Raw genomic sequence first — 57083 nt, 5'->3', positions numbered from 1 at the left:
CGTAGCGGCCGGGGTGCTCACGGGCGTAGTCGCGGTAGGCGTTGGCGAAGGCGGCCAGGGCGTCCTTGCCGGCGCGTCCGGCCAGGGCGGCGGCGACCCGGTCGGCGAGTTCCTCCAGTGCCAGCAGGGCGATCCTGGTCTTGAGGTCCCGGGAGTTCCTGACGTGCGAGTACAGGCTGGCGTCCTTGACCCCGAAGTGCCGCGCGAGCGCGGAAACCGTGACCTGGTCGAAGTCGCATGTGCACCGACCTCGCCTGCTCGCTCTACGTACGCGGCAAGCGGGAGGCCGGCACCCGGCTCCACGAGTCGCTGACCCTGGAGGAGAAGATCCGGCGCACCGTGGACAACCTCGCCGCCTTCGTCGCCAAGGTCACCGCCTGACCGGGCACCGGGCCTGCGCCGGGGCAGTCAGCCGGCCAGCGGCGGGTCGAGTCGGGCGAAGGCGGCCTGGCGGCGGTACGGGAAGTACGGGTAGGGCGCGGTGCGGGCGCTGGCCGCGTCCAGGCGGGCGATCTGGTCCGGCGTCAGCGACCAGCCGACGGCGCCGAGGTTCTGCCGGAGCTGCTCCTCGTTCCGGGCGCCGATGATGACCGACGAGACGGTCGGGCGGCGCAGCAGCCAGTTGATCGCCACCTGGGGGACGGTGCGGCCGGTCTCGGCGGCGACCTCGTCCAGGGCGTCGACCACCCGGTACAGCAGTTCGTCCTCGACCGGCGGACCGTAGTCGGCGGTGTCGTGCAGCCGACTGCCGGCCGGAAGCGCCTGGCCGCGCCGGATCCGACCGGTGAGGCGGCCCCAGCCGAGCGGGCTCCACACCAGGGCGCCCACCCCCTCCTGCCGGGCGAGCGGCATCAGCTCCCACTCGTAGTCGCGGCCGACCAGGGAGTAGTAGACCTGGTGGGCGGCGTAGCGGGGGCGGCCGTGGCGGTCGGCGAGATCCAGGGACTTCATCAGCTGCCAGCCGGAGAAGTTGGAGACGCCGGTGTAGCGGATCTTGCCAGCGCGGACCAGGTCCTCCAGGGTGGCCAGCACCTCCTCGATCGGAGTGGCGGCGTCGTAGGCGTGCAGCTGGAACAGGTCGAGGTAGTCGGTGCCGAGGCGGCGCAGCGCGTCGTCCACGGAGCGGATGAGCCTACTGCGGGACGTACCGGCGTCCTGCGGGCCCTCACCGAGCGGCAGTCCGGCCTTGGTGGAGATCAGCACCTGGTGGCGGCGGCCGCGGACGGCCTGGCCGAGCACCTCCTCGGCGGCGCCGTCGGAGTAGACGTCGGCGGTGTCGAAGAGGGTGACCCCGGCGTCGATGGCGATGTCGAGCAGGCGGCGGGCCCCCTGGACGTCGGTGGTGCCCCAGGCGCCGAACAGCGGGCCGCGGCCCCCGAAGGTGCCGGTGCCGAGGCTGAGCGCGGGAACTTTGAGTCCGGATGCGCCGAGCCGGCGGTACTCCATGTGGTCGGGTTCCGTGGTGGTTGCCATGCCAGTACTCCCCTCGGAGCCCCTAATGGGACTCCCGTTCCGTTAGGATGTCTCGAAGTTAGCAGACGTCCCCCCACTAATGGAACAGGAATCCCGTTAATGGCCGTCGAGCCCGAGATCCCAGGAACACCCGGGAGCGTCCGCCCCGGTGGCCGCACCGCCCGGGTCCGGGCCGCCGTCCTGCGGGCCGCCGAGGACGCCCTGGTCGAGCACGGCTTCGGCGGCCTCGACCTCGGCGACCTCGCCCAGCGGGCCGAGGTCGGCCGCACCACCGTCTACCGCCGCTGGGGCAGCACCACCGCCCTGGTCGCCGACCTGCTCACCGACATGGCCGAGCAGTCGCTGCCGCGCTCCCGCAGCGGCTCTCTCGCCGAGGACCTGCGGGCCAACGCCCGACTGGTCCAGCGCACCCTGGCCGACCCCCGGCAGGGCGCACTGTTCCGCGCCGTCATCGTGGCCGCCAACGACGACCCGGGGACGGCCGAGGCCCTGCGGCACTTCTACCGGCGCCGGGTGGAGGAGTGGGCGCCGTGCGTCACCGAGGCCGTCGAGCGCGGCGAACTCCCCACCGGCACCGATCCGTTCGAGGTGATCCGGGCCGTCTCGGCGCCGCTCTACTACCGGATGCTCACCACCGCCGAGCCGCTCGACGAGCCCGCCGCCGACCGCGCCGCGGCAGCCGCCGAGGCCGCCGCCCGGGCGGGGGCGTACCGGCGGGAGGGGGCCTGAACAGCCCAGGGCCCCCTGAGCACTCCCGAGCAGTCCTGATCGCTCCCGATCAGCCCCGAGCACTGGGCCGGGCACGCGGCCCGGGCACGCGAACGGCCGCACCCGCGGGTGCGCGGTGCGGCCGTTCGGGGCGGACAGAGCCGGCGAGGGTCAGACCTCGTCGAACTCCTCGTAGTTCTACCGCAGTTGCTCCAGCGGTCCGGCCCAGAGGTCCGACTTGTCCGACCCCTGCCCCGACTGCCCCACCAGCGCCTCGAACTCCTCCAACGCGGCCTTCGGGTCCCCGCCCACGATCCGCTCCTCGAAGCCGGCCGGCAGCGCCGGCGCGCCGATCACCTCGGGCAGCGAGTCGGCGGCCCAGCCGCCGCGGCCCCGGCCGGTGGTCCAGCCGCCCGAGTCGTAGGTCGTCATCGGCTGAGCGGAGCGGCCGGAACCGCGACGCGGCGGTTCCGGCCGGTCGGACGGCTGATCGCCGCCCCTCAGAAGAACGAGTCGTCGTCGTCCTCGTAGTAGTTGTTGACGACCACCTGGGGCTCGTCGTCGCTCAGCGCCTCGTTGAGCAGCATGCCGCCGACCAGGCCCGCCGCGCCGGCACCGAGCATGGCGCCGGTGCCGAAGCGGCGGCCGCCATGGTCCTGCTGCTGGGCCGGCACCTGCGGCTGGACCTGCTGCTGGGGGTAACCGGCCTGCTGCGGGTAGCCGGCCTGCGGCGGTGTGTAGAACGGCGGGACGGTGGTCTGCACCCGCTGGGCGCAGGCGGCGCAGGTCTCGACCTGGCGCGGCACGCCCCACTGCGGCTGCCACAGCACCACGGCCGAGCCGATGCCGTGGCTGGGGTCGAAGAAACACGTCACGGGCGAACTCCCTGTTGCTGGCTGGGTCTTCGGAACAGCGGGAACGACGGCGGCGGGCGCTGCCGCCGGCATCGGGGGCACGGGCGCCGGGGCCGAGGGGGCGGCCGGCGCCGGCTGGAGGACGTCGACGCCGAAGTCGGTGGCGATGCCCGCGAGCCCCGAGGCGTAGCCCTGTCCGATGGCGCGGAACTTCCAGTCCGCGCCGTGCCGGTACAGCTCGCCGAACACCATCGCCGTCTCGCTGCCCGTCTCCGGTGTGACGTCGTAACGGGCCACCTCGGCGCCGCCGTCCGCGTCGGTGAGGCGGACGTACGCGCCGCGCACCTGGCCGAAGGTCTGCCGGCGCTGCGCCGCGTCGTAGATCGCCACCGCGAAGACGACCTTCTGCACGTCGGCCGAGACGTCCGCGAGCCGGACCTCGATCCGCTCCCGGTCCTCTCCCCCGAGGCCCCCGCCGCCCCCGCCGCCCTCACCGTCGGCGCCGAGGTGGCGCACCGCGCCGTCCGGGCTCCGCAGGTTGTTGAAGAAGACGAAGTGCTGGTCGGTGAGGACCTTCCCGGAAGCCCCGCAGAGCAGGGCGCTGGCGTCCAGGTCGTAGTCGGCACCGGCCGTCCAGCCGAGGCAGACCCGGACCGAACGCACGCCGGGCGCCTGCCGGTTCAGGGAGACGTTGCCGCCCTTCGTCAGGGCCACACTCATGGGGTTTCCTCCACCACCGTCCGAATCACGCTGTTCGACCACGACAACGCTGTAGATGCCACGCCGGTTCCCGGTCGTTCGAGCGGAACGGCTCAGGGCGTGTCCGGCACTTCGCGCCCGGCGGGAATCATCAAACACGCACGCCCTAGAACCGGACGGGGAGTTCCAGCAGGCCCCGGGCCCGCAGGGTGGGCCGGTGGCGCAGCCGCTCGACCGGGACGTCCAGGGCCAGCGCCGGGAAGCGGCGCAGCAGGGCGGTGAGCGCGAGCGCCGTCTCCATCCGGGCCAGCGGGGCACCCAGGCAGTAGTGGATGCCGTGGCCGAGCGCGAGGTGGCCGTTCTCCCGGCGGCGCAGGTCGAGCCGGTCGGGGTCGCCGAACCGCTCGGGGTCGCGGTTGGCCGCGGCGAGCGAGAGCAGCACCGTCTCCCCCGCCGGGACGGTGACGCCGCCGATGGTGACGTCCTCGCGCGGGAAGCGGCGGATGGCCAGCGGGGCCGGGCCGTCGAAGCGGGCGAACTCCTCGACGGCGCCCCCGACCAGCTCCGGCTCGGCACGCAGGGCGGCGAGCTGCCCGGGGTGGGTGAGCAGGGCGAGGACGGCGTTGGCGATCAGGTGGACGGTGTTCTCGTATCCGGCGAAGAGGATGACGAAGGCCAGTGAGGTCAGTTCGTCCTCGCTCAGCCGGTCCTGCTCGTCCCGGACGGCGATCAGGTCGGAGAGCAGGTCGTCGGCCGGCTGGGCGCGCTTGCGCTCGATCAGGCCGGTGAAGAAGGCGAGCATCGCCTTGACGGCGTCGCGGGCCTGCTCGGGACGCGCCGGGTCCGGGGTGATCAGGGTGTCGGTCCAGGCCCGGAAGTCGTGCCGGTCGTCCTCGGGGACGCCGAGCAGGTCGCAGATCACGGTGATCGGCAGCGGCGCGGCGTAGCTCGCGAGCAGGTCGACGCGGCGGGTGGGCCCGGCGGTGTCCTCGACGGCGTCGAGGAGTTGCTCGGCGACGCGCTCGATCGGCGCACGCAGGGCGGACACCCGGCGCGGGGTGAAGGCCTGCACGACCAGGCGGCGGATCCGGGTGTGGTCCGGCGGGTCCATGTTCAGCAGGTTGGCGTCCAGCGCGGGCGGCAGCGCGAGGCCCCGGTAGTTGCCGGGCGCGGCGTGCGCCTTGTCGAGGGCGAGGCGCGGGTCGGCGAGGGCCTGGCGGACGTCCTGGTAGCGGGTCACCAGCCAGACGGGCAGCCCGTCCGGGCCGACGATCCGCCGGACGGGCGCCTCGGCGCGCAGCTCGGCGTAGGCGCCGTAGGGGTCGGTGAGCAGGGACTTCACGGTCGGGTCGAGGGGTGTCACCCGGTCAGCCTACGGGCAGGGCGCAGGCACTCTGGCGGGGCGTCAGTGCCGTACCTGTTGTCCTAGTCCCTCCGACCAGGTCCGCGCCGTCCTGCGCAGCGCGCGGATCTGACCGGCAGGACCGGGGGCAGGCGGCCGGCGGCCGCCCGGGCTGTGACTCCCCGACAGCGGGCCGCCGGGGGAGTCAGGCCGGATGGGCGAAGCGCGCGCCCGCCGGATGGGTGAAGCGGGTGCCCGCCGCGCGGGCGCGGGACTCGGCGATCTCGGTGAGGGCGGCCTCGCGGTCCGCCCAGTGCGAGCCCGTGACGGACTTGCCGCGTTCGAGGTCCTTGTACACCTGGAAGAAGTGGGTGACCTCCAGCAGGTCGAACTCGCGCAGGTCGCCGATGTCCCACAGGTCGGCGTAGCGCGGATCGCGGGCCGGGACGCAGAGGATCTTCTGGTCCGGGCCGCGCTCGTCGCGCATCACCCACATGCCGACCGCCCGGCAGGTGAGCACGCAGCCGGGCACGGCGGGCTCGCCGCCGAGGACGAGGGCGTCCAGCGGCTCGCCGTCGCCGCCGAGGGTGCCCTCGACGTAGCCGTAGTCCGCGGGGTAGCGGGTGGCGGTGAAGAGCGTGCGGTCGAGGCGGATCCGGCCCGCGTCGAAGTCCATCACGTACTTGTTCCGCGACCCCTGCGGGATCTCGATCATCACGTCGAACTCGGCGGGTTCCACCGGTGGCCTCCTCCTCGGCTCTGGGGGGATCGTCCGCCGTCCGGGTTCCCCGGGCACCGGCGGAACGGCCCCCGCGGTTCACGGTCAACCGCCGGCATCCGGGCCGTGGCGAGTTGGCGGGTCACGGTCATGCACCACCATCGCACGCCCGGCGGTGCGACGCCGGTCGAACGCCACCCGCCACGGACGGGCGGCTGGGCCGTCCGCACCCGGCCTGGTCCGGCCCGGACCACCCGCTCACCGGACGGTCGCCTCCCAGGGGCCCTGCTCCGGGCGCGCCTCGGTGTCCGTCCCCGGCCACGGCGGCATGGTGACGGCCGTGATGCGCAGCGGGCCGCTGGCGTCCGGGGCGGCCCGGAACTGGAAGGCGGTGCCCAGCGGGATCGAGGCCGCCGTCCCGGCCGCGAGGCGGAGGGTCTCCTCCCGGCCGTCCTGGCGCCGCCACAGCTCGCCGCTGCCCGCGGTGACCTGCCACAGCTCCTGCACGGTGGCGTGCGAGACCGCGTGGGTGACCTGCCCGGGGGCGAGTTCGAAGACCGCGAGGCTGCCCCGGCCGTCCAGCACCAGCAGCGGACGGACCACGGCGCCGTCCGGCGCGGTCACCACAGGGGCGTCACCGGTCTCGGCGCTCTCGAAGGGTTGGTGGACAGGCTGTCCAGGTCGATCGCTCATCCGACGCCCCGGCCTCTCGTGTGACGGAGTTCCTCCCTACCCCGGAACGCCCCCGAACTCACGCACCGCCTCGGTGACGATGGACTCCAGCCGGGCGTGGTGGGCGCCGCGCCAGTAGGCCTGACCGCAGTCGGCGCACTGGGCGAAGGCGTCGTAGGAGCGCTCGGTGCCGTCGTGGAGCTGCTCGCGCACGGTGGTCTTGCTCACCGTGCGCAGCGCGCCGTTGCAGGTGGTGCAGCGGCTCCAGGGCGCGAGCGGCGGGGCGAAGCGGGAGAGCACGTCGCGAAGTTGCTCGGCGGGGCGGTGGCTGTAGACGTAGGCCCCGGCCCACAGTTCGCGGCGGCGCAGCAGGCCGCGGTCGCGGGAGAGCATCACCCGCTGCTCCGCGGCGGAGCGTGCGGCCAGGGCGGCGTCGCCGATGTCCGGGTTCTCGTACGCGGCGTCCACGCCGAGCAGGCGCAGCCGGCGGGCGAGGGTGCCGAGGTGGACGTCCAGCAGGAAGCGCGGCGGGGCGGGCGAGGGCTGCGGGCGGGCCACCGCTTCGACGCTGACGTGCTCGGTGTCGGCCGGGACGTGCGAGTCGGGCACGGGCCGGCCGTCCACCAGAAGGGCGCCGACCTCGGTGAGCGGGACGCCCAGGGACTCGACCACGTGGCCGAGGGTGGAGGTGCCGTCGGTGCGCAGCGCGGTACGGCCGGCCCGCCGGGGCGCGGAGACGAAGAGGTGCAGCTCAGGGGCGAAGTCGAGCCAGATCTGGGGTCGGTCCACGCGGCCAGCATGCCAGCGGGTGCCTGGCCGGGGCCACCGTTTTCCGGGGCCTCCGGATCCGGGCTGCCCGTCACGCCTCCCGGCCCGCCGCTCGCCAGGGGCTGTCCGGCGGACCTTGTCGCGCGCCCCTCAGGATCCGCCGGACAGCCCCTGCCTAGGCGGCCGGCACGACCGGGGCGGGCGCCGGCCGGCGGTCACGCGCCGCCCAGCGGGCGACCGGGCCCATCGCGTACCCGGCGGCCAGGAACACCCCGCCGAGCACCAGCCAGCCCGCGAGTCCGCCCTCCAGCAGCAGCGCGGTGAGCAGCAGCGGTCCGAGGGTGCGGGCGACGGCGACGCCGGTGCCGAAGAAGCCCTGGTACTGGCCGATCCGCTCGGGCGGCGCGAGGTCGAAACCGAGCTGCCAGGAGCCGGCCGACTGCCGCATCTCGCCGGCCACCTGCAGCACGGCCGCGGCCACCAGCAGCGCGCCGAAAGCCCACACCGGGACGGACAGCGCGGACAGTCCGCAGACCAGGCAGGAGGCGAGCAGCAGCACCCCGGAGGCGCGCACCGCCCGGACGGCGGTGTCCAGTCCGGTGACGTCGCGCGCCGCCCGGACCTGGAAGACGAGGACGGCCAGGGTGTTGAGCACGAACAGCACCGAACCGAGCCAGCCCAGGCCGGAGGTGCGCTGGGCGATCCACAGCGGCAGGATCAGGCTGAGCAGCGGCATCCGCAGCAGCAGTACGGTGTTGACCAGGGTGACGGCGGCGTAGCGGCGGTCGCGCAGCACGGCGAGGCGCTGGCCGGCGCCCGACTCCCCCGGCGCGGGCGGGACTTCGGGCAGCCGCCGGAGGACCAGCGCGCCGGCCAGGAAGCCGAGCGCGGTCACGGCGAAGGCGCCGAGGTAGGCGGTCCGGGTGCCGACGGTCAGCGCGATGCCGCCGATGGCGGCGCCAACGGCCAGCCCCCCGTTGAGGGTTGACTGCAGGTGGGCGAGCAGTCCGGTGCGTTCGGCGGGTGGCACCAGGCCCGCGACCAGGGCCTGCCGGGCGGCGGTGAGGCCGGACTGCGTGGTGGCGTAGAGGCAGACGGCGAGCAGGAACGGCCCGTAGGAGCGCACCGCCAGGAGGGCGGCGACCACGGCGGCCGTGCCCAGCGCGAGGGCCACGGCGGTGCGGCGCGGGCCGCGCCGGTCGGCGAGGTGTCCGAGCGGGACGCCCGCCAGCGAGCCGAGCGCCCAGGCGATCGCGAGGCCGAGGCCGAGGGCGGTCGGGGACATGCCGACGACGCGGGTGAAGTAGAGCGCGGAGCAGGTGTAGTAGGCGCCGTCACCCACCGCACTCGCCAACTGCGCCGCGGCGAGGGTGCGCTGGGATCCGGCGGGCGGCAGCAGGGCGAAGCCGGCGGCGCTCTGGTTCGGCACTTGTCTCCTGTCGGACGGGCGGCGCGCGGGCCGGAGGTTCACAACCGTCCGGGGCGGCTCGCTGCGGGGCACCGCCCAGCCTAGGGAGTGAGTGGACCGGCCGACAGGTCCATTGATCTTGAATTCTCCTGGGCCACTTGCAGAGCGCCGGAGGGCCTCCGCCGCACCGCCGGGCGACCCCTGAACTGCCGTACGAGGGTAACTGGTCGGCCTGGGAGCAGGGCCCCGGCCCGGTCCTCCCCGCCCGGCCGAAGCGCCGTCCGTACCCGCTCGGACGCCGCCGCCCCAAACGGACGGAACCCCTCCACCACCCGGCCGGAGGGCCAAGATTGGTCATGTTGACCCGTCAGTAGTGCCCTCCTATGCTCAACGGCGTTCGCGATCCGGCACCGGGGCCGGGGCCGTCCGTGCCCGCCCGATCCGGCGCCGCCTCCGGCTCGAAGGGCTTCCTCCCATCAGCACCTCCATCGCCCCCTCGGACTCCGCCGACCAACCGGGCGACACGGGACGGACGGCGGGCACCGCCGTCCCGGACGGCCCCGCGACCCCCGCCGGGCCCACCGGCCGCCGCCGCTTCCTCACCTACCTGCTGGCCGCCCCGACCCTCACCGTCGCCGCCCGGCTCGGCCTCGACGCCGCCGCGCCCGCCTCCGCCCAGGCCGCCGTCCGCACCGCCGCGGCCGCCCAGGACGCCTCCGCGCCCCCGCAGTCGCTCGGCCTGCCGGGCATCCCGGACGTCCTCGACCTCGGCGACGCGATGATCCTGGCCGGGCTGCCCACCGCTCACCTGCTGGTACTGGAAATCACCTCCACCGGGCGTGCCGCGCTGCACCTGCCCCGGCTGGAGGTCGGCCAGGGCCTGACCACCGCGATCGCCATGCTGGTCGCGGACGAGCTGGACGCCAGGCTCACCGACGTGGACGTTCCGCTCTCCGACGGCCGCCCCGAACTGCTCTTCAACCAGCTCACCGGCGGCTCCAACTCCGTGCGCTCGCTGTACGACCCGGTGCGCGCCGCGGCCGCCGCCGCCCGCGCCCGGCTGGTCACCGCCGCCGCCCACCGCTGGAACGTTCCGGCGAGCGGACTGCGCACCGCCGACTCCGCCGTCCTCGCCCCGGACGGCCGTCGGCTCGGCTTCGGTGAACTCGCCGCCGACGCCGCCTCCGTGGTGGTCCCGGCCGTGCCCGCCACCCCCAAGCCTGCCGACCAGCGCCGCCTGGTGGGCAGGCCGACCGGACGCATCGACGCCCGCGACATCGTCACCGGTCGTGCCGAGTACGCCGGGGACCTGCGCATCCCGGGCGCCGCACCCACCGTGGTCGCCCGCCCGAACACCGTCAACGGCACCCTCAAGTCCCTGGACGCCTCCGACGCCCGCACCATGCCCGGCGTGCTCGCCGTGGTGCGGATCCCCAGCGGCGTCGCCGTCCTCGCCGAGACCTTCGACCAGGCGCTCAGGGCCCGCGACGCGCTGCGCACCACCTGGAACCCCGGCCCGGTCGCCGATCTGTCCACCGCCGACGTCCGGGCCGAACTGCGCGCCGCCCACGCGCCGTTCCCGCTGCCGCCTCTGCTCACCCCCTACCTGGACGGCGAGTTCGACTTCGCCTTCGTCAACCACGCCCCGATGGAGGTGCTGACCGCCGTCGCCGACGTGCGGCCGGGCCGCGCCGAGCTGTGGTTCGCCGCGCAGAGCCCGGTCATCGCCCAGCAGACCATCGCCGCCGAACTCGGCCTGCCGCAGGACGCCGTGACCGTCCACGTCGTGCGCGGCGGCGGCTCGTTCGGGCGCCGGCTGTTCTTCGACGCCGCCCTGGAGGCCGCCCAGATCTCCAAGGCCGCCGGCCGTCCGGTCAAGCTCATGTGGCCCCGCAACGACGACATGCGCCACGGCCGGATGCGCCCCGCCAGCCACCACCGCATCCGCGCCACCTACGGCCTCGGTCAGGTGCTCACCTGGGAGCACCGCGCCGCCACCGTCCGGACCGACCTCTCGCACGGGCTCGGCGAGGCGCTCACCGGAGCCGGGTTCGACCTGTCGGTCGCCGGGATCAGCCTCGCCCAGGCCTTCTTCCTGCTCACCGAGAAGAACCCGTACGACGTCGGCATCCCCACCCAGCTGCTCGCCGAACTGCCGCTGCAGGTGCACACCGGCAGCTGGCGCTCGGTCTACTCGGGCACGGTCCGGGTCGCCGACGAGATCATGATGGACGAACTCGCCCGCCGGATGGGCCAGGACGAGGTCGCCTTCCGCCGCGCCCGGCTGCGCGACGCGGCCGGGCGGGCGCTGCTGGACACCGTCGCCAAGGCCGGGAACTGGGGCCGCCCGATGCCGGCCGGGCAGGCCCAGGGCGTCGGCTACCACGACGAGAACGGCGGCCGGGTCGCCTACCTGGTCGAACTCGACGCCACCGACCGGGCCAACCCCCGGGTCACCAAGGCCGTCATCGCCGCCGACGTCGGCCAGGTCATCAACCCCCGCGGCCTGGAGGCCCAGTTGACCGGCGCCCTGAGCGACGGCATCTCGGTGATCCTGCTGGCCGGCAACCATCTCGACGACGGCGCTTTCCGGGAAGGCAGTTACGCCGACTTCCACTACGCCCGGCAGCGCAACACCCCGCCGACGGTCGAGATCCACCTGATGCCTCCCAGCGGGGCCCCGGGCGGTGCGGGGGAGTTGGGCGTCCCGGCGGCCTCCGCAGCCGTCGCCAACGCCTACGCGCGGGCCACCGGCACCAGCCCGCGCTCCTTTCCGATCAACTTCTGAGGACAGCCGACTCCCCATGCCCACCCACACCTTCGTCCTCAACGGGCGGTCCGTCACCGTCGACGCCCCGGACGACATGCCGCTGCTCTGGGTCCTGCGCGACAAGCTCGGCGTCACCGGCCCCAAGTACGGCTGCGGGGTGGGCGTCTGCCGGGCCTGCACCAGCCACCTCGACGGCCGGGAGTTCCAGCCCTGCACCCACTCCGTCAAGGACTGCGAGGGCCGCACCGTCACCACCATCGAGGGCCTCGCCGACGGCGACACCCTCCACCCCGTGCAGGAGGCCTGGATCGACTGCGACGTCGCCCAGTGCGGCTTCTGCCAGCCGGGCCAGATCATGACGGCCGTCGCGCTGCTGCACCGCACCCCGGATCCGACGGACGCGGACATCGACCAGATCCAGAACATCTGCCGCTGCGGCAGCTACCCGCGCATCCGCGAGGCGATCAAGCGGGCGGCGGCGGGCGGGCGGGCGCACTGACGCGGCGGTGCCCCGCCCGACGGACGGGCGGGGCACACACCGGGTCAGTGACCGGTCAGCACTGGCGCAGGCCGTTGTGGAAGTACCAGTTGTTGTCGGTGTACGCCCCGTAGGTGTAGGCCGTGCCGATGAAGGTGCCGTCCGTGCCGCCGATCCGGTACCAGACGTCGCCCTGGTTGTTGATGTCCTCGCCCGTGACCCAGCACTCGATGTAGATGTCGTCCGACGACCACGAGTACGAGTACACGTCCGCGGCGACCTTGGACGACCAGGAGTACGGCTGCGAGTAGACGCCCACACCGTGGCCGCTCGCGTGGTACTTCAGGTAGTACCAGCCGTCGGCCGACGCGCTGCCCGCCGAGAGGCCCACCCCGCCCGCCGCCAGCGCCACCACGGCCGCCGCGGTCGCCCCGCGCCGCCCGATCCTCTTGAGGACGTTCTTGACCATGCCGAATCTCCTGTCCGGTCGAACCGCTCCGACGCCGCCCCGTCGTCCGGACGGCGGAGCAAGCTGACCGGACCACCGCAGGTGTTCGGTACTGCCTGACAGGAACTGACAACAGCTGACACCGTCCGCCGAACACCACCGCGCACCCCCTCGCGCGAGCGGAGTCGACGGATCACTGATCACCGTCGTCGCCCGCCGCTATGATCCGTACGCGACAAGCAAGCAGCGGAACCGAGGGAACCTGACAGCTGACAACAGGGGGCGCCATGGCGGAGCACCAGCAGGAGCCACCAGCCGCGCGGAGGCCGCCGACCGCCGCCGAGAGCTTCGCCGGCGAACTGCGCACCCTCCGGCTGGACGCCGGCCAGCCCTCCTTCCGCACCATGGCCAGAACGGTCGGCTCGATCTCCCACACCACGCTCTACGAGGCCGCCTCCGGCTCGCGGCTGCCCTCCTGGCCCACCACCAGGGCCTTCGTCCGCGCCTGCGGCGGCGACGAGCAGGAGTGGCAGCGCCGCTGGCGCGCCGCCGTCAACGGGGAGGCGCCCGCCCCGCCCGTCATCCCGGCTCCACCAGCCGCGGCTCCCGTTCCCCAGCCCGCACCGCCCCGGCCGGCACCGCTTCCGCCCGCCTCTCCCCCGCCCGCACCCCCTGTTGCGCCGACGCGCCCGCGCCGCACGGACCGCCGGCTGCTCTGGACCCACGCGCTCAGCCTGCTGCTCGGACTGGTGCTCGGCGTCCTCGGAACCCTCGGCCTGCTCGCCGTCCGCGCGCCCGCCACCGCCGGGCCCGACGCCCGGGGCTGCCCGACGGTCGCGCCCGAGACCCCCGACGCCGCCGCGCCCGGCGAGCGCCCGACGCCGGATCCCGCCGGGCCCGGAGCGTCCCCGCCGTCCTGGGTCGCCCGCTCGGCGTCCGGCCAACGGGAGGCCTCCAGCACGGAGTTCACCCTGCCGGTGCTGGCCCCGGTCACCCGCGGGGACGCCCTGGTCGTCTCGATGCTGCTCACCGACACCTGCTCCGGCCCGGTCAAGGTCACCGACAGCCGCGGCGACCGCTTCCAGCTGCTCGGCGACGTGACCGACTCGCGGCGCCACCGCGTGGTGCTGCTCGCCGCCTTCGGCGCCTCCGCCCTCACCACCGCCGACTCGATCCGGGCGGGCTACCCGCGCGCCGGCGAGTACCAGGTCGCGGTGGACGAGTTCCGGGGCGTCAGTGCCCTGCGGGCCTTCTCCCCCGCCTCCGGCGAGGCCGGCGGCACCGCCTTCACCACCGTCAACACCACGACCACCTGCGCGCCCGGCGACCTCCTGGTGGGCACGGTCGGCAGCACCGGCGGCACCGCTCCCGAGTTCGGCACCGGCTGGACCCCCCTGCCGGTCCTCCAGCTGTCCTCCTACCGCCTCACCACCGCCCACCGGCTCGCCACCGACTCCGACACCGCCCACTGCACCGCCACCGGACGGACCACCGCGCAGTGGGGCGCCGTCCTGGCCGTCCTGCACTGAGCGAGCGACGCGGCCCGGCACGGAAAAGTTGGTGCGGTGCGCTCACGGCCGCCCCGCGGCCTCCCACTCCTGGTGCGCGGTGCGGATCCGCCGCCACAGCTCCGCCCGCGCGGGGGCGTCGACGTCGCCCAGGTCCAGCCGGAACACCCCGGCCAGGACGTCGTACCAGTCGTCGGCCGAGTCGACGGTCCGCTCCTCCGTGCCCTCGGCCTCGATCCGGCGCAGCACGCAGCCGCGCAGCACGTCCACTCCCTCGCGGTCACGCCGGTGGGCGGTGAGGGTGCGGACGAAGCCGGACTCGGGGGAGGTGGACAGCCGGACGTGCTCCGCCGTGAAGGAGGACAGCTCCACCGGCTCCGGCGCGAAGTCCATGCCCGTGAACGAGCCGCGCGGGTCGTGGGTGAACCGCCAACCGCCGGGCACCGCCGTGGACGGGGCCAGCGCGCAGGTGAACGGCCCCTGGGTGTGGCTGCCCTCGCGCAGCGGCAGCGGCTCGTAGAGTCCGCCGGCCAGCCCGGTGTCGACCAGCCACCGTTCACCGTCGAGCCGCACGGTGAGCGCGAGGTGGTTGCCGGACGCGCCCGCCGGGTCCCCGGAGGTGCTCTGCACCCCGGCCCGGTGCCGGGTGACGTCGTAGCCGAGGGCGGTGAGCAGCGCGGCGAACGCCCCGTTGAGGTGGAAACAGTAGCCGCCCCGCCCGCGCAGGATCCGGGCCACCGACTCCGCGGCGCCGATGCCGGTCGGCCGTCCGAGGTGGATGTCGAGGTTCTCGTAGCTGACCCGCTCGGTCTGGGCCCGGTGCAGTGCCCGCAGTGCCTCTGCGGTCGGGGCGGCCGGCCGGGCCACCCCCAGCACGGCGAGGTACCCGTCGACGTCGATCATGCTGCCCCCTCGGATGATCGGATCGAAAACCGCGCTTCAGCGCCCGAGCAGTCGGCCCGCGATCTCCTCCACCACCGCGGCCGCCACGTGCCCCGGCCGGGCGTACTCGGCCGGAGTGGCGGGGCCGGTGCCCGGGATGAAGAGGTGGTTGAGCTCCGGGTGGATCCGGATCGCCACCTCGGGCCGGTCGGCGAGTGCCTGCTGCCAGCGCGCCAGATCGTGCTCGACGGTCACCTGGTAGTCCCGCCCGCCTTGCAGGATCAGCATCGGGAGGGACAGCCCGGCCGCCGTCGCCAGCTGGTCGTAGTCGCGCAGGTCGAGCCAGTAGGAGGCGGAGAGCCCGAACGGCAGTGATTCCGCCGGGGTGTCCGGGGTCAGTCCGGGGCCCGCCACCACCGCGGCCTGGCGGGCCAGCGCCGCCACCATCTCCGTCGCCTGCGGCCCGGGCACCAGCGTCGCGAGGTGGCGGGCGACCCGGACGGCGGCCTCGTGCATCGGCTGGGCGTCCGCGGCCAGCAGCACCAGTCCCGCGACGGGCGGTTCGGCGGCGGCGGCGATCCGGGGCGCCACCTTGCCGCCCATGCTGTGGCCGACCAGGTGCACGCGGTTCGGGTCGACTTCGGGCCGGGCCCGGAGCAGTTCGACGGCGGCCAGCGCGGGCGGCAGGTACTCGTCGGCCATGGTGAAGTCGGCGGGCAGGCGGTCCGGGTGGGCGAAGGTCGGCTTGTCGAAGCGCAGCACGGCCACCTGCCGGCTGGCGAGCCCCCAGGCGAGGTCCTTGAGCGGCTTGTTGGGGCCGCTGCTCTCGTCCCGGTCGAAGGCGCCGCCGCCGCTGAGCAGCACCACGGCGGGCCGGGGCCCCGGGCCGACCGGGAGGCTGAGCGTTCCGGGCACGGCGAGCGGCCCGCTTCCGAGCCGGACCTCGGTCTCGGTGAACCGCGCCGGATCCGCGTACGGCGGCGGCTGCCAGGCGGCGCCCTCGCCCGGGTCGAGCCGCAGCCCGTGCAGCAGCCCGTCCGCGCCGACCGAGGTGACCACGGTGAACCCGCCGTCCCCGCAGCTCACCGGGATGTGCACCCGCACCGGTTCGTCCCCGGGCCGGGCGACCGGTTCCCCGATCGCGGCCGCCCCGCCCCGCCCGTCGGTCTCGGTCGTCCAGGCGAGCCGCAGTGCCTCGGCCGGGACGGCGGCCCGCACCGGTGGCGCGAACATCTCGACGGCCCCGGTGAAGTCCCCGGCCCGCAGCAGCGCGGCGAACGCCCGCGCCACCTCCAACACCCTGTTCTCGTTCTCCCCCATGATCAAGGAGATTATCAGGGGCAGGAGTTCGAGGAGTCAGACTTCGACGGCCACCCAGGGGTCGCGGCCGAAGAAGGCGGCCAGCCGGTCGTACACCGGGGCGCCCGCCGGGGCGGGGACCTCGGGGCCGAAGGCGTGGTGCTCCGCCTCCTCACCGCGGTACTCGGGTCTGAGGGCGCCGCGGGACCAGTCGAGCGCGGCGCGCGCGACCTCGTGGTCCAGGCCCTCGGTGGACTGGCCGGTGGCGCGCGCCAAGTCCCAGGCGTGGACGGCGAATTCGGCGATCTGCTGGTCGACCGGGAAACGTGCCGGCAGGATGGCACCGCCGGGAGCCGGCACCGTGCCGGTGAGGTCCCCGGCGGCTCTCCAGGCCGCGACCAGCCGCTCCGCGCCGGCCTCGAAGGCGTGCAGCCAGTCCTCCTCCACCCGCTCGAAGGACTGCGACCGCTCCGGCTGGCCACCCTCGGCCCGCAGGGTGAACTGCCTCAGGTCGAACAGGAGGTGGCTGACCAGGTCGCCGACGTCCCAGGAACGGCAGGGCGTCCGGTGGCCGGCCAGCTCGACGCCGGTGCCGTCGATCAGGCCGGCCGTCTGGGCGAGGGCCCGGGCGAGCAGCTCGATCGGGTCGTCCACCGCGGTCATGGCACACCTCTCGGTCGGGGGCGCAGGGATCGTGCCGGGCGATCGTATGCGCGGGCGCCGACAACCGCCGGGCACGACACCCGAGCGTCCGGCGGGACGCCTCCGCCCCGGTCCGGCGGGAGGTCAGGCGGCGAATCCGCCGTCCACCGACAGCTCCGCGCCGGTGACGTACCGCCCGTCCTCACCGACCAGGTAGGAGACCGCGCCCGCGACCTCCGTCACCGTGCCGTACCGACCGAGGGCGACGAAGCCGCGCTGGAAGTCGGCGGACGGGCCGTCGGCCGGGTTCATGTCGGTGTCGATCGGGCCGGGGTGGACCAGGTTGACGGTGATTCCGCGCGGGCCGAGCTCCCGGGCCAGCGCCTTGGTCAGGCCGATCAGTGCGGCCTTGCTGGTCGCGTAGAGCGCGGCGCCGGGGAAGACGACGCGCTGGGCGACGCAGCTGCCGATGCCGACGATCCGGCCGCCCTCGGCCAGGTGCTCGACGGCTGCCCGGGCGAACAGGTACGGCGCGCGCACGTTCACCTCCAGCACCCGGTCGATCTCCTCGATCGCGGCCTCCTCGATCGGCCCGCCGGCGCCGACGCCCGCGTTGTTCACCAGGACGTCCAGCCGCCCGAACCGCTCGGCGACCGCGGCGACCGCGGCGCGCACGGCCTCCGGGTCGGCGCTGTCGGCGCGCACGGCCCAGCCGGTGCGTCCCATCGCGGTGATCTTCGCGACCACCTCCTCGGCCCGCTCGGCCGAGCCCTGGTAGGTCAGCGCCACATCGGCCCCGTCCTCGGCCAGCCGCAGCGCGACCGCCGCCCCGATCCCCCGGCTGCCGCCGGTCACCAGGGCCACCTTGCCGTCGAGCGCCGCCGCACCGTTCATCGTCATTTCCTCAGGTCTCCTCGTTCACGTGTTCCGAGCGCGGCCCCGGCGGGTTCTCCGGCCGGTGTTCCGCTCTCGCGTGCAGGTCGATCCTGATCCGGATTCCTTGACGTCTCCGGCGGTATTCGGACGTTGCGTTCAACGTTCAACTATGACTCCGTGCGCCCCTGGGGCGCACAGCGGTAGTACGACCCGACCGACGGATCGGCGCTCTCGTAGCCGAACGGCGGCTCGACCGGCCGCCCGCCGTCCAGGAGCAGCAGGTGCCGGCGCGCCCGGCACTCGGAACCGGCCGTCCGGGGCGAGCCGGGAGGCGGCGCGGGTGATCACGACGGGCAGGTCACCGAGGTGGTGCAGGCCGTGCACATTCGCCGAACGCGGGAGCGGCCACCCCGCGCGCAGGGGTGGCCGCTCGTCCGCGCCGGAGCGCGGCGGGGCGTCAGAGGATCGGTAGCGGAAGGCGGTGTCAGACGGTCAGCGTCTGGCCCGGGAAGATCAGGTCCGGGTCGGCGCCGATGGTGCGGGCGTTCTTTCCGTACAGGCTGTCGGTGTCGACGCCGAACTTGGCAGCGATGTCGCTCAGCGTGTCACCGCTCCTGACGGTGTAGGTGCCGCCGGAGGTGTTCTTCCCCCCCGCGGGCGCCGACTGCACCGGCTTGGCCGACGGACGGCCCTGCGCGACCTCCTGCGACTTCGCCTTCGGGGCGGCCTGCCGGGCTGCCTTCGGGGCCGCCTTCGCGGCGCGCTTGGCGGGCTTGGCGGCCGTCCGGCCCGAGTCCGAGGAGCCCGTCGAGGTGTCGACGGCGGCCGGGTCGCCGCCCTTGCTCAGGCCCGCCTTCTGGGAGCAGACGGGCCAGGCGCCCGGCCCCTGCGAGGCGAGCACCTTCTCGGCGACGGCGATCTGCTGCGCCCTGGTCGCCTGGTTGGCCTGGGGGGCGTACGCGGTCCCGCCGTACGCGGCCCAGGTGGAGGGGGTGAACTGCAGTCCGCCGTGGAAGCCGTTGCCGGTGCTGATGCTCCAGTTCCCGCCGCTCTCGCACTGGGCGACGGAGTCCCAGGTGGAGGAGGGTGCGGCGGAGGCCGAGGTGGCCGTGACGAGGCCGGCCACCGGCAGGGCCGCGACGGCGGCACCTGCGACGACCGCCATCCGCAGGCGGTTGCGCTTGCCGGTGGCGGTGGTGTCGGTGGCAGCGGCGGTCTCGTGACGGGAAGTCATGAATGTCCTCTCGACAAGCCCCGGGCGGGCAGGCGGAACCAGGCCCGGGACATGGGCCGGTGATTTTCGCTCAACCTCACTCGTCGGGCGGCCGGACACGTGTCGGACGTGCCGTGCCGCCCCGGTCACCTCCGCTCGCCGACGGCCTGTTCGAGCCGGTCTCGTCGGCGGGCACCGCCCTCGCGCCGGGGGTCAGTCGGCGGGCCGTGCGTCGGGGTGAACCCGGGTGGCGCTCGTTGCGCCGCCAAGAAAGCTAGGGGCATGGTCCGGGGCGCAGCAAGCAATTCTTGGTCTTCGCAGGTCAATTGACTGTTACCGGCGGTATCGATCAAGAAACGACGCCCAGCTTGACCGGGTTTGACAGCATTTTCAAGATCTAACGATCAATTTCCGTGCCCGCGCTCACATCTGTCCATCCGTGAAGTCCCGCACGCCGTCAACCGTCCGCAGCCGTAAGCTGACGCACCGTCACAACGAAAGCGGAGTTCCCCATTCGAGGCGGCAGTTGAGTGGCATCCGCCACTGCGAGAGCGTTCCGTGATGATTCGAGCGCGCTCAGTGACGGCCGTCGAGGTCCGCGTCCCGCGCCAGCAGCGCCGCCTGGACCCGGTTCTCGCAGCCCAGCTTCGCCAGGATCCGGCTGACGTAGGTCTTCACCGTCGCCTCGCTCATGTGGATCCGGGCCCCCGCGTCCGCGTTGGACAGGCCCTCGCCGAGCAGCCCCAGCACCTCCAGCTCGCGCCCGGTGAGCACCTCCAGCCGGCGCCGAGCCTCCGCCCCGCGGGCGGCCGCCGAGGCGCTGCGCCCGGAGGCCAGCGAGTCGACGATGTGCCGGGTCGCGGCCGGGGAGAGGAAGGCGTTCCCGCCGGCCGCCGCCCGGACGGCCTGGATCAGCTCGTTCGGCGCGGTGTCCTTGAGCAGGAACCCGGCGCCGCCCTCGGTCACGGCGCGCAGGACGTTCTCGCGTTCCCCGAAGGTGGTGAGGATGATCGCCCGCGCGCCGGGTGCGACCCTTCCGAGCTCCCGGAGCGCCGTCAGTCCGTCCATCACCGGCATCTGGATGTCCAGCAGGACGACGTCCACCCGGTGCGCCCGGGCCAGGTCCAGCGCCTCCCGGCCGTCGGCGGCCTCCGCGACCACCTCGATGTCGTCGGCCGACCCGAGGATCATTCTGATCCCGGCCCGGATGAGCGGCTCGTCGTCGGCGACGAGGACTCGGATCACGCTGGTCATTCCCCTCGAACGGTGGTGCGACTGGGCACCATCCTCACATCCCGGCCACCCCGCCTCCCGCCCGGGCCGGGCGGGCCCCACGGGCACGGGGTCAGTCCTTGGTGACGTACTCCACCTTCTCCACCAGCGCCCCGTCCTGGAAGCAGAACCGCGCCACGTGGTTGTCCGACCAGGAGTCGCCGGACCCACCCTTCGCCAGCGAGTACCAGCGGCAGTGCGAGCCCTCCGGCCGGGGCGGCCCGGCGTCCTGGTAGTCGGCGGTGAAGAAGTCGTTGCCGGGCGGCAGCCGGCGCAACACCTCGGCCCGCGACTGGCCCGGCTGGATCTCGTCGTAGACCGACTGCCGCACCGTCGAGTCGCCGGCGCCCCGGACGAAGGCCGTCACGCCCCAGGCCACCAGACCGGCCACGACCAGCGTGACCGCGCCCACCCCGGCCGCGCAGCCGAGCGCCGGACGCCGCCGGCGGCCCTCCGTGCCGTCGTCCGCCGGCAGGCCACCGAAGTCCCAGTCCTCCTCCCCCGCCGGGGCGGCGGCGCCGTCGGCCTCCGCCCCCTCGTACGGGAGGACGGCCGCCAGCCGGAAGCCCTGCTCGGGCGTGGGCCCGGCGTGCACCATGCCGCCGACCAACCGGGCGCGCTCCCGCAGCCCGGTCAGCCCCTGTCCGCCGCTCACCACCGGGCCAGCGCCGGCGTACGCGCCCACGAGCGCCGGCGCGCGGGGGTTGGTGACCTCCACCACCAGCGCGTCCGGCTCGTAGCGGAGCGCGACCGCGATCGGCGCGCCGGGGGCGTGCTTGTGCGCGTTGGTGAGCGCCTCCTGCACGATCCGGTACGCCGCGTGGTCGACCGCGGCCGCCAGCGGGCACGGCTCGCCCTCGGTGGTGAACGCCACCTCGGCCCCGGCCGTCCGGGAGGACCCCACCAGCTCCGCGACCCCGTCCACCCCGCCGCGGGCCGGCGCCGCACCCGGCGCCCCGACCGTCGGCGGCAGCGCCGTCGACTCGTCGTGCAGCACCCCCACCACCTCGCGCAGTTCGCGCATCGCGGTGACGGCCGCCTGCCGCAGCACCCCGACCGCGTCGCGCTGCCGGTCGGTGAGGGTGCGGTCCACCTCCAGCGCGCCCGAGTGCACGGAGATCAGGGCGAGCTGGTGGCCCAGACTGTCGTGCATGTCCTGGGCGATCCGGTGCCGCTCGCGCAGCCGCGCCTGGTGGACCACCATCGCCCGCTCGCGCACCAGCTGGTCGTTGCGCTCCTGCAGCGCGTCCAGCAGGGCGCGCCGCTGCGCGCGGTAGCGGCTGTACAACGCGGGAAGGACCGCGAACACCAGGAAGATGCCGAGCGACAGTCCGATGATCAGCTTGGAAGAAGCCGCCGCCCCGTCCGTGAGCATCCCGAACGTGGAGAACATCAGGTAGCTCAGCACGAAGGCGCCGACCAGCCGCCACACCCGGCTGATCCGCGCCCCGGCCGCCCAGCCCGCGCCCGCCAGCAGCAGTATCGGTCCGATCGACCAGCCCGCGATCGCCCCGGTCAGCACCAGCACGGTGGCCGGAAAACCCTTCCGCAGCACCCACAGCACGGCGACCGCGAGCCCGAACGGCACCGCCAGATCGGTGCGGGCCACCAGCTCCAGCAGTCCGGCGACCACGCCCGTCAGGACGGCCAGCACGGCCTCGCCCACCACCCGCCGGGGCCGCCAGGGCCCCGGCAGCGCCGTCCGTACCGCCTTCGACCAGGCCCGTGCCATCGCTTCCACCCGTCGAGGCTAACCGGCCGGCCACCGCGCCCGCGGTCACCCTTCGTCGCCGTCCGCGCCGACGAAAGTCGCCGGTCCGCGGGCCCGGCCGGCGCCGCCCTCGAAGGCCGTGATCAACAGTGCCACGTCGTCCACCCGTCCGGTCGAGCCGACCTCGCGCAGCAGCCGCTCGGCCAGCTCCTCCAGTTCCTCCGCCGCCCGGCCGTACGCCAGCGCGGCCCGCAGCCGGTCCACGCCCTGGTCGATCGCCAGCGCCGGATCCTCCACCAGCCCGTCGGTGTAGAGGACGAGCAGCGAGCCGGGCCGCAGCCGCAGTTCGCTGACCGGGTAGGCGGCCCGGTCGTCCACGCCGAGCAACGGCCCGCCCGGGACGTACAGCGCCTCGGCCCGCCCGTCCGGGTGGCGCAGCACCGGCGGCAGGTGCCCGGCCCGGCCGAGACGCACCGTGCCGTCCGCCGGGGTGAGGCGGACCAGGCAGCAACTGGCGAGCAGCCCCGGGTCGAGGTCCAGCAGCAGCCGGTTGGTACGGGCGAGCACCCGGTCGGGCGGCTCGCCGCCGCTGGCGAAGGCGCGGACGGCGCTGCGCAGCTGGCCCATCGCCGCCGCCGCGGCCACGCTGTGGCCCTCGACGTCGCCGATCACCAGCGTCAGGTCGGCGCCGGTGACGATCGCGTCGTACCAGTCGCCGCCGATCTCCATCCCCTGGGTGCCGGGCAGGTAGCGGGCGGCGATCCGCAGGCCGGGCACCTGCGGCAGCCGGTGCGGCAGCAGGGCCTGCTGGAGGCCACGGGCCAGCGCGAACTCCGCGTCGTACAGCCGGGCGCGCTCCAGCGCCTGGGCGATGAAGCCGCCGAGACCGGTGAGCAGGCCGCGCTCCTCCAGGGTGAAGGGGTGCGCCCGGTCGAAGCCGATGATGCAGCTGCCGACCGCGCGGCCGGAGGCGATCAGCGGCAGGAACGCCCAGGCCCGCATCTCGTCCAGGGCGAGGCCGGGGTAGGCGGCGGCGAGTTCGCGCACCGACTCGAAGAAGATCGGGGTGCCGGTGCTGAGCGTCTCGGCGCCGGGGACGCGGGCGTCGATCGGGGTGCCCTCGAAGCCGTCCAGGAAGCCGTCCGGGTAGCCGGACTGCGAGATCAGGTGCAGCCGCTGCTCGTGCACCCCGTAGATGGCGAGCTCCTGACCTCCGAACGCCGGGAGGATCTCCTCGGCCACCGCCCGGCACACGTCGCGCACGGTGACGGCCTCGGTGAGCGCGCTGGCCAGTTGGAGCAGGTGGTGGGTGCTGCCCACGCCGCCCGTGTCGGGACCGTGCCCGACCGCGGGCGCCGGGGCGGTCGGTGGCGCGGTCGCGCCCGGCGGGGAGTCGGCGGCGACCACCCGGCCGGTGACGCCGTGTGCGTCGGGGAAGAGCGAGAAGGCGAGCCAGCCGTCCGGCGGGCGGGCGGCCAGGAAGGTGGTGGGCTGCTGGGAGAGCAGGGCGGCGCGGTAGCGGTTCTCGTAGAAGGGATCGGCGAGCCAGGGCAGCACCTCCCACGGGTGGTGGCCGACCAACTCCTCCCGGGTCGCCCGCAGCAGCGGTTCGGCGGCCCGGTTGACGTAGCCGACCAGGCCGTCCGGGTCGAGCGAGAAGACGCCCTCGCGCAGCCGCTCCACGGCGGCCGCGGCGGCGGTCAGCGTGCTCACGTCCAGGACGGCACCGACCAGGTGGGTCCCGCCGTCGGAGACCGCACCGGGCACCCACGCCCACAGCTCCACCGGGTACGGCCGCCCGGCCGGGCCGAGCACCCGCACCCGGGCGGCCAGCACCTCGCCGCGCTCCAGGGCGGTCCGGGCGGCGGCCCGGAACTCCGGTACGTCCCCGGGGGCGATCCGCCCGGTCAGACAGCCCACCGTGCCGTCGAACTCGCCGGGCGCGAAGCCGAAGATCGCCCGGAACTGCCCGTCCGCGGCCAGCGACCCGGTAGCCACGTTCCAGTCGAACAGTCCGACCCGGGTGGTCGGCACGGACGGCGGCGGCAGCTCCACCACCGCGGCGTCCTGGCCCGGCTCCGCCGACTGCCCGGCCGACGCCAGCTCGGCCAGCCCGGCGCCCAGCCGGGAGGCGATCGGCGCCAGCTGCCCGCCCTCATGGGCCGGAACCCCGTCGTCCGAGGCCGGCCACATCACGCTCAGCACCCCGAACCGCTCCCCGCCGTGCTCCACCGGCACACAGGCCGAGACGAAGTCGTACGGCAGTCCGACCGCGAGCTGCGGGAAGCGCCGCATGGTGTCCTCGGGGTCGGCCAGCGTGACGCTCCGGCCGGTCCGGAAGCACACCGCGACCGGCAGCGGCCCGGCGGCCGCGACCCGGCGGAACGGGCTCATGATCGACGGCGGCACCCCCGCGATGGTGCACAGCACCAGCGACCGCCGGTCCCGCGACCGCAGGTACACCATCGCCCCGTACGCCCCGGTCGACCCCAGCACCCGCCGCACGGCCTTCGCCAGCAACGCGTCCCGCTCGTGCACCGCCTCCGGGAGCGCCTCCGGCACCGGTTCCGGAGCTGTCTCCAGGACCGGTTCCGGAACCGTCTCCGGATCCGCCCCACGGACCGGCTCGGCGGCCCCGCCGGCCGCCTGCGGATGGCGCATGTTCCCTTGCTACGTCCGCCCCAGAACGGTGTCAAGGCGAGCCCCGGCCGCCCCGGGCCGCCCGCCCCACGCACGCCCTACAGCTCGGTGGGGTCGACCACCACCGGGTACGGCACCACGGCCTTCGCCGCCCGGGAGGTCCAGGGCGTTCGCCAGGAGTCGTGCGAGCCGGTTGGGGGAATCGAGTCGCTCGGACCGACCACCACCGTCCCGTCGACGATCTCCGCCCCCGCGCACTGTTCCGCGGCCCAGCCGTCGTACTGCTCGGCCGTCACACCGTTCATCCACGGGCTCCTGCGCGGCCCGTCCTCCTTCGCTGCGCCGCAGCGCAGTACTCCGCCGCCAGGACTCCGGATGGTTCGGGGACCGTTCGATATCCTCCGGGCGAGCGGCGGCGCCGAGGCCGCCCGGGGGTGGGAGCGAGGGCTGCATGAAGTCGTCCGAGGGGGCCGCGCAGGAGGCTTCGTGGCAGTGGGACGGGGAGGCCGGCGACCCCGGCGAGGTGCCCGGGGACGTGATCGGCGGGGGTGACGGCGGTCCCCGGCTGAGCAGGCGCGGGTTGCTGACCGGGGCCGGGGTGCTGGCCCTGGGCGGCGCGGCGTGGGCGGTCACCGCCTCACAGGGCGAGGGGCCGGCACCGGAGCCGCCGCCGACCGCCGTCTCGGGACCGACGCCGCTGTGGACGTACCGGGGGCCGGAGGCGACGACCCCGGAACGGCTGATCGTGCCGCCGGACAGGCCGGTGTCCCTGTCGAAGGCCGGCCTCCAGGTCCTCGACCCGGCCGACGGGGGCCCGAAGCGGCTGCTGAGCTTCGACCCGCCACCGCCCAGGGACTGGCCGAGCGACCTCCAACGCCCCGTCGGAAACGTCGCGGTCCAGCGCGACTACCTCTACACCGCCGCCTCCAAGGGCCACCTGGACGCCCACCACCTCACCGACCCCACCGCCGACTGGAGCCTGCCGCTGCCCGACGACCTCCAGGGCCAGCTCCAGCTCAACGCCGTGGGCGCCGGCGTCCTCTACGGCTGCGTCCTGGGCTGGCCCCGCGCGGACAGCGCCGTGCCGAGCAGCCGGCTCTTCGCCGTGCGGCTGGAGGAGCGGACCCTTCTGTGGTCGGTCGCGGTCGACCAACAGGAGCGGCCGGTCGCCCCCGCCCCCGGGTACGGCGGGAACCAGCTGGCCTGCGTGCGGTCCCTCGGCACCGGCCCCGAGCTGGTGGTCCGGGACGCCGCCACCGGCCGGGAGGTGTGGTCCACCCCGGCCGGCGGGGACCTGAGCTGGTGCACGGCCGCCGGACGGAACTTCCTCGTCCCGTACGGCGACGGCGGCGTGTGCCTGCTGGACGCCGACGGAAAGCCGCTCTGGACCCACTCCCCCGCCCGGGGCGAGTCCTGGCGCGCGCTGCCGCCCGTCCCGGACGCCGCCCGGGTGTTCGTCCCCCGCGACGACGGCGTCGTCACCTGCCTCGACACGGGCAACGGCCGGGTGCTCTGGTCCTGCCAGCTGCCGTTCCTGCTGGACCGCCGCAGCCGTCCACTGCTCCAGGAGGGCACGCTGTACGTCCCGGGCCCGGCGGCGGGCGGAGTCAGCGCGATCTACGCCGCGACCGGCGTCCTGGGGTGGACCTTCCGCGACTCCGGCCCCGGCCGGGACGTCTGGAGCCTCGCCTCCGGCGGGGGCCGGCTCTACGCCGGCCACGACGAGGTCCTGCACGCCCTCACGCTGACGTGAACCGACCCGACTCCCCCCGGCGGCCCGACGAACGGCAGGATGGCCTGGTGCAGGTACGCCCGATCTCCCCCGACAAGCTGGCCGAGCTGCTCGCCGACCGGATCACCGCACTGCCCGGCGCCGGCGAACGGTGGCTGCGGATCGCCGTGGACGGCGCCGCGGCCGCCCGGCCCGACCTGCTCGCCGACGCCCTGGTGGAGCCGCTGCGGCTGCGCGGCCGCCCCGCGCTGCGGGTGTCGGCGGCGGACTTCCTGCGCCCGGCCTCGATCCGTCTGGAGTACGGGCACCACGACACGGACGCCTTCCACGACCTCTGGCTGGACGACGGCGCCCTGCTACGCGAGGTGCTCGACCCGCTGGAGCCGGGTGGCAGCGGCCGGGTGCTGCCCTCGCTGCGCGACCCGGCCACCGACCGATCGACCCGCGCCCCGTACGTCCGACTCCCGCCGGGGGGAGTGCTGTTGCTGGACGGCGCACTGCTGCTCGGCCGCTGGTTGCCGCTGGAGCTGACCGTCCATCTGGCGCTCACCCCGGCCGCGCTGGCCCGCCGCACCCCGGCCGACCAGCAGTGGACGCTGCCCGCCTTCGCCCGCTACGAGGCGGAGACCGGGCCGGGCGAGGCCGCCGACGTCATCGTCCGGGTGGACGACCCACGGCACCCCGCCCTGGTCGAGCGACCGTAGGGCCCGGCCGGGATCCGTCGGACCGGGCAAGGGGATCCGCCGGTCAGGCACTACCCGCCGGGGCCGGGCCGCGCTGGCAGTACGGGCACCAGAACACCGCCCGGTCGCGCGGGGCGTCGCCCTGGCGCCCGGTCAGGACGGGCGTGACGCAGCGCGGGCAGGGCCGTCCGGCCCGGCCGTAGACCCAGTGCCGGTAGCCGGGCCGGGTGTCGCCGGTGGTGATGTGGCCGGGGCGCAGCTTGTTGGCCTCCAGCATCTGCCGGGCGCGCTCCACCAGCCGGTCGGGGTGCGGGACTTCGCCGACCTCGGTCCACGGCGTCACCCCGGCCACGAAGCACAGCTCGTTGGCGTAGACGTTGCCGATGCCGGCCAGGTTGCGCTGGTCGAGCAGGGCCTCGACGAGGGGCCGGGCAGGGCGGGCGAGGAGGCGGCGGACGGCCTCGACCGGGTCCCAGTCGGGACCGAGCAGGTCGGGGCCGAGGTGCCCGACGGCCCGCTGTTCGTCGGCGGTGCGCAGCAGCTCGACGACCGGGAGCCGGTAGCCGACGGCGGTGGCATGCTCGGTGCCGAGGAGGGCGCGGATCTGCCAGGCGGGGCCGCCGCTCCAGCGCTCGCCGGGCCGGTAGACCTCCCAGCGGCCGTCCATCCGCAGGTGGGTGTGCAGGGTGAGGCTGCCTTCGAGGCGGGTGAGCAGGTGTTTGCCGCGCGGGCGGACCTCCAGCACCCGGCACCCGGCGAGCGCCGCGGTCGCATGCGCGGGCACCCGCAGTTCGGCGCTGGTCAGCAGCTGTCCGGCGAGGGCGTCGTGCAGCCGGGCCGCCGCGCGGTAGATGGAGTCACCTTCTGGCATGACTCCATTCTGGTCCGCGCGGCGGCCCGGCGCGGCGCCGCCCCCGGTGGCGCTACAGGGAGTGGGCGCCGCCCTCGACGTACTCCTCGCGCACCACGACGACCGGGCAGGGCGCGTGCTCGGTGACGTGGCGGCTGACCGAGCCCAGCAGCAGACCGGAGAAGCCGCCGCGGCCGCGGCTGCCGACGACCAGCAGCGCGGCGCCCTTGGCGGCCTGCAGCAGGGCGCCCGCCGCGTTGCCGGGCAGCACGCCCTCCCTGATCGTCACGCCGGCGTCCTCGCCGACGACCTTGGCGACGCTCTCGGTGAGGGTCTTTCCGGCGAGTTCCTCCGGGTTGTAGACGTCGGCCGGCACGGCCGTCCCGCCCCAGCCGTAGAAGGCCGGGTACTCCCAGGCGGCGATCGCGTCGATGGTCCCGCCGACGGCCTTGGCGTAGTCGACCGCCCAGCGCAGCGCCTGCTCAGAGGCGGGTGAGCCGTCCACACCGACGACGATCCGGGGGTTGTCGCTCATGCCGTGTCTCCTTCGGTTGCTCCTGCTCGGTCCCAACCTGCCAAACATAGATCAAATCGGACAAACGGCCGGCAATTGCCGCGCCGTCTACGGCGCTCCGCCCTCCCGGACTGGCGACCGACCTGCGGAGGAGGTGGGCCGCGGCTCTTCCTCAACGCCTGCGGTCGACTCGACTGCGGTAGGCGGCCCAGGAGTTGGACATCCGCTCGATCTGGCCCGGGGTGAACCGGGTCATGCAGGCGTCGTAGCTGTAGTCCATGAAGTTGTGGATCGGGTCGAGCCTGCCGCCCGGGCAGCTGTGGCGGCCCTCGGGGCAGCCGTAGGCGGGGGTGCGCTCGGGCGGGGTGTCGTCCACGTAGTCGCCCGGGGGCAGGCAGCTGCCCTGGAAGGTGTGGAAGAGGCCGAGCCAGTGGCCGATCTCGTGGGTGGCGGTGTTCCCCTTGTCGTAGTGGGTGGCCGGGCCGCCGGGCAGCGAGTCGTCCAGGATGACCACGCCGTCGTCGGTCGGGTGGGAGCGGTAGGCGTCGGGGAAGGTCGACCAGCCGAGCAGTGCCTGTCCGAGGTGGGCGGTGTAGAGGTTGAGGGTGCCCTGGTCGCCCTTGCGCAGGGCGCTCTTCATCGCCCGCTCGGCGGCGGAGCCGGGCGTCATGCCGGTGTACCAGGCGGCGTTGTCGGTCCAGTCGGCGCCGGCCAGCTCGAAGTGGAAGGGGGTGGGCGTGTTGCCCTCGCCCTGGCCCCCGTAGGTGGCGTTCAGGTGGTCGATCTGGGCGGCGACGACGCCCTTGTCCAGCCGTCCGGCGTTCCCGGAGTGGATCACGTGGACGTACACCGGGATGCCGGTCGGGGCGGCGGCCAGCGGGATGTGGGCGGAGCCGAGCCCGGCGAGCCGGTCGGCCAGGTCCGCCTGCATCGCACGGGCCTCGTCGGCGCTCACGGCGTTCGGGTCCCCGCCCGCCCGGCTGCCGGCCGCTTTGCGGGCCGCGGCGTCGGCGCCCTCGCAGACGGCCGTCGCCACCGCCCGGTGCGGGGCCGGCGCCGCGAACTGGCTCAGACCGGCCGCGGCGACCAGCGCGGCGGCGCAGGGGAACAGACGGGGGGCGCGCGAGCGCACCCGGACAGTACGGCGCATCAGCGCTCCTGACGGGGGAGTCGACGGGGATCCGCCCGCTCATCGGGCCCGCCCGCCGCCCACGGGCGACCGGCGCCCGGCGCGGACCCGCACGAGGCTACGACGCCGAGAAGTCGATCTCCCGCAGGGCACGCGCGGCACACCGGTCGAGTACCACGGCCGACGCAAAGCCGGCGGGCGGCCGCCCCGCCCCGAGCAGCAGCCGTCGCAGCCGGGCGGCCGCGCCCCGATGCCGGGCGAAGGCGTAGCGCGAGACCCGCCGCCCGCGCCGCAGCTGGCCGGCCCGGGCCTCGGCCGGGTCGGCGTCGAGCAGCAGCAGGTGCACCCCGCGGCCCTGCCGTTCGGCGGCGCGGGTGACCCAGGCCCGGACGAAGGGCAGCGTGCCGCAGTCGTGCACCGCGAGCGGACCGCCGTCCAGGACGGCCCGGCGCAGCCGCCGGTAGTGGGCGAGCCGGGCGAGCGGGCGGTAGAGCGCGTACGGGAGGCGGCCGGGCAGCCGGGCCGCGTACTCCTCGCGGACCAGCTGGGAGTCGACCAGCGGGGCGCGGACGCAGCGGCGCATCAGGGTGCTCTTGCCGCTGCCGGGAAGTCCGGTGACGACCAGGAGGTCACCGGCGGGGTAGTGCAGGACGGCGGGGCCGGCGCCGCGCAGCTCGTGCACCCCGGCCCGGACCGCCCGACCGTCCGTACCGCGGGGCGGCGGCACCCGTGGCACCGCCGCCCGCGATGTTCGTACGCCCGTCACCGGCCCTCCCCCGTTGTTCCCGTCCCTGGAGCATGGCGCATTCCCAAGGGTGAGTAAAGACCCGTGGTCAGGGCGGTGCGGAGGGCTTCGGGACCTAGCCCAGCTGCGGGGCGACGCGGGAGGCCACCAGCTCCAGGTGGTCGAGGTCGCCCAGGTCCAGCACCTGGAGGTAGAGCCGCCGGCTGCCGACCGCCGCGTACCGGCCGATCTTCTCCACGACCTCGTCCGGGGTGCCGGCCAGGCCGTTCTCCTTCAGCTCAGCCACCTCGCGGCCGATCGCGGCGGCGCGGCGGGCCACCTCCGCGTCGTCCCGGCCGACGCAGAGCACCAGGGCGTTGGAGTACACCAGCTCGTCGGCCGAGCGGCCGGCCTGCTCGACGGCGGCCCGGACCCGGCCGAACTGGGCGGCGGTGTCGTCCACCGAGGCGAACGGCAGGTTGAACTCGTCGGCGAAGCGGGCGGCCAGCGCCGGGGTGCGCTTCGGGCCGAGGCCGCCGACCAGCACCGGGATGCGCTCCTGGACGGGCTTGGGCAGCGCGGGCGAGTCGGTGAGCGTGTAGTACTTCCCGGCGAAGTCGAAGGTGTCGCCGAGCTTGGTCCGCCACAGCCCGGTGATGATCTCCAGCTGCTCCTCCAGCCGCCCGAACTTCTCCTTGGGGAAGGGGATGCCGTAGGCGGTGTGTTCGGCCTCGTACCAGCCGGCGCCGAGGCCGAACTCGACCCGGCCGCCGCTCATCGCGTCGACCTGGGCGACCTGGATCGCGGTGACGCCGGGCAGCCGGAAGGTGCCGGCGGTCATCAGGGTGCCGAGGCGGATGGTGCTGGTGTCGCGGGCGAGGCCGGCCAAAGTGATCCAGGCGTCGGTGGGGCCGGGCAGGCCGTCGACGTCACCCATCTTCAGGTAGTGGTCGGAACGGAAGAAGGCGCTGAAGACCTCGAGCTGCTCGGCGGTGCGGGCCACCCTCAGGAGGGTGTCGTAGCTCGCGCCCTGCTGGGGCTCGGTGAAGATGCGAAGATCCATGCGGACCATTCTGGTACGGACCACCCGATCGGGAACGCAGGGAACCGGCCATGCCACGGAACGTCCCGAAGGTGGCCAAGGTCTCAGCACGGAACCGTCACGGCCCGGCCTGCCCGCTCGGCGGCTCGCCTACCGTGGACGGATGTTCGCGACCCCCGACGAGTCCTACCGGCGCTCCCCCGACGAGCCGGCCGGCTGCCCGCTGCCCGGCATCGTGGCCGCCTTCACGCCCCGGCTGGCCGAGTTCGCCTTCGAGCCCGGTTTCGTCGCGGCGGTCGACCAGCACGCGGCGATGCTGCGCGAACTGCTGTACGCGCAGGGGCCGGAGCTCGCGCCCCGGCCCCTGGACCGTGAGGAACTGTCGGACTACGCGCTGGGCTTCCTGGACGCGCTCGCCGAGATCGGCTGGCGGGAGCCGGTCGGCTACGACTACGCCGTCATCCGGCTGACCGCGATCTGTTGGCTGGTGCGCGAGCAGGGCCTGCTGGAGGCCTGAGGGCCCGGGCCGTCAGCGGTCCGGGCCGGGGTCGGTGCCCGGGGCCGGCGGGTAGCCCGGTCCGGTCTGGGTGGTCGGTCCGGTCTGGGTGGTCGGGCGGGCCGGCTGGTTGGCCAGCGCGTCGGAGCGGCCGGCCTGGTAGGAGCTGCCGCGCAGCCTGGCGGTCTCCTGCTCGGCGTTGTCCAGCCACCGGTCCCAGCGCCGGCGCATCGGCATGATCAGGCCGCCGCCGACGCCGACCACCAGCACACCCGCGATGGTGGCGAGCGCGGCGATCAGCACCGGACCCGTGATCGCGGTCGCGATCCCGCCCTGACCGAGCGCCGCGATCACGCCGAGCGCCACGATGAACCCCCAGGTCACCGTCGCGACGGTGCGGCCGTACGAGGTGCCGGAGAGCGCGCTGCCGACGATGTCGCGCACGGCGTTGGCGATGGCCATCGCCACCACCACGATCGCGACCGCCACGATGGCCCTGGGCAGCCAGGCGACGATGCCGTGGATCATCACGCTGATCGGGTTGGGGCCGAAGACGCCGAACGCCAACTGCAGGGCCATCAGCAGGATCGCGTAGTAGACGATCTTGCAGACGATGCCGGTCATGTCGTACTTCGAACCGCTGAGGTAACGGGCCATCCCGGCCCGCACGGCGACCCGCTCGGACCCGAGCCGACGCAGCACCCGGTCCAGGACCCCGGCGATCGCCTTGGCCACGATCCAGCCGATGGCCAGGATCACCAGGAAGGCGATGAACTGCGGAACGACCCTGGCGATCTTGGACCAGGCCTGGGTGAAACCCGACCCGAAGTCGACGGAGAGTGCGAGCTGCTGAGCCACGGAGTCCTCCACTCGGTGACACGGCGCCAGAACGGCGCGGTCTACCCCCCACCCTTCGTGAATAGCAGCACTCCGCGCCTCCCGCGCGCGCCCGGTCGGCCGGGATGGTTCCCTCGGGTGAACACCCCGGCCGTACGCCCGCGTACAGTGGCGGTCCGGGCCGAGCGCGGTGGCGGCCCGGGTCCCATGGGGCGCGCGTCATGGGTCGCGGGTCATGGGTCGCGGATCGCGGGTGACGGAGCTGGACGGTGCAGAGGTGATCGGAAGCAGTACGGGCCCGACCGCGCACGCCGCGCTGCACTGGCGGGTGCGCCCCTCGGCGGCCCGGGCCGCCGTCCTCGTCCTCCACGGCGGCGAGGAGCACAACCTCGCCCGGCCCCGCCCGCTCAACCTCCCACTGCTGCGCATGCACGGCTTCCTTCGCGCGCTGACCAGGGCGACGGCGGGCACCGGTACCGCCCTCGGCACCGTCCGCTACCGCCACCGCGGCTGGAACGGCGCCCGCGCCGACGCCGCCCGGGACGCCCTCGCCGCACTCGACGAACTCGCCGCGACCCTCGGCCCGGTGCCGACCGTCCTGGTCGGCCACTCCATGGGCGGCCGCGCCGCCCTGCGGGCCGGCGGCCACCCTGCCGTCACCGGCCTGGTCGCCCTCGCCCCCTGGTGCCCCGCCGAGGACCCCTGCGACCACCTCGCCGGCCGCGACCTCCTGCTCCTGCACGGCGACCGCGACACCGTCACACCACCCGCCGACACCGTCGCCTTCGCCGCCCGCAGCCGCGCCGCCGGCGCCCGCGTCTGCGGCTACACCGTCACCGGCAGCGGCCACGCCATGCTCCAGCGCATCCCCGACTGGCACCGTGCCACCACCCGCCTCACCACCGCCCTCCTCGGCCTCCACCCCTTCCCCGCCGAAACCGCCTCCGCCCTCGCCCTCCCATCCGCCTCCCCCGAAGCCCTCACCCTTCCCCTCCCCCGCCAACCCCGCCCCGCTCCCACCCGGGGAACCCCCGTCTGAGGCGCTGGACGGGGCCCGCACCGGAGAGGGCGCCCGAGCTCGAGACGGGCGCCGCGCGCGCGGCGATCAGGAGGCGGGGTCCGTCCCCGCGGATTCCGTCGGATTCAGGCCGCGGAGGCGGGCGCCCGGGGCGGCCCGGAACGGGACGTACTCGGGCCGTTCGGGCGGTTCGGGCGGTTCGCGCCCGCGTCCGCGCGCGCGTCCGGGCGGATGCCCCCCGCGGGAGCTCCGACGCTCAGGAGCTACCCGGGGAGGGCCCCCACGGTGCGGGGGTGTGGTTCGACGGGTGGGGTGGGGAGGTGGCCGGCGAGGAGGGCTTGGCCGAGGGGGGTGGGGCGGTGGGTGACGGTGCGGCCGGTGCGGTCCTTGGTGGTGAGGCCGGAGTCGGCGAGGACGGTGGCGTGTTCGCTGGCCGAGGCGGTGGAGATGTCGAGGAGGGAGGCCAGCTCCTTGGTGGAGCAGGGGCCGTGGGTGGCGATGGCCTCCAGGGCGGCGGCGCGGGTCTGGCCGAGCAGGGCGGTGAGGGTGCGGCTGGGGGTGGGTTCGGGCTCGGGCTGCAAGGGACCGCTGATCCTCGCCGGGTAGAGGAGGACGGGCTGCTGGCGCGGGTCCTCGAAGCGGGCGATGACGGGGCGGCGGGGGCCGAACACACAGGGCTGGAGCAGGAGTCCGCGGCCGTCCAGCCGGACGTCGTGCCGGCAGCCGTTGGCGAGCGGGAAGCTGAGCACCGGGCGGTGCCAGGACACGGCCGGGTGCAGCGAGCCGAGGACCTGCTCCGGTTCGGTGATCCGCCGGCGGCGGCCGTGCTCGGTGGTGACGATCGTCTCGATCTGCCGCCGGTAGGGGTCGATCGCGCGGGTCTGGTAGTCGGCGGTGACGTTGCCGAGCAGCTTCCTGGCCCGCCGGTCCCCCGCCGCCACGCCGCGGGCGAAGGCGCTCAACTGCCGTTCCCCGCCCACGGATCGCAGGTGGTCGCGGAGCGGCTCCTCGGGGGCTCCGGCGGTGGCGCTCTCGGTGGCGCCCGGGTCCCGGCGGACGGTCAGGAACTCGGGGATCGCCGAGGGCGTGTAGAGGTCGAAGAGCAGCGCGGTGCGCGGGTTCCAGCACGCCCGCAGCCGGTTGCGCCAGATCTCGAAGCGCGGATCGCAGCGGCCGCTGACCAGGGCGTGGACGCTGAGGGACAGCTCCATCGACATGTCGGGGCGCTCCGCGACCCGGATGCGGTCCAGGTCGTCCGTACCGAAGAAGATTCGCAGCACGGACGCGATCGTCACCCCGCGGACGCCCGGTCCGCAAGACCGTTCGGCGAGAACCGAATCCATGGCGGAGCGGGCTGGGCACGACGAGACTCGTCGGACCGGCGGCGGGCCCGGGTGACGGACCGGACCCGCCCCGGGAGCGGGCCCGGTGGCGCTCCGGCGTACGGTCGGGATCAGCCGAGACCGGCTGCCGACTCCACCACCACCCCGTAGAGGTCCCCGATGGTGGCGAGGGCGCCGCGATGGACCTGGGCGGCGGTCAGCTCCGCGGCGCCGGACCGCAGCGGGCGGGTCGCGCAGGCGTCGGAGACGACGGTGGGGCGGTTGCCCCGAAGGAAGGCGCCGGCGGTGGTGAAGGCGACGCACATGTGGGTCATGAACCCGGCGATCACGACGTCCCGGTGACCGGCCGCGTCCACCAGCTCGCCGAGGCCGGTGCCGACGAAGGCGTCCGGGGCCTGCTTGACGACCACCGGCTCCCCCTCGACGGGAGCGACGTTCGGATGGATCTGCCCGATCTCGGCGCGGACGTCGTACGGGGTGCCAGGGCCGCCGTCGTTGATGACGTGGATCACGGTGGCGCCGGCCGCCCGGGCCCGGGCGAGCAGCGCGGCGGCCGCGTCGAGTGCCTCGCGCCAGCCGGTCAGCTCCATGACGCCGCGGGTGTAGGTGTTCTGGTAGTCGATCAGGACCAGGGTCGCGGCGCCGAGCACGGCCGGCTCGTCGTCGAGGCCGTTGAGGGCCCGCAGGGTGGTCGTGGGCATGGCTGTACCGCCTTCGTCGTGCGGAGGGATGGAGGCTGTTCGCAGGTCACGCCCGGCGCGGCCTGCCTCTGCGAAGAACGCTACGAGCGGGCTCGGCATGGCGGCAATGCCGTCTAACATGCAGATTCCGACATGGAGGGGCAGTACATGGGGAAGCGGCTGATCGTCATCGTCCTGTTCGAGGGCGTCGACCTGCTGGACGTCACCGGGCCGCCGGAGGTGTTCTCGCTGGTCCAGCGGGAGAGCGCCGGCGCGACCGGCTACCGGGTGGTGCTGGCCGCCGCGACCACCGAGCCGGTCACCACCGCCGCCGGGGTGCGGATCCTGCCCGACCTCACCTTCGACCAGGCGGCGGCCGCGGGCGGCATCGACACCCTGCTGGTACCCGGGGCCGTGGAGGTCGACGGCGGACGGGTCCAGGCGCTGACCGACCCGGACGTGGTCGACCACGTCCGCACCCTGGCCGCCCGCGCCCGCCGGATCGCCTCCGTCTGCGTCGGTGCCCACCTGCTGGCGGCCGCCGGACTGCTGGACGGCAAGCGGGCCACCACCCACTGGTCGACCGCGGCCCAACTCGCCGCCGAACACCCGCAGATCGAGGTGGACGCCGACCCCATCTTCATCCGCGACGGCGAGGTGTGGACGGGCGCGGGCATCAGCGCCTGCCTGGACCTCTCGCTCGCGCTGGTGGCCGAGGACTTCGGCGAGGAACTCGCCCTGCGGGTGGCCCGGCAGCTGGTGATGTACCTCAAACGCCCCAGCGGCCAGAGCCAGTTCAGTGTCCCGCTGGCGCCAGTCTCCACCACCCGGCGGATCGAGGAGTTGCGCCACCACATCCTGCGCAACCTCTCCGGACGGCTCACCGTGCCGGACCTCGCGGCCCACGCGCACGTCAGCGAACGTCAGTTGGTGCGGATCTTCAAGACCGAGCTGGGCACCACCCCGAGCGCCTACGTCGAGTCGGCCCGGGTCGAACTCGCCCGCCACCGGCTGGAGTCCGGCGACGACACCCTCGAACGCATCGCCACCGCCTGCGGGTTCGGCACCACGGACACCCTGGTGCGCGCCTTCCGCCGCCGCCTGGACACCACGCCGACCGACTACCGCCGTCGCTTCCGCACGGTCACGGCCCCGCCGACCGGACGGTGAACGACGTACGGCCTCACGCCCCCGCCAGCCGGACGGTGAACGACGTACGGCCGGGCCGGCTGGCAGCCTCCACCGTGCCGCCGTGCGCCTGCACCACGGCCCGTACGATGGCCAGCCCCAGCCCGGTCGAGCCCGTGGCCCGGGAGCGGGCGCGGTCCCCCCGGACGAACCGCTCGAAGACCCGCTCCAGCAGCTCCGCCGGAATCCCGGGCCCCTCGTCGGTGACGCTCAACTCCACCCGTCCGGAGGCGAGTGCGAGGCGCAGCTCGACCGCCGTACCGGCCGGGGTGTGGGTGCGGGCGTTGGCCAGCAGGTTGGCCACCACCTGGCTCAGCCGGTGCTCGTCCCCGCGCACCAGCACCGGTTCCTCCGGCAGTACCAGGCGCCAGCGGTGGTCCGGGCCGGCCGCCCGGGCGTCGGCCACGGCGCCCAGCACGATCCGGGTGAGGTCCACCTCGTCCTCGGCCAGCGGGCGCCCGGCGTCCAGCCGGGCGAGCAGCAGCAGGTCCTCGACGATCGCGCCCATCCGCAGCGCCTCGGCGTCGATCCGCTCCAGCGAGTGCCGCACCTCGCCGGGCACCGGCCCGGGGTGGCGCAGCGCCAGCTCGGCGTGGCCGCGGACGGCCGCCACGGGGGTGCGCAGTTCGTGGCTGGCGTCGGCGGCGAAACCGCGCAGCCGCTCCTCCACCGCGTGGCGGCGGGCCAGCGCGTCGCCGACGTGGCCGAGCATCCGGTTGAGCGCCGCGCCGACCCGGCCGACCTCGGTGCGCGGATCGTCGTCCGGCACCCGTTCGGCGAGCATCACCTCACCGCTGGCCAGCGGCAGGGCGCTCACCCGCTCGGCCATGACCACCACCCGCCGCAGCGGGCGCAGCGAGAAGCCGACCCAGGCCGCCCCGGCGGCGCCGGCCACGGTGACGGCGATCGCGAAGACGGTCAGCTCCAGGGTCTCCAGCCGCTCCACCGTCTCCTCGGCGGGCCGCACCGGCAGCCCGCTGACCAGCACGTCGCCGTCCCGCCCGGCCACCGCCCGGACCCGGTAGTGGCCCAGCGCGCCGCCGAGGTCGACGGTGCGGGCCGGGCCTCCGACCGGCAGGGCCGCCAGGGCGCGCTGCCGGTCGGGCGGGAAGGAGACCCGGTCGTCCTCGTCGTCGGGGCTGTTCGCGTCGTCGGCGTCCCCGTCGACCACCCCGGCGGCGGTCACCCGGCCGCCCAGCAGCCGTACGCCCAGGGTGCCGGGGGTCTGGGCCCGGGTGTCCGGGCCGGCGCCCGCACCGGTGTGCTCCAGGCTGGCGGCGTAGCGGCCGCCGGTCTCGGCGAGCTGCTGGTCGAGCCGGTCGACCAGGAAGTGGCGCAGGGCGGCGGCGGTCGCGAAGCCGACGGCGGCGCAGGTGACCACCAGCAGCACCAGCAGGCCGGCGATCAGGCGGGCGCGCAGGGTGCGGGGAGACAGCCTCTTCAGCAGGTTCACGGCACGGCTCACCCCCCGGCTGGCGGCGCCGCTCCCCGTACGGCTCACGGCGCGGCCTTGATCAGGTAGCCCGCGCCGCGCACGGTGTGGATCATCGGGCTGCGGCCGGCGTCCAGCTTCTTGCGCAGGTAGCTGATGTACAGCTCCACGATGTGCGCCTGCCCGCCGAAGTCGTACGACCAGACCGCCTCCAGGATCTGCGCCTTGCTGAGCACCTGCCGGGGGTGGCGCATCAGGTGGGCGAGCAGCGCGTACTCGGTCGGGCTGAGCTCGATGGTCTCGCCGTCGCGGGTCACCTCGCGGGCCCGGTCGTCGAGGACGAGGTCACCGAGCACCAGGGCGTGTGCGGGCGGCCGGTCCGGCTCGGCCGGCGGGGCGGCCCGGCGCAGCAGCCCGCGCAGCCGGACCACCACCTCCGCCAGGCTGAACGGCTTGGTCACGTAGTCGTCGCCGCCCGCCGCGATGCCCGCGATCCGCTCCTCGACGGCGTCCCGGGCGGTCAGGAAGAGCACCCGTACCTCGGGCTGCTCGGCGTGCACCCGGCGCAGCACCTCCAGGCCGTCGAGATCGGGCAGCATCACGTCCAGCACCACGGCGTGCGGGCGCCAGTGCGCCGCCTCCCGGACGGCCTCCAGTCCGGTGGTCGCGCCGCGCGCCTGCCAGCCCTCGTAGCGGACCGCGCCGCAGACCACCTCCACCAGGTCGGGTTCGTCGTCGACGACCAGGACGCGCCAGTCCGCGCGGTCGTCCGGACGGCCTGCGGTGTCGTCCATGGTGCTCCCTCGGTTCGGCGGTGGCCGACGCTCATTCTGGCCTGCCCCGATGAGAAAGCCGTGAGATCGCCGGAGCTGGTTCGTAGACCCGTACATTAACGCTGACCTGCGGTGATGATGCTCCAGAAGGGTACCTGGCCGGCCTTCCTCAGAGGTGACTCAGAGCTTGCGGTGCGATCGTGGACCGCCCCGGCGGGGCCGCGCCGCCGCCGGGAGTTGAGGAGGTTCCCCGATGACCACTGCCACCGCACCGAAGTCCCGGCAGACGTCCGCCGCCCCGCGCCACCGGGCGGCGGCGCGCCCGCCGCTCGCCCTGCCCCCGAACGCGGCGCTCGGCCTGATCGCGGCCGGCGCGCTCGGCGTGCTCGGGCTGTGGTGGCTGAACACCGCCTCCGTGGTGGGCGCGGCCGGGTGGCTGACCGGCGCCGGGCGGATCACCGGGCTGCTCGCCGGGTACGCCGCGCCGGTGCTGCTCCTGCTGATGGCCCGGCTCCCGGCGGTGGAGCGCGGGGTCGGCGCCGACCGGCTGGCCCGCTGGCACGCGTACGGCGGACGCTGGCTGGTCGCCCTGGTCTCGGTGCACGTGCTGACCGTCATCTGGGGCTACGCGCTCACCGACGGGCGCGGGCTGGTCGGCGAGGGCGTGGAGATCGTCTTCCACTACCCCGAGATGCTCAAGGCCTCCCTGGGCACCCTGCTGATGCTCGGCACCGGCCTGGTCTCCGCCCGGGCGGCACGCCGCCGGCTCTCCTACGAGACCTGGTACTACCTGCACCTGGCCACCTACCTCGCGGTGGCGCTCGCCTTCGCCCACCAGCTGGCCACCGGCGCCGACCTCGGCGGCGGTCCCGGCCAGGCCGCCTGGTACGCGCTGTACTTCGGCACGGCGGCGCTGCTCGGCTGGTTCCGGCTGCTGCGGCCGTGGCTGCTCGACCGACGGCACGGCCTTCGGGTGGCCGAGGTGCGGCCGGAGGGCCCCGGCGTGGTGTCGCTGTTCCTGTCCGGCCGCCGGCTGGACGAGCTCCGCGCCGAGCCGGGCCAGTTCTTCCGGCTCCAGTTCCAGGCGCCCGGGCTGCGCTGGGCCGCCAACCCGTACTCGCTGTCCGCGCCGCCGCACCCGGACTTCCTCCGCTTCACCGTCAAGGACCTCGGCGGGCACAGCGCCGCCGTCGCCGCGCTGCGGCCGGGCACCCGGGTGCGGGCCGAGGGGCCGTACGGGGCGTTCACCGGGCGGCAGCAGCGGCAGCGCCGGGTGCTGCTGCTCGGGGTGGGTGTGGGGATCACGCCGCTGCGGGCGCTGTTCGAGACGCTGCCGGGCGAGGTCACGCTGGTGCAGCGGGCCCGGCGCGCGGAGGACGTGCTGTTCCGGACCGAGCTGGCCGAGGTCGCCCGGCAGCGCGGCGCGGTGGTGCACGAGCTGCTCGGCTCGCGGGAGCAGGTCGGGGACCTGGGCGCGGCGCTCGCGCGGCTGGTGCCGGGCCTGGCCGAGCACGAGGTGTACCTGTGCGGGCCCGAGGCCGTCTCCGAGGAGGCCGTGCGCGCGCTGCGGGCGGCCGGGGTGCGGGCGGGGCGCATCCACCGTGAGTCCTTCGTCTTCTGAACCTGTCCCACCCGTGCACGTACGCGTAGTACCCGTTCCGGAGGAGTTGTCCTGCCATGCGCCGAGCCGTCGTCACCAGTGCCGCCACCGCTGCCGGGGTGGTGCTGCTGCTCTCGCTCAAACCGCACGAGGCGACCGGCTCCGCGCCGGTGATCAGCTCGGGTGCGGGGTCGGGAGCGGGAGCCGGGTCCAGCTCCGGGTCCGGGTCCGGGAGCGGCTCCGGGACCACCGGCGCCGCTGACACCTCCGCCTCTCCCACCCCCGCGCCCGCCTCCGGTGGCGGCGCCACCCGGAAGGTCAGCGGAGACACCGTGAACACCCGGTATGGCCCGGTGCAGGTGCAGGTCACCCTCGCCGGCAGCCGGATCACCACCGTCGACGTGGTCAAGTACCCGACCCAGGACCGCCGGGACCGCGAGATCAACGCCGACGCCCTGCCCGTGCTCAACCAGGAGGCGATCTCCGCGCAGAACGCCCAGATCGACGCGGTCAGCGGCGCCACCTACACCAGCGACGGCTACATCCGCTCGCTGCAGAGCGCCCTCGACCGGGCCAAGGGCTGAGGCCCCGGTGCTGCGGCACGCCGAGCCAGTGATGGGCACCGTCTTCTCGATCGCCGTCCGCGACCCCGGTCCGGGCACCGCCGAGGCAGTGCGCCGGATCGTCCAACGGCTGCACCGCATCGACGCGGTGTTCTCCACCTACCGGCCGGACAGCGACATCAGCCGGCTCGGCCGCGGCGAACTCGCCCTGGAGGACTGCGACCCCGAGGTCCGCACGGTCCTCGCCGCCTGCCGCGAGGTGACGGCCGAGACCGACGGCTACTTCACCGAACGGCCCGGCGGCCGGCTCGACCCCAGCGGCTGGGTCAAGGGCTGGGCGATCGAGGAGGCCGCCCGGTTGCTGCGCGCCGCCGGCGCCCGGCACTTCTGCGTCAACGGCGGCGGCGACGTGCAGACCTCCGGCGGACCGTGGCGGATCGGCATCGCCCACCCCGGACGGCCCGGCCTGCTCGCCGCCGTACTGGCCGGCAGCGACCTCGCCGTGGCCACCTCCGGCACCGCCGAACGCGGCGCCCACATCCTCGACCCCCACACCGGCCGCCCGGCCGACGGCCTGGCCTCGCTCACCCTGGTCGGCGCGCCGGGCACCGGCATCGCCCGCACCGACGCCTGGGCGACCGCCGCCTTCGCCATGGGCCCCGACCGTGCGCTGGCCTGGGCGGCCCGGCAGCCGGGGGTGGAGGCCCTCGCCGTGCTGCCGCACGGTCCCAAACGCTGGACGGCCGGCCTGCCAGGCCACCTCCCGCCCTCCGGGCCGGCCGACTGGCAGCCGGCCACCGCATACTGACCTGCCGCACCAACTTTGCTACTGCGACGACGAGTTCACCTCATCGGGTGAACTCCGGCGATCATGTCGCGCCGTTCTCCGCACGGTGACGGATAGTGGGGAACCGATCGGGCACGGACCGCCCGTCCCCCAGCGGCAGGAGCGGCGCATGAGTGTCGGCGTGACGGAGAACCTCGGCGCGGCGGAGAACCTCGGCGTGACCGGGGGCGTGGAGCGCACCACCCTGCTGGTCGCCGCCGCCCGGGCGATCGAGACCCACCGCCCCGACGCCCTCGTCCGGGACCACTACGCCGAGCACTTCGTGCGCGCCGCCCCCGGCACCGCGCACTGGCCCGTCCGCCCCCACGACGTCCCCGACGGCGAGGCCGATCCGCTGTGGGGGCGGCTCGGCCGCTACTTCGCCCTGCGGACACGGGCGTTCGACGACCAGCTGCTGCGGGCCGTCCAACTCGGCGCCCGGCAGGTCGTCCTGCTCGGGGCCGGGCTGGACGCCCGGGCGTTCCGACTGGACTGGCCGGGCGACTGCACCCTCTACGAGGTCGACCGGCCCGAGGTGTTCGCGTTCAAGCAACGCGTGCTGGACGGGCTCGGCACCCGAACCGGTGAGCACCGCACCGCGCGCCGGGTGACCGTCGAGGCCGACCTCCGCGCCGACTGGGCCGGAGCGCTGACCGCCGCCGGGTTCCGCCCGGAGCACCCGACCGCCTGGCTCGCCGACGGCCTGCTGCTCCATCTGCCGGGCACGGCCGAACGCGAACTCTTCGCCGTCGTCGACCGGTTCAGCGCGCGCGGCTCCAACCTGGCCTACGAGGCCGGGCTCGGCCCCGACTCCGCGGTGGTCCGCGACCGCCCGGTCCACACGGCGACCCGCGAACGGACCGGCATCGACCTGCCCGCCCTCCTCGACGCCGCCCCCCGCCCCGACACCCCCGCCGACCTCACCGCACGGGGCTGGTCCACCACCGTCCACACACCGTTCGAGTTCACCCGCCACTACGGCCGCGGCCCGCTCCCCGAACCGGACGACGCCCTCGCGGCCAACCGCTGGGTCTTCGCCGTCCGGCCCTGAGGCGCTGAACCCGCTCCGGCGTCATGAGTCGACGGGACGGACCACCGCCCGAGCGCGCGAACCGCTCCCAGCCCTCGAACCGCACCGTCACGTCGAACTCCGCCGCCCCGTTCACGCAGGCCCCGTAGCCCGACCCGAGCTCGCCCGCCGTCGTCCTCCGCGATCATCCGTCGTTCCGGGGGGGCAGCCAGCCGGTCTGGATCAGTGTTCCGGACAGATGCTTCCGGGTCACCCGAACTCCCCGGCCCGGCGGGAGGAGCTGGGTCGCCGCGAGTCCCAGGAGAGGGCCTTCGTCCCCGTCTCCGGAGAGCAGAACGCCGTGGGCCCCGTGGCTGCACACCACGCGGAGGAACGGCTCGGTCGGACGGGCCCGGCCGGCACCTTCGGAGCGGCGGGCGACGATCACCCGCAGGCCCAGTTCCCGGGCCTGCGGCAGGAATTCGACGAGGGGCGACAGGGGGTCCTGCCCGTTGGCGGTGACGAGGTCGAAGTCGTCCACGACGAGGAAGACGTCCTTGTGCCGCCGCCAGCTGGGCGCGGTCTGCCGTACGCCCGGCGCACGGCTGGCAGCGGCCACGCGCAGGATCCGCACCAGGGTGTCCAAACCCGACGCGCTCGACGCGTAGTGGACGAGGTACTCGGGTGGGACCTCGTCGATCAGCGTGCGGCGGAAGTCGGCGACCAGGAAGCCGACGTGGTCCGCGGTGTAGCGTTCTGTGAGCTGCTTGACCAGCAGCCGGAGCAGGGCGGTCTTCCCGGACCCCTCGTCACCGAACACGGCGAACAGCGGGTCGGTGTCGAAGTCGACGAAGACCGGGGCCTGTTGGGCCGCGTCCACTCCGATCGCCACGCCCCGGAGCGCGTCGCCGCGCGGGAGCCGGTCGGCGTCGACCACGTCGGGCGCGGCGGAGCCGCCCGGCGGCACGATGAGTGCCTCGGCCCAGCCGGGCCTGCGGAGTCGGAGCTCGTCCGCCAGGATCATCCGGTGGAGTCTCGCCACCACCGGGCCGGGCTCGACGGCGTGCTCCTCCCGCAGCGTAGCCCGGAGGCGTCCGTGGACCTCCAGCGCCTCGGCCTGCCGCCCGCAACGGTGGAGGGCGAGCATCAGCAGCGCGCACAGCCGGTCGCGCAACGGGTGCTCGGTGAGCAGCAGTTCGAGCTCGGGAACGATCTCCTCGTGCCGCCCGAGCGCCAGCCCGGTGGCGTACAGGTCCTCGGTGGCCGCCATCCGCCGCTCGTTCAGCCGGGTGCGCTCCCCGGAGGCGTACGGCCCCGGAACGCCGTCCAGCGCGGGCCCCTTCCAGAGGTCGAGCGCGGACCGCACCAGCGTGTGCGCCGTCGACAGGTCGCCGGCCCTCTCCGCCGACACGGCCGTGGCGAGCCGCTGCTCGAACACGGCCGCGTCGATCGAGCCCGGGAAGGCGTTCAGCCGGTAGCCGCCTGCCACCGGTAGGAGGATGTCGACCGCGCCGCGCGGCTGGGCGCCGTCGCCCAGGACCGAACGCAGCCGGGAGACGTAGGTGCGCACCGCCGCCACGGGCTGGGGCGGTGGCTGGTCGCCCCAGACGGCGTTGATCAGGCCCGCGGTGGAGACCGGCTCCGGGAAGTGCAGGAGCAGGGTCGCGAGGACCGCCTGCTCCTGCGGTGAACCGACCATGAGAACGGGCTGCTCGTCCCGCCAGACGCGCAGCGGGCCGAGCAGCGAGTAACGCAGCCGGGAGCGGACCGGTCCGACCAAGTCCCATGCCCGTTCGTACAGTTCGGTGATCCGGAGCCGTTCCAGCTCGGCCGACGGCCCGGGCAGGTCCGCCAGCGGCGCGCCCTGCCAGAGGGCGAGGGCCTGCTGGGCGTGCCGTCGGGCCCCGGCCGGGTCGGCGGCCGAGTGCGCCCACTCGGCGCGTTCCATGGCCTGCTCGAAGAGGGCGGCGTCGATCTGGTCGGAGGCCACGGTCATCAGCCAGGTGCGACCGTCCGACAACTCCTCCAGGGTGGCCCGGGAGGCCGTGGGCGAGTTGAGCACGCGCTGCAGCTCATGCACGTGGAACCACACCGCGTCGAGCTCGTCGGCGGCGCCCGGGTGCTGCGGCCGCACCGCCTCGACCAGGACCTCGGCCCGGACCGGACGTTCGCGGTACTTCAGCAGCGCGGCGAGCACCGCCCGCCGCTCCGGGGGCCCGACGTCGACCGGCTCGTCCCCGCGCCAGGCCCGCACCTCCCCGAGCAGAGTGAACCTGAGCGGTGGTTCCGGCACGCGGTCGGGCCGTCGCAGAGCGCCCGAGTCGGCGATCCGCCGGGCGACCTCGGCGGCGGAGGACGGCCTCCGGCGCGGATCCGGGTGCAGCAGGTCGAGGACGAGCCCGTGCAGGGCCTCGGGCATGCCGGTCTCGTGGAGCACGCTGCCCAGGGCGTGGAGGTCACCGGCCGGGTCGACCGGAACGGCCGGTCCGCCGAGGTGGATCCCGAAGTCGCAGAGGGCCGGCCTGCCGTCCGGGCGGATGAGGATGTTGGCGGGCTCGATCCTGCCGTGCGCGAGCCCCTGGCCGTGTAGGTACTCCAGCGCCTCGGCCACGCCGTGGGCGATCGCCACGGCCTCGGACGGGGGCGGCGGGCCCGCGTCGAGCAGGCTCCTCAGGTCGGGTCCGTCGACGAACTCGTGGACCAGGTAGAGGCGTTCGGCGTCGACACCAGAGCTGTGGCAAGCGACGAGGCCCGGGTGGTCGAGCTCGGCGAGCCGTGCGGCCTGCGCCAGGAACTCGTCCGCGTCCAGGGCGACGGCGAGGCGGTCCCGGCCGACGGTCTTGATCGCGACGGCCACGCCGTCCCGTTCGTCCCTTGCCCGCCACACCTCGCTCTGCCGGCCCTGGGCGATCCGCTCGACCAGGCGGAAGCGCTGGGCGATCAGCGGCTGTTCGGTCTCGCGCCGCCGGTCGCTCCGCCAGCGGCCCTCGAACTCCCAGATGTGGACGTGGGTGTCCCGGTCACCGATCGACGCGAGCACACAGCGGCGCTCGTCACCGATGATCCCGACGATCGTCCTCGCCCGGCCCGGGTCGACCACGGCGGCGGCGAAGAACTCGACGGTCGAGGGGTCGTCGGGCTGCCAGCGGTGCAGCCGTCCGGTCGGGTCGACGCCGACCAGGAGCGAGCGCCCGTCCGGCTGGGACAGTACGGTCATCGCCCAGGAACGGTGCCCCCCGGGGAGGCCCGGCAGTTCCGGGGCGACGGGGCTGGCCCCCGGGTTCCAGAGGTGCATGGCACCGTGGGAATCCGCCGCCCAGATGTACTGCTTCCCGTCCGTGTGGACGAGGGACGCCAGGGCCGCCGGCAGGACGGGAAGGCCCGGCTGGTTCATCACGAGGGTGCCGCCACGGATGTCCCAGAAAGTGAATCCGCCGTCGACGTCCGCCGTGCAGAGGTACTCGGCCGGCTGGCCGCTGACCTCGGCCATGGCGACGATTTCCGGGCGGGGCTCGTCAAGCGCCAGCGGGGCTTTGGCCTCCTGCCCGGTCGTCACGTCGATGTAGCGGATCAGGCGGTCGACTCCGTGGACGGCGAGCAGAACCGCGCCGTCGTCCGGGTCCCGCACCACCGCCATCGCGAGGGCCGGGCTGGGCAGTCGGAAGCTCCGGACGGTGGAGAAGGAGTCCCCCGATCCGGCCGCCCCGGTCAGGACGGCCAGTTGGGCGTCGAGCTGCCAGGTCGCCAGTTCGTCCGGGCGCCGGGGCATCCGGTCGAGCAGGTGCTGGAACTCCTGGGCGTGCTCGATCCGCTGGTAGGCGTCGCCGAGTCGGTGGCGGATCTCCTCGCGCAGCTCGGCTTCGGTGAGGAAGCCCAGGGTGATGGTCGGCGCCTCGGCGAGGAAGCGGATGCCCTCGCGCGAGTCGGTGGTGACGATCAGGCAGCCGGCCTCGGAGTCGAGCAGCTCGGGGAGCTTGCGGGAGTGTCCGGAGCCGGGCCGCAGGGCGTCCACGATGATCAGCCAGTCCCGGTGGCCTTCGACGACCTGCCCCAGCGGCGCGTGGAGGTCCGCCCCGAGGGCGGCTCGCAGCTGCCCGAGGCCCGCCTCCAGCGCATCGGCGGTCCGGCCGTCGATCCAGTGGACGAAGGAGTGGCGGCCGCAGTGGCGCCGGATGTACTCCTGGACGAGGCGGCGCCTGCCCATCCCGGGGGCGGCCTCGATCGCCACCAGCCGGGTCGGCCCGCCTTCTGGCTCGCACATCTGCTCAAGTCGGCGGAACTCGTCGTCCCTCCCGATCATGCGCGGCGGGTCGGGCGGGCTCACGACGGGCGGCGCCGGGGTGAGCATCTCCCTCCGGATCGCCGGTCCGCCGCCACCCACCACACTCCCCAGGAGCCGCGCGAGCGAGGCGTGTTGGCCGCCCGCCCCCGCCAGTACCGTCGCCGCGACCTCCGCGAAGGGCCGGCTGCGCTCCGGCAACCGGTGCCGCGCCCGCCCGGCGAAGGCCGCCAGGGCACGGAAGTCGAGCGTCCCCCCGAAGGTCGCCGCGACCCGCCCGGAGACCTTGGCGAGCACCTGTTCCAGCACCCGTACCGATTCGGTCCGGGTGAGTTCCCCGAGCAGTTCCTCCCGAACGCCGTCGACGAAGTCGTACACCACCTCGTCCGGCTCGGCAGCCTTCGTCCGTACCTCGATCAGTCCGGACAGGAACAGTTCCGCCAGTTCCCGCTGCCCCGACTCCGGCACCGTGGACCGCTGGACCAGTCGCATCACCGGCAGGCTCAGCGGCGCCGCCGACAGGTGGCAGGCGAGCCGGTAGGCGTTCCGGGAGCTGCCGGCCCGGAAGGCGGCGACCCGCGCGGCGGCGGTACGCGGAACAGCGGCCCGGGCGCGCGGGCGCGGCGGGCGCGGGACTCCGCTGAGCGGCGCGGCGAGCAGGCGCGTCCAGCCGGCCGTGCGGCCTGCGGTGAGGTCGGCCCAGGGGGCGAGCCAGTCGGCGTCGATCTCGAGGACCGGCAGCCAGCGCACCGCGGCCCGGGCCGCTGTTCCGGCCTTGCCGCGGGGGATGCCGGGCAGGGCGGTGTCGGTGCGCAGGACGGGAGCGGGCCGGCCGTGGGGGGCGGCCCGGCCTTCGACCGGGGCGGCTCGCAGGGCGGTGCGGTGCCACAGGCGGCGGGGCAGCACCTGGAGGGCGGCAGCGGGGCCGGTGGCGGCGGCGCGGGCGAGGAAGGGCACCAGTTCGTCGCCGTACCAGGCGGGGCCGACGCCGTCGGTGAGGACGAGCAGGATGCGGCGCCCGTGCGGGTCGGCGAGCGGCCGGGACCAGTTCCGGTCGGGGGCGGCGGGTGGCGGCGCGGGGGCGCGGCGGCGCCGGAAGGGGGTGAGGTGCGGGGTGTCCCGGTCGGTGTCGAGGGACCAGGTGCGCACCTCCTCGAAGGCTCCGTGGCGTTCCAGCAGGGTGGCGAGTTCCCCGGCCAGGTCGTGCCAGACGGCCATGGTGGCGCCGGTGTCGACCAGCAGGTCCACGGCGTACCGGGGCCTGGCCCGCTGCCAGACCGGCAGCAGCACTCCGGCTTCGGCGGTGGCCGCCGCCGTCGCCTCCTCGTCCAGGTGCGACGGCCGGTGGCCGCCGGGGCGTTGGGACAGCGGCCGGCGCAGCGGGCGCAGGGCGCGGGCGATGGCCAGCGCGCCGGGCAGGGCGGTGGGCCGGGTGACCTGGACGACCTCGGCGCCGCGCACGCCCGGGCCGACGGGCTCCGGCCGCTCGGTCTCCGAAGGGACGCGGCGGGGGTGCAGTTCGACCGTGGGGCCGGGTTGCGGAGGCGTGGGGACGGGCGGTTCGGTCGCGTCCGGTCGGTTCTGCCGGGGGCGCTGGTGTGGCGGGGCGGCGTCGCGCTCCGGGGCGACGGGCGGCAGCACATCCACGGGGCGGTCGGCGGGCGCTGCGGGAGAGCCCTCGGGCAGGGGTGCGAGGCCTGCCAGCCGGGAGATCCACAGCACGTCGGCCAGGTCCCGCGGGTGCGGCTGCTCGCCCTCGGGCGCGACGAGCGCGGACAGCGCCTGACGCAGCACGGACCGCACCGTCGCCTCCCCGTCCGTACCGAACTCCGCGTCCAGAGCGAACTGCCCGTCCGTACCGAACTGCCCGTCCGTACCGAACGTGCCCACCGGCCGCCGCCTCAGCTCTCGTTGAGGGGGCGCAGCAGGACGTCGTGGATGACGTCGCGCCCGGAACCACTGCCCCACAGGCCGCGTTCGGCCATCAGCAGGGCGTTGAGCAGCTGGTCGTTGGCCAGGTCGGCGCCGTCCTCGCGCTGGCGGCGCAGGAACTCGGTGATGAGCTCGGCGCGTTGGACGCCGTCCGCCGAGTCGTCCGCGCCCAGGTGTGCGGCGACCATCGCGGCCAGCCGGTCCTCGGTGGGCGGCTGGATCTCCAGGCGGACGCAGCGGCGCAGCAGCGCGGAGGGGAACTCCCGCTCGCCGTTGCTGGTGAGGACGACCAGCGGGAAGTGGGCGCAGCGCACGTGGCCGCCGCGGACGGTCGCCCGCCGGCCGGGGTCGGCGGTGGCGACCTCCTGGGGGCCGGGGCCGAGGCGCTGGAGTTCGGGGATCTCGAACTCGCCCTCCTCGAAGACGTTCAGGAGGTCGTTGGGCAGGTCGATGTCGCTCTTGTCGATCTCGTCGATGAGGACGACGCGGGGTGTGCGCCAGGGCAGCAACGCGGTGCCGAGCGGGCCGAGGCGCAGGAACTGACCGATGGCGGGCGGCTGCCGGTCGCCGGCCGGGTCGCCGTCGTACCGGGGGGCGCGCAGGCCGGCCTCGTGGAGGCGGCCGATGGCGTCGTAGGTGTAGAGGCCGTCGCGCAGGGCGGAGCGGCTGCTGATGGGCCAGCGCAGGACCGGGCCGATTCCCAGTTCGTGGGCGACGGCGTAGGCGAGGGTGGACTTGCCGACGCCGGGCTTGCCGGTGATCAGCAGTGGGCGGCGCAGGTGGAGGGCCAGGTTGACGAGGTGGATCTCCCGTTCGTCGGCCTGGTAGGCGGTGGCCTGCCGGGTGCGGCCGAGCCGGCGGGTGGTCAGGCCGGTGGTGTCGTCGGCCGGGGGCGGAGGCAGTTCCTCGTCGCTGTCGACCCAGTCGCCGAAGGAGCGCCAGGCCGGGGCCGGCGGGAGGGCGGCGATGCCGTCGTGGGGCACTCCTGTGCCCCGGTAGATCCACCAGTTCTCGGGCATGGTTACCGCCTGCTCCTCGTCGTCACGGTCGTCGTGGTCATCACGGTCGTCGGTGTCGTCACGGTCGTCGGAAACCATTCGCCTCACACCATCCCCGGAAATCCGGCGTCCTGGTCGGGATCCACGCAGTTCGGGTCGTCCCAGAACAGGGTGATACCGTCCTGGGTCTCCGCCGCCCGGGTCACCTTGCGGTGCCGGTGGACGGCTTCCGGCAGCTGGGCCAGTGACCGCGGGCGGTCGCGGCGCAGGGCCTCGACCAGGTCCGTCGGGGCGCCGGGGGCTCGGCGCCACAGCATGGCCGGGACTCCGTCGAAGACCATGGCGTCGAGCACGGCCGTGCGCACCCGGGGATCGAGTTCGTCGTACGGGGTGTCGAGGCCGAGGCAGGCCAGGGTGGGCCGGCCGTCGAGCCAGCCGGGCAGGTCGGCGGCCCGTTCGGGGTGCAGGGGCGGCCAGCCGATCCGGTCGACGGCCTCGCACTCCATCGTCTCGGCGAACAGGTGCTCCCACCGTTCGTACCAGTCGGGCGTCTGGAGCCACGGGTTGATGTAGCGGTCCAGGGAGCGGACGACGACCGGGTGCAGCAGCCCGAGCCGGTATCCGCCGGGGGTCGGGGACCAGAGTTCGGCGCTGTGGCCGAGCAGCGCCTTGGGCAGCAGGAACTCGATCCGCACGGGGCTGCGCCTGCTCCTGGCCAGCTCGGTGAGCAGCGCCTGCCAGCCGGCCAGGCGGGCGCTGCCTTCGGTGACCAGGTCCTCCTTGGCCAGCGAGTCGCCCGCGACCAGGTCGTTGAGGCGTTCGATGGGGCCGCCGGCCAGGGGCTGCCGGTAGTAGGAGGCCCGCAGGTGGTAGCGGCTCGCCTCGATGTGCTCCGGTGTCTCCGGGTCCAGCCGGATCTGCACGATGAGGCGGCCCGCGGCCTCATCCCGGGGCGCCGGGCGGGCGACCGCAACGCTGTTCAACAGGCCTTCCAGTTCGAAGAGTTGGGGGTGCCGGGGGGACAGCTCCGGATCCCGCGCCAGGCCGTCCAGGAAGGTCAGCGCGTAGCCGGCGTCGGGGCCGCCGAAGTGGTCCAGCAGCCGGACGAGGATCTCCGGCAGGGTCGTTCGCTCGTCGATCAGGTTCCGGCCGGGGACGCGCGGGGGTACGTGGGCGAGGAGCCGCTCCGGCCCGGGCGGGGGCGTCAGCGCGCGCAGCAGACCGATGACGCGCAGCAGGACGGCGGCGGGCAGACCGGTCTCAGCGGTCAGGGCCAGCACGGCCAGCTCCAGCCAGGGCAGCGCGCCGGCGTACGGGTCGTGGGCCCGCAGCGCCTCGCCGAGCGAGCCGAGCACGGCGCGGGGATCGCGGGCGCAGCGGATGCTCCGTAGGATCTCCCGGACGTGCTCGCGCGCCGTGTCGGCCTCCTTGACGTCCAGGTGGAACAGGCGGGAGGACGGGGTGCGGCCCATCGTCTCCAGGACGCCCTGCCGGAACTCCCGCCGGGAGATCCCCTGGAAGTCGAACAGGATCTCGGCCAGCAGGCCTTCGGCCGCCTCGATCGGGATCGCGGCACCGCTCCCCGGTCCGATGGCGGCCCTCGGCGACCAGCCGCCGTACGCCCCTCCGTTCATCGCCCCTGCCCGCTCCCCCGACCGTCGGCCACTGCTCCGCCCGTCGCCCGTTCGACGAGGGCGCGGATCCGGTCCAACGCGCCGTCGTACGGGGCGAGTTCCTCCAGCGCCGCGTACAGCGCCTGCAGGGCCGCCGACGCGTCGCGGTGGTAGCGGCAGCGGCGCACGATGCGGAACAGGTGGTCGCGGCGGTCCGAGCGCTCCTCGACCTCGAAGGAGTGCGGCAGGCCGAGGTGTTCGCCCATCCGCTCCAGCAGGTCGAACCGCCCGTCGGCCCGCGCCGTGTACGGGACGGCCATCAGCGCCGCGACCAACTCGGCGTCTCCGGGCGGCGGTTCGGGCGCCGACCGGGGCTCGGTGGCCGGGACCAGCGGGCCGAGGAAGGCGATCAGCGCCGCGAGCGGGACGTACCACCCGCCCAGGTCCTGCTTGTACGAGCGACTGCCCTTGAGCACGCCGCGCACCAGCCCGTCCGGCCCGACCAGCATGCTGCCGCTGAAGCCGGGCTGCACGAAGCCGCCGACCCCGACGAACTCCCCCGACCGGCCCACGACCCGCAGGGCGACCGTGTCGGCGTTGGCTCCCGGCGAAGGGGTCGCCTCGGAGTAGCCGAGGGCGGTCAGCCAGGTGCCCGGTTCGGCCTCGCCGCCCGCCGTCGGGGCGACGGGGTGGCCGGTCCCGGCCGCCGCCGGGACGTCCAGCAGTGCGAGGTCGGGGAACGCCTCGAACGGGCCGTTGCCCGCGGTGTCGGGCTCGGCCCGGACCGCCCCGGGCGGCACCGGGTAGCTGCTCGACTCGTGCCGGACGACCAGTCCTTCGGCCACGCCGCGCCGGTCGAGCACGACATGCGCACAGGTGACCGCCAGCCCCGGGGCGACCAGGAAGCCGCTGCCCCGGAAGCCGCTAGCCGCCTCGATCCGCACGGCGCAACGGTGCAGCACCTCGGCGCGGGCACGATCGAGATGCGGGCCGGTCACTCCGCGGTGGCGGAGGTGCTGACCGGGCCGCCCTCGGCACCGCCTCCGCCCGCCGTGCCGCCGTCCGTACCGCCCGCCACACCGCCCGCCGTCCCGTTCGCGCGTTCCCGCCGGGCCGCGAGATCCCAGGAGAGCTTGACGGTCAGGCCCGCCTCGCTCCCGGCCTCCGCGATGATGCCGAGCAACTGCCCGGACTTCACGGCGAGTTTGAGCCCGAACTCGACCTCGAAGGAGTCCGGCGCCCCGGAGTCGCCCTGGGCGATCGTCTCCGCCGCCCAGCGCCCGATGCCCTGCACGGTTCCCCGCACCTGGTCCAGCGACAGCGCCACCGCGGAGCCGAGCTGGGCGACCCGGTCCCGCAGCGCCACGTCACCGTAGCCGTCCCCGTCCCCGGCCGTCTCGAAGCCGACCTCGCCGATGACCTCGGCCCGCACCGTGGTGCCGTCCCCCAGGTCGATCGTCTGCACCGTCACGTCCCCGGTCACACCGCTCCCCTCCCGCACGTCCGCCCCTGCTGCGCGCGCCACAATACCGCGACGCCCACGACACCCACCGTTACGGGGCCGGACACCTGAGGCACTCCCGGGGCCTGCGGCTGAGGGCGATCCGGGAGGTCCCGTACCGCGGAGGACGCCGGCCCATTGAGCGTTTCTGCGCAGAGCGCCTCCCGGCAGGCCGAAGCGGAGGCGCGTCGTTGCTCAATACTGCGCCCACGATTGACATGAACCACCCGAAGCAGCAAGCTGCTCTTTCGAAACTGCTCAAAACCGCACGAAGGCGGTAACTGCGGTGGACAAACGTGTGCTGGTCCTCGTCTCGGCCTGCGCCCTCGGTGCGCTCGCCCTGACCTCCTACGGCAGCGGCCGCAGCGGTGGCGGCGGCGGGACCGACGCGGACGACAAGGTGACCCTGAAGCTGGTCGCCGCCGACTACGGCGACAAGGAGTCCAACAGCTCGAAGGCCTACTGGGGCAAGGTCGCCACCGCCTTCACCGCGGCCAACCCGGATATCAAGGTCGACGTCCAGGTGGTGAACTGGAACGACATCGACAAGCAGGTCAAGACGATGATCCAGAGCGGCAACGTGCCGGATGTCCTGCAGACCGGCGGCTACGCCGACATGTCGCCGACGACCTGCTGTACAGGGCGGAGGACGTGCTCTCGCCCGCCACCCGGGCCGACCTGATCGACAGCTTCGCCAAGGCCGGACAGGTCAAGGGCGTGCAGTACGGCATACCGCCGCCTTCAACCTGGCCTTCGCCGTCTGGATCCTCACGGCGTACATCTCCTCGATCCCGGTGGAGCTGGAGGAGGCCGCGACGCTCGACGGCCTCGGCCGACTCGGGGCGCTGCGCCGGGTGGTGCTGCCGCTGGCGCTGCCGGGCGTGGTCACCGCGGTGATCTTCACCTTCATCTCCGCCTGGAACGAGTTCGTGATGGGCCTGACCCTGTCCACCGACCCGGACAGCCGGCCGCTCACCGTCGGCATCAACAGCTTCATCGGCAACCACACCGTCCGGTGGAACTACCTGTTCGCCGGCTCGGTCGTAGCGATCGTGCCGGTGGTGGTGCTGTTCGCCCTGATCGAGCGGCACGTGGTTTCCGGTTTGACGGCCGGGTCGGTCAAGTGACCGCTCTCATGGGCAGGTTGAGCCACTCATCCCGCGAGTCGACAGGAGAACCCCCGTGCGCCTGCTCCGACCCCACCTCCGAAGGGCCGCCCTAGCGGCGGCCCTGACCAGCCTCGGCGCCCTGGCCGGCCCCGCCCTGCCGGCCCGCGCCGCCACCCCCGCCTCCGCCGTCCTGGACGACAGCCACCAGAACGTCAGCTGGCAGAGCCCCGCCTACGCCAAGGGCACCCTCGGCGGCGCCACCTCCTGCCCCACCGCCACCCAGGACCCGGACGGCACGGTCTGCGGCCGCTTCGACCTCACGGTCGACGTCCCGGCCGGCTACTGGGACGACAACCCGGAGGGCGGCGTCCCGATCTCGATCCAGTGGCAGAACCCCACCGACGACTTCGACCTCTACGTCTACGACGCCAACGGCAAGGAGGTCGCCGAGAGCGCCGGCACCGCCGACCCCGAGGCCACCGTGATCCCGAAGGCCTCCGGCACCTACCACGTCCTGGTCGTCCCGTACGACGTGCACGGCGGCTCCTTCACCGGCCGCGCCTACCTCCCCCGGACCACCGACGCGGGCGACCTCACCTCCTTCACCGGTGGCAAGGGCAGCTACGACATCTCCGCGGGCACCCTCAAGGCCAAGGTCGACTTCCTCACCGACGACCAGCTGCGCCTGCGCGCCGCCCCGGACGGGGACATCACCGATCCCGCGGGCAGTGCCATCATCCGGCAGCAGCCCGAACTCCAGCCCCGAACCTCGGCCTTCGACGCCGGCGACTACTACGGCATCCGCTCCGGCCACCTGGTGCTGCGGGTCTACAAGCACCCCCTGCGGTTCGGCCTCTACCAGGCGGACGACCGCACCGCCATCTGGCAGGAGGACGCCCCGCTGCGCTGGTCCACCAGCGGCCTGCGGCAGAGCCTGGTCCGCGGCGCCGACGAGCAGTTCTTCGGCGGCGGCGAACAGAACGGCAGCTTCTCCCACCGCGACCAGACCGTCCACGTCGCCAACAGCACCAACTGGAACGAGGGCGGCTACAACAACTCCCAGCCGTTCTACGTCTCCACCGCCGGTTACGGCGTCTTCCGCAACACCTTCGCCCCGGGCATCTACGACTTCGGCTCCCCGGTGCGCACCGGACAGCAGGAACGCCGCCTGGACGCCTACTACTTCACCGGCGACGTCAAGTCCGTCATCGGCGAGTACACCACGCTGGTCGGCAAGCCCTTCATGCCGCCGGTCTACGGCCTGGAGCCCGGCGACTCCGACTGCTACCTGCACAACGCCAACCGCGGCGAACGCCACACCACCGACGCGCTCAAGGTCGCCGACGGCTACGGGCAGAACCAGATGCCGCTCGGCTGGATGCTGGTCAACGACGGCTACGGCTGCGGCTACGAGAACCTCCCCCAGACCGGCGCGGGCCTGCGCAAGGACCACGCCCAGCTCGGCCTCTGGACGCAGAACGGCCTGCCCAACCAGGCCGAGGAGGTCAAGGCCGGGGTCCGCGTGCGCAAGCTCGACGTCGCCTGGGTCGGCAACGGTTACGGCTTCGCGCTCAACGCCTGCGACCACGCGAAGGCCGGCATCGAGGACAACAGCGACGGCCGCGGCTTCGTCTGGCTGCCGGTCTCCTGGGCCGGCGCCCAGCGCTGCGGTGTGCTCTGGAGCGGCGACCAGAGCCTGTCCTGGGACTACATCCGCTGGCAGATCCCCACCTACGCCGGCGCCACCATGTCCGGCATCGCCTACGACACCGGCGACGTCGGTTCGATCTTCCGCCGCGACCCGGACATGTACACCCGTGACCTCCAGTGGAAGGCCTTCCTGCCGACCATCATGACCATGGACGGCTGGGCCAGGGACATGACCGGCAAGCAGCAGCGCGACCAGCAGCCCTGGCTTGACGGCGAGCCCTACACCTCGATCAACCGCAAGTACCTCCAGCTGAAGGAGCGGCTGCTGCCGTACATGTACACCCTGTCCGCCGAGGCCACCCGCACCGGCATCGGCGCCGTGCGCCCGCTCGCCCTGGAGTACCCGGACGACCCGGCGGCCCTCGGACCCAACGCCAAGTACGAGTTCCTGGCCGGGCCGGACTTCCTGGTCGCCCCGGTCTACTCCGACACTGCGGTGCGTGACGGCATCTACCTGCCCGAGGGCACCTGGACCGACTACTGGACCGGACGCACCTACCAGGGCCCCACCACGATCAACGGCTACTCCGCCCCGCTCGACACCCTGCCGCTGTTCGTCAAGGGCGGCTCGATCGTCCCGATGTGGCCCCGGGGCACGCTGTCCTGGGAGAACCGCGACCGCGGCGAACTCGACTACGACCTCCACCCCCAGGGCGACTCCTCCTACACCCTCTACGAGGACGACGGCGTCACCCGGCAGTACGCGGCGGGCTCCTCGGCCACCCAGCAGGTGGACGTCCATGCGCACGGGCCGGTCACCACCGTCAAGGTCGGTGCCAGTGAAGGAAGTTACGCCGGAAAGCCGGACGCCCGTTCGTACCGCTTCACCGTGCACGGCCAGTCCGCCCCGCGGATGGTCGTCACCCAGGGCGGCCCTCTGCCCCGACTGGACTCGGCCACTGCGCTCGACTCCGCCGACTCCGGCTGGTACTTCGACCAGGCGACGGGCGTGACCCACGTCAAGACCGCACCCGTCTCCACCGACGAGGACTTCTCCCTCCACCTGATCCACGGAGGCCGTTGAGAAAACGCGAAGAACCCCCATCCGGAATCCGGATGGGGGTTCTTCTGAATGATTGTTCGGCGGCGTCCTACTCTCCCACAGGGTCCCCCCTGCAGTA

The 57083-nt window shown here is 74.4% G+C and carries 47 protein-coding genes and 4 pseudogenes (1 of these 51 running past the window's edge); 17 read left to right on the top strand and 34 right to left on the bottom strand.

Annotated elements, in window-relative coordinates; translation table 11 throughout:
• Positions 1 to 232: pseudogene (locus tag ACH4J0_RS30660) on the bottom strand (TetR-like C-terminal domain-containing protein); its annotated part reaches 269 nt to the left of the window's first position; the annotation flags it as partial.
• A gap of 5 nt (positions 233 to 237) precedes the next feature.
• On the opposite strand from ACH4J0_RS30660, the pseudogene ACH4J0_RS30655 reads away from it, so the two are divergent.
• Positions 238 to 381, top strand: a pseudogene (locus ACH4J0_RS30655) (FBP domain-containing protein); the annotation flags it as partial.
• Between the two features lie 27 nt (positions 382 to 408).
• On the opposite strand, the gene ACH4J0_RS30650 reads toward ACH4J0_RS30655, so the two are convergent.
• Positions 409 to 1446: an aldo/keto reductase gene (locus tag ACH4J0_RS30650; RefSeq protein WP_396244006.1), complete on the bottom strand. Its 1038-nt coding sequence runs from the start codon at positions 1444 to 1446 to the stop codon at positions 409 to 411.
• Positions 1447 to 1572: 126 nt separating this feature from the next.
• Here ACH4J0_RS30650 and ACH4J0_RS30645 point away from each other — a divergent pair, with 126 nt between their 5' ends.
• A complete protein-coding gene (locus tag ACH4J0_RS30645; RefSeq protein WP_396243946.1) occupies positions 1573 to 2202 on the top strand; it encodes a TetR/AcrR family transcriptional regulator in 630 nt (209 codons plus the stop codon).
• 177 nt (positions 2203 to 2379) lie between these two features.
• On the opposite strand, the gene ACH4J0_RS30640 is transcribed toward ACH4J0_RS30645, so the two are convergent.
• From ACH4J0_RS30640 to ACH4J0_RS30610, 7 genes are all read right to left on the bottom strand, one after another.
• Positions 2380 to 2613 (bottom strand): hypothetical protein, encoded by a 234-nt coding sequence (locus ACH4J0_RS30640; protein ID WP_396243944.1) that lies wholly within the window; start codon positions 2611 to 2613, stop codon positions 2380 to 2382.
• Positions 2614 to 2681: 68 nt separating this feature from the next.
• Positions 2682 to 3755, bottom strand: a complete 1074-nt coding sequence (locus ACH4J0_RS30635) for a TerD family protein (RefSeq protein ID WP_396243942.1) — start codon at positions 3753 to 3755, stop codon at positions 2682 to 2684.
• Positions 3756 to 3900: 145 nt separating this feature from the next.
• Entirely contained in the window at positions 3901 to 5097 is a 1197-nt protein-coding gene (locus ACH4J0_RS30630) for a cytochrome P450 (RefSeq protein ID WP_396243940.1), read from the bottom strand.
• 184 nt (positions 5098 to 5281) lie between these two features.
• Complete coding sequence (locus tag ACH4J0_RS30625; protein WP_396244005.1) at positions 5282 to 5791, bottom strand: inorganic diphosphatase; 510 nt, start codon at positions 5789 to 5791, stop codon at positions 5282 to 5284.
• 261 nt (positions 5792 to 6052) lie between these two features.
• Positions 6053 to 6487 (bottom strand): cupin domain-containing protein, encoded by a 435-nt coding sequence (locus tag ACH4J0_RS30620; protein WP_396243938.1) that lies wholly within the window; start codon positions 6485 to 6487, stop codon positions 6053 to 6055.
• A gap of 36 nt (positions 6488 to 6523) precedes the next feature.
• A complete protein-coding gene (locus ACH4J0_RS30615) occupies positions 6524 to 7255 on the bottom strand; it encodes a Mut7-C RNAse domain-containing protein (RefSeq protein WP_396243937.1) in 732 nt (243 codons plus the stop codon).
• Between the two features lie 154 nt (positions 7256 to 7409).
• Positions 7410 to 8663, bottom strand: a complete 1254-nt coding sequence (locus ACH4J0_RS30610) for an MFS transporter (RefSeq protein ID WP_396243935.1) — start codon at positions 8661 to 8663, stop codon at positions 7410 to 7412.
• Positions 8664 to 9015: 352 nt separating this feature from the next.
• Here ACH4J0_RS30610 and ACH4J0_RS30605 point away from each other — a divergent pair, with 352 nt between their 5' ends.
• Together ACH4J0_RS30605 and ACH4J0_RS30600 are read left to right on the top strand one after the other, a co-directional pair.
• Positions 9016 to 11430 (top strand): molybdopterin cofactor-binding domain-containing protein, encoded by a 2415-nt coding sequence (locus tag ACH4J0_RS30605; RefSeq protein ID WP_396243933.1) that lies wholly within the window; start codon positions 9016 to 9018, stop codon positions 11428 to 11430.
• Positions 11431 to 11446: 16 nt separating this feature from the next.
• A complete protein-coding gene (locus ACH4J0_RS30600; protein ID WP_396243931.1) occupies positions 11447 to 11911 on the top strand; it encodes a (2Fe-2S)-binding protein in 465 nt (154 codons plus the stop codon).
• A 55-nt stretch (positions 11912 to 11966) separates the two neighbouring features.
• Here the strand turns inward: ACH4J0_RS30600 and ACH4J0_RS30595 are convergent, their stop codons facing one another.
• Complete coding sequence (locus ACH4J0_RS30595) at positions 11967 to 12359, bottom strand: hypothetical protein (RefSeq protein ID WP_396243929.1); 393 nt, start codon at positions 12357 to 12359, stop codon at positions 11967 to 11969.
• A gap of 266 nt (positions 12360 to 12625) precedes the next feature.
• Here ACH4J0_RS30595 and ACH4J0_RS30590 point away from each other — a divergent pair, with 266 nt between their 5' ends.
• On the top strand, positions 12626 to 13867 hold the full coding sequence (locus ACH4J0_RS30590; RefSeq protein WP_396243927.1) for a helix-turn-helix domain-containing protein: 1242 nt from the start codon (positions 12626 to 12628) through the stop codon (positions 13865 to 13867).
• A gap of 42 nt (positions 13868 to 13909) precedes the next feature.
• Here ACH4J0_RS30590 and ACH4J0_RS30585 read toward each other — a convergent pair whose 3' ends face one another.
• The 9 genes and pseudogenes from ACH4J0_RS30585 to ACH4J0_RS30545 all read right to left on the bottom strand — a co-directional run.
• Positions 13910 to 14749, bottom strand: a complete 840-nt coding sequence (locus tag ACH4J0_RS30585; RefSeq protein WP_396243924.1) for an arylamine N-acetyltransferase — start codon at positions 14747 to 14749, stop codon at positions 13910 to 13912.
• A 36-nt stretch (positions 14750 to 14785) separates the two neighbouring features.
• Entirely contained in the window at positions 14786 to 16048 is a 1263-nt protein-coding gene (locus ACH4J0_RS30580; RefSeq protein WP_396243922.1) for an alpha/beta hydrolase family protein, read from the bottom strand.
• Between the two features lie 36 nt (positions 16049 to 16084).
• Positions 16085 to 16690 (bottom strand): TIGR03086 family metal-binding protein, encoded by a 606-nt coding sequence (locus tag ACH4J0_RS30575; RefSeq protein WP_396243921.1) that lies wholly within the window; start codon positions 16688 to 16690, stop codon positions 16085 to 16087.
• Between the two features lie 123 nt (positions 16691 to 16813).
• Entirely contained in the window at positions 16814 to 17569 is a 756-nt protein-coding gene (locus ACH4J0_RS30570; RefSeq protein WP_396243919.1) for an SDR family oxidoreductase, read from the bottom strand.
• A 460-nt stretch (positions 17570 to 18029) separates the two neighbouring features.
• Complete coding sequence (locus ACH4J0_RS30565; RefSeq protein WP_396243918.1) at positions 18030 to 18779, bottom strand: transglycosylase family protein; 750 nt, start codon at positions 18777 to 18779, stop codon at positions 18030 to 18032.
• A 555-nt stretch (positions 18780 to 19334) separates the two neighbouring features.
• Positions 19335 to 20003: a response regulator gene (locus ACH4J0_RS30560; protein WP_396244003.1), complete on the bottom strand. Its 669-nt coding sequence runs from the start codon at positions 20001 to 20003 to the stop codon at positions 19335 to 19337.
• 100 nt (positions 20004 to 20103) lie between these two features.
• Positions 20104 to 21762 carry a sensor histidine kinase gene (locus ACH4J0_RS30555; protein ID WP_396244001.1) on the bottom strand — a complete coding sequence of 553 codons (1659 nt, stop codon included), beginning with the start codon at positions 21760 to 21762 and terminating at the stop codon, positions 20104 to 20106.
• Positions 21763 to 21807: 45 nt separating this feature from the next.
• Positions 21808 to 24402 carry a SpoIIE family protein phosphatase gene (locus ACH4J0_RS30550; RefSeq protein ID WP_396243916.1) on the bottom strand — a complete coding sequence of 865 codons (2595 nt, stop codon included), beginning with the start codon at positions 24400 to 24402 and terminating at the stop codon, positions 21808 to 21810.
• A gap of 126 nt (positions 24403 to 24528) precedes the next feature.
• Positions 24529 to 24686, bottom strand: a pseudogene (locus tag ACH4J0_RS30545) (Uma2 family endonuclease); the annotation flags it as partial.
• Positions 24687 to 24832: 146 nt separating this feature from the next.
• Here ACH4J0_RS30545 and ACH4J0_RS30540 point away from each other — a divergent pair.
• The gene (locus tag ACH4J0_RS30540; RefSeq protein WP_396243915.1) at positions 24833 to 26134 is read left to right on the top strand and encodes a PQQ-binding-like beta-propeller repeat protein; all 1302 of its coding nucleotides are present in this window, start codon (positions 24833 to 24835) and stop codon (positions 26132 to 26134) included.
• A 47-nt stretch (positions 26135 to 26181) separates the two neighbouring features.
• The gene (locus tag ACH4J0_RS30535; protein ID WP_396243913.1) at positions 26182 to 26817 is read left to right on the top strand and encodes a uridine kinase; all 636 of its coding nucleotides are present in this window, start codon (positions 26182 to 26184) and stop codon (positions 26815 to 26817) included.
• Positions 26818 to 26860: 43 nt separating this feature from the next.
• Here the strand turns inward: ACH4J0_RS30535 and ACH4J0_RS30530 are convergent, their stop codons facing one another.
• From ACH4J0_RS30530 to ACH4J0_RS30510, 5 genes are all read right to left on the bottom strand, one after another.
• Positions 26861 to 27667, bottom strand: a complete 807-nt coding sequence (locus ACH4J0_RS30530; protein ID WP_396243911.1) for a DNA-formamidopyrimidine glycosylase family protein — start codon at positions 27665 to 27667, stop codon at positions 26861 to 26863.
• 52 nt (positions 27668 to 27719) lie between these two features.
• Positions 27720 to 28181 (bottom strand): universal stress protein, encoded by a 462-nt coding sequence (locus ACH4J0_RS30525; RefSeq protein ID WP_396243910.1) that lies wholly within the window; start codon positions 28179 to 28181, stop codon positions 27720 to 27722.
• Between the two features lie 151 nt (positions 28182 to 28332).
• On the bottom strand, positions 28333 to 29310 hold the full coding sequence (locus ACH4J0_RS30520; protein WP_396243909.1) for a zinc metalloprotease: 978 nt from the start codon (positions 29308 to 29310) through the stop codon (positions 28333 to 28335).
• Positions 29311 to 29407: 97 nt separating this feature from the next.
• Positions 29408 to 30016: an AAA family ATPase gene (locus ACH4J0_RS30515; RefSeq protein WP_396243906.1), complete on the bottom strand. Its 609-nt coding sequence runs from the start codon at positions 30014 to 30016 to the stop codon at positions 29408 to 29410.
• Between the two features lie 133 nt (positions 30017 to 30149).
• A complete protein-coding gene (locus ACH4J0_RS30510; RefSeq protein ID WP_396243903.1) occupies positions 30150 to 31076 on the bottom strand; it encodes an LLM class F420-dependent oxidoreductase in 927 nt (308 codons plus the stop codon).
• A 142-nt stretch (positions 31077 to 31218) separates the two neighbouring features.
• Between ACH4J0_RS30510 and ACH4J0_RS30505 the strand changes: the two genes are divergently transcribed.
• Positions 31219 to 31572 (top strand): DUF6401 family natural product biosynthesis protein, encoded by a 354-nt coding sequence (locus ACH4J0_RS30505; protein ID WP_396243901.1) that lies wholly within the window; start codon positions 31219 to 31221, stop codon positions 31570 to 31572.
• A 12-nt stretch (positions 31573 to 31584) separates the two neighbouring features.
• On the opposite strand, the gene ACH4J0_RS30500 is transcribed toward ACH4J0_RS30505, so the two are convergent.
• On the bottom strand, positions 31585 to 32409 hold the full coding sequence (locus tag ACH4J0_RS30500; protein ID WP_396243900.1) for a hypothetical protein: 825 nt from the start codon (positions 32407 to 32409) through the stop codon (positions 31585 to 31587).
• A 232-nt stretch (positions 32410 to 32641) separates the two neighbouring features.
• Here ACH4J0_RS30500 and ACH4J0_RS30495 point away from each other — a divergent pair, with 232 nt between their 5' ends.
• Positions 32642 to 33427, top strand: coding sequence for a serine aminopeptidase domain-containing protein (locus ACH4J0_RS30495; RefSeq protein WP_396243898.1), 786 nt, complete (start codon positions 32642 to 32644; stop codon positions 33425 to 33427).
• Between the two features lie 242 nt (positions 33428 to 33669).
• Here ACH4J0_RS30495 and ACH4J0_RS30490 read toward each other — a convergent pair whose 3' ends face one another.
• Both ACH4J0_RS30490 and ACH4J0_RS30485 read right to left on the bottom strand, forming a co-directional pair.
• Positions 33670 to 34686 (bottom strand): ArsR/SmtB family transcription factor, encoded by a 1017-nt coding sequence (locus tag ACH4J0_RS30490; protein ID WP_396243896.1) that lies wholly within the window; start codon positions 34684 to 34686, stop codon positions 33670 to 33672.
• Between the two features lie 173 nt (positions 34687 to 34859).
• Entirely contained in the window at positions 34860 to 35450 is a 591-nt protein-coding gene (locus tag ACH4J0_RS30485) for an isochorismatase family protein (RefSeq protein WP_396243894.1), read from the bottom strand.
• A 147-nt stretch (positions 35451 to 35597) separates the two neighbouring features.
• On the opposite strand from ACH4J0_RS30485, the gene ACH4J0_RS30480 reads away from it, so the two are divergent.
• Entirely contained in the window at positions 35598 to 36599 is a 1002-nt protein-coding gene (locus ACH4J0_RS30480) for a GlxA family transcriptional regulator (RefSeq protein ID WP_396243892.1), read from the top strand.
• A gap of 13 nt (positions 36600 to 36612) precedes the next feature.
• Here ACH4J0_RS30480 and ACH4J0_RS30475 read toward each other — a convergent pair whose 3' ends face one another.
• Positions 36613 to 38061, bottom strand: a complete 1449-nt coding sequence (locus tag ACH4J0_RS30475; RefSeq protein ID WP_396243999.1) for a sensor histidine kinase — start codon at positions 38059 to 38061, stop codon at positions 36613 to 36615.
• Between the two features lie 53 nt (positions 38062 to 38114).
• On the bottom strand, positions 38115 to 38843 hold the full coding sequence (locus ACH4J0_RS30470) for a response regulator transcription factor (RefSeq protein ID WP_396243891.1): 729 nt from the start codon (positions 38841 to 38843) through the stop codon (positions 38115 to 38117).
• A 232-nt stretch (positions 38844 to 39075) separates the two neighbouring features.
• Between ACH4J0_RS30470 and ACH4J0_RS30465 the strand changes: the two genes are divergently transcribed.
• From ACH4J0_RS30465 to ACH4J0_RS30450, 4 genes are all read left to right on the top strand, one after another.
• A complete protein-coding gene (locus ACH4J0_RS30465; protein WP_396243890.1) occupies positions 39076 to 40443 on the top strand; it encodes a ferric reductase-like transmembrane domain-containing protein in 1368 nt (455 codons plus the stop codon).
• Positions 40444 to 40499: 56 nt separating this feature from the next.
• Complete coding sequence (locus ACH4J0_RS30460) at positions 40500 to 41006, top strand: FMN-binding protein (protein WP_396243888.1); 507 nt, start codon at positions 40500 to 40502, stop codon at positions 41004 to 41006.
• A 31-nt stretch (positions 41007 to 41037) separates the two neighbouring features.
• A complete protein-coding gene (locus ACH4J0_RS30455) occupies positions 41038 to 41793 on the top strand; it encodes an FAD:protein FMN transferase (RefSeq protein ID WP_396243886.1) in 756 nt (251 codons plus the stop codon).
• Positions 41794 to 41941: 148 nt separating this feature from the next.
• A complete protein-coding gene (locus tag ACH4J0_RS30450; protein WP_396243884.1) occupies positions 41942 to 42862 on the top strand; it encodes an SAM-dependent methyltransferase in 921 nt (306 codons plus the stop codon).
• 163 nt (positions 42863 to 43025) lie between these two features.
• Here ACH4J0_RS30450 and ACH4J0_RS30445 read toward each other — a convergent pair whose 3' ends face one another.
• From ACH4J0_RS30445 to ACH4J0_RS30425, 5 genes are all read right to left on the bottom strand, one after another.
• Positions 43026 to 48989: an SAV_2336 N-terminal domain-related protein gene (locus ACH4J0_RS30445; protein WP_396243882.1), complete on the bottom strand. Its 5964-nt coding sequence runs from the start codon at positions 48987 to 48989 to the stop codon at positions 43026 to 43028.
• Between the two features lie 11 nt (positions 48990 to 49000).
• Positions 49001 to 50050 carry an AAA family ATPase gene (locus ACH4J0_RS30440; RefSeq protein ID WP_396243997.1) on the bottom strand — a complete coding sequence of 350 codons (1050 nt, stop codon included), beginning with the start codon at positions 50048 to 50050 and terminating at the stop codon, positions 49001 to 49003.
• Positions 50051 to 50133: 83 nt separating this feature from the next.
• A complete protein-coding gene (locus ACH4J0_RS30435; protein ID WP_396243881.1) occupies positions 50134 to 51663 on the bottom strand; it encodes a hypothetical protein in 1530 nt (509 codons plus the stop codon).
• On the bottom strand, positions 51660 to 52586 hold the full coding sequence (locus tag ACH4J0_RS30430) for a trypsin-like peptidase domain-containing protein (RefSeq protein ID WP_396243880.1): 927 nt from the start codon (positions 52584 to 52586) through the stop codon (positions 51660 to 51662). The genes ACH4J0_RS30435 and ACH4J0_RS30430 overlap by 4 nt, the downstream gene beginning before the upstream one ends.
• Positions 52587 to 52636: 50 nt before the next feature.
• Entirely contained in the window at positions 52637 to 53125 is a 489-nt protein-coding gene (locus tag ACH4J0_RS30425) for a CU044_2847 family protein (RefSeq protein WP_396243878.1), read from the bottom strand.
• A 304-nt stretch (positions 53126 to 53429) separates the two neighbouring features.
• Here ACH4J0_RS30425 and ACH4J0_RS30420 point away from each other — a divergent pair, with 304 nt between their 5' ends.
• The 3 genes and pseudogenes from ACH4J0_RS30420 to ACH4J0_RS30410 all read left to right on the top strand — a co-directional run bounded on the left by ACH4J0_RS30420 (position 53430) and on the right by ACH4J0_RS30410 (position 56986).
• Positions 53430 to 53825 carry an extracellular solute-binding protein gene (locus tag ACH4J0_RS30420; protein ID WP_396243877.1) on the top strand — a complete coding sequence of 132 codons (396 nt, stop codon included), beginning with the start codon at positions 53430 to 53432 and terminating at the stop codon, positions 53823 to 53825.
• Between the two features lie 52 nt (positions 53826 to 53877).
• A pseudogene (locus ACH4J0_RS30415) lies at positions 53878 to 54270 on the top strand (carbohydrate ABC transporter permease); the annotation flags it as partial.
• A gap of 55 nt (positions 54271 to 54325) precedes the next feature.
• A complete protein-coding gene (locus ACH4J0_RS30410; RefSeq protein WP_396243876.1) occupies positions 54326 to 56986 on the top strand; it encodes a TIM-barrel domain-containing protein in 2661 nt (886 codons plus the stop codon).
• The last annotated feature ends 97 nt before the right edge of the window (positions 56987 to 57083 follow it).

This window comes from Kitasatospora sp. NPDC017646, from assembly GCF_044329365.1.
Taxonomy (GTDB): domain Bacteria; phylum Actinomycetota; class Actinomycetes; order Streptomycetales; family Streptomycetaceae; genus Kitasatospora.
Note: the sequence above shows the minus strand (reverse complement) of the source record. Positions and strands in the feature narration are given on the sequence as shown.

Bases quoted from the DNA above. Each gene is read 5' to 3' on its own strand.
- ACH4J0_RS30620 (WP_396243938.1), bottom strand. From the start codon at position 6,487: ATGAGCGATCGACCTGGACAGCCTGTCCACCAACCCTTCGAGAGCGCC.
- ACH4J0_RS30435 (WP_396243881.1), bottom strand. From the start codon at position 51,663: ATGAACGGAGGGGCGTACGGCGGCTGGTCGCCGAGGGCCGCCATCGGA.
- ACH4J0_RS30555 (WP_396244001.1), bottom strand. From the start codon at position 21,762: ATGGCACGGGCCTGGTCGAAGGCGGTACGGACGGCGCTGCCGGGGCCC.
- ACH4J0_RS30580 (WP_396243922.1), bottom strand. From the start codon at position 16,048: ATGGGGGAGAACGAGAACAGGGTGTTGGAGGTGGCGCGGGCGTTCGCC.
- ACH4J0_RS30570 (WP_396243919.1), bottom strand. From the start codon at position 17,569: ATGACGATGAACGGTGCGGCGGCGCTCGACGGCAAGGTGGCCCTGGTG.
- ACH4J0_RS30565 (WP_396243918.1), bottom strand. From the start codon at position 18,779: ATGACTTCCCGTCACGAGACCGCCGCTGCCACCGACACCACCGCCACC.
- ACH4J0_RS30455 (WP_396243886.1), top strand. From the start codon at position 41,038: ATGGGCACCGTCTTCTCGATCGCCGTCCGCGACCCCGGTCCGGGCACC.
- ACH4J0_RS30575 (WP_396243921.1), bottom strand. From the start codon at position 16,690: ATGACCGCGGTGGACGACCCGATCGAGCTGCTCGCCCGGGCCCTCGCC.
- ACH4J0_RS30625 (WP_396244005.1), bottom strand. From the start codon at position 5,791: ATGATCGAGATCCCGCAGGGGTCGCGGAACAAGTACGTGATGGACTTC.
- ACH4J0_RS30510 (WP_396243903.1), bottom strand. From the start codon at position 31,076: ATGGATCTTCGCATCTTCACCGAGCCCCAGCAGGGCGCGAGCTACGAC.
- ACH4J0_RS30480 (WP_396243892.1), top strand. From the start codon at position 35,598: ATGGGGAAGCGGCTGATCGTCATCGTCCTGTTCGAGGGCGTCGACCTG.
- ACH4J0_RS30530 (WP_396243911.1), bottom strand. From the start codon at position 27,667: ATGCCAGAAGGTGACTCCATCTACCGCGCGGCGGCCCGGCTGCACGAC.
- ACH4J0_RS30590 (WP_396243927.1), top strand. From the start codon at position 12,626: ATGGCGGAGCACCAGCAGGAGCCACCAGCCGCGCGGAGGCCGCCGACC.
- ACH4J0_RS30485 (WP_396243894.1), bottom strand. From the start codon at position 35,450: ATGCCCACGACCACCCTGCGGGCCCTCAACGGCCTCGACGACGAGCCG.
- ACH4J0_RS30470 (WP_396243891.1), bottom strand. From the start codon at position 38,843: ATGGACGACACCGCAGGCCGTCCGGACGACCGCGCGGACTGGCGCGTC.
- ACH4J0_RS30600 (WP_396243931.1), top strand. From the start codon at position 11,447: ATGCCCACCCACACCTTCGTCCTCAACGGGCGGTCCGTCACCGTCGAC.
- ACH4J0_RS30595 (WP_396243929.1), bottom strand. From the start codon at position 12,359: ATGGTCAAGAACGTCCTCAAGAGGATCGGGCGGCGCGGGGCGACCGCG.
- ACH4J0_RS30650 (WP_396244006.1), bottom strand. From the start codon at position 1,446: ATGGAGTACCGCCGGCTCGGCGCATCCGGACTCAAAGTTCCCGCGCTC.
- ACH4J0_RS30635 (WP_396243942.1), bottom strand. From the start codon at position 3,755: ATGAGTGTGGCCCTGACGAAGGGCGGCAACGTCTCCCTGAACCGGCAG.
- ACH4J0_RS30440 (WP_396243997.1), bottom strand. From the start codon at position 50,050: ATGCCCGAGAACTGGTGGATCTACCGGGGCACAGGAGTGCCCCACGAC.
- ACH4J0_RS30505 (WP_396243901.1), top strand. From the start codon at position 31,219: ATGTTCGCGACCCCCGACGAGTCCTACCGGCGCTCCCCCGACGAGCCG.
- ACH4J0_RS30460 (WP_396243888.1), top strand. From the start codon at position 40,500: ATGCGCCGAGCCGTCGTCACCAGTGCCGCCACCGCTGCCGGGGTGGTG.
- ACH4J0_RS30540 (WP_396243915.1), top strand. From the start codon at position 24,833: ATGAAGTCGTCCGAGGGGGCCGCGCAGGAGGCTTCGTGGCAGTGGGAC.
- ACH4J0_RS30450 (WP_396243884.1), top strand. From the start codon at position 41,942: ATGAGTGTCGGCGTGACGGAGAACCTCGGCGCGGCGGAGAACCTCGGC.
- ACH4J0_RS30585 (WP_396243924.1), bottom strand. From the start codon at position 14,749: ATGATCGACGTCGACGGGTACCTCGCCGTGCTGGGGGTGGCCCGGCCG.
- ACH4J0_RS30550 (WP_396243916.1), bottom strand. From the start codon at position 24,402: ATGCGCCATCCGCAGGCGGCCGGCGGGGCCGCCGAGCCGGTCCGTGGG.
- ACH4J0_RS30640 (WP_396243944.1), bottom strand. From the start codon at position 2,613: ATGACGACCTACGACTCGGGCGGCTGGACCACCGGCCGGGGCCGCGGC.
- ACH4J0_RS30465 (WP_396243890.1), top strand. From the start codon at position 39,076: ATGACCACTGCCACCGCACCGAAGTCCCGGCAGACGTCCGCCGCCCCG.
- ACH4J0_RS30525 (WP_396243910.1), bottom strand. From the start codon at position 28,181: ATGAGCGACAACCCCCGGATCGTCGTCGGTGTGGACGGCTCACCCGCC.
- ACH4J0_RS30645 (WP_396243946.1), top strand. From the start codon at position 1,573: ATGGCCGTCGAGCCCGAGATCCCAGGAACACCCGGGAGCGTCCGCCCC.
- ACH4J0_RS30520 (WP_396243909.1), bottom strand. From the start codon at position 29,310: ATGCGCCGTACTGTCCGGGTGCGCTCGCGCGCCCCCCGTCTGTTCCCC.